The following is a 57671-nucleotide window of genomic DNA, read 5'->3' on the forward strand; positions in this document are numbered from 1 at the left end:
TACTTTAAGGTCACGACGCTTTGCCTCGCTTCGAACAGCTTGTGATACACCATGCGCACTAAAGATAACAATGCTGTCGTCAGGAACCTGATCTAGCTCTTCAACAAAGACTGCACCGCGATTTTTTAAGCCATCAACAACATATCGGTTGTGAACGACTTCATGACGCACATAGATTGGCTTTTCAAAGATATCGAGTGCGCGCTCCACAATACTGATTGCACGGTCAACGCCTGCGCAAAAACCACGTGGGTTCGCTAATAAAATATCCATTAACCTGTTACCTCTAAAATATCGACTTCAAAGGTTAAGCGTTGCCCTGCAAGTGGGTGGTTAAAGTCAATAGTAACTGACTCACCTTGCACTTCACGAACAAGACCTGGTAACTCAGTACCATCAGGCTGAGTAAAGGCAATAATATTACCTACTTCAGCAGGCGTGTCTGCACCAAACTTGCTGCGGTCAACATAGTAGATGTTATCTGGATTTGGCTGACCAAATGCATCTTCTGGCTCTAATGCAAATGACTTACTTTCACCAGCCGCTAAACCGAGTAAGCACTTTTCAAAGTTTGCTGTCAGGCTGCCATCACCCATTCGCAATTTTGCAGGTTTATTATGTACTTTAGTTGAATCGGCTGCTGAGCCATCTTCTAACTTAATTGAGAAATGAAAGATCACTTCAGAGTTTTCACCAATTACAGCTTGGCTCATGCTTGTTGCTCCTTAGGACTTTCGCCTGTGAAGGCATCAAATAAAAGTAATGCGGCACCGATACAAATCGCACAATCGGCAATATTAAAAACAGGAAAGTGCCAGTTTTCGTAATATACATGCAGGAAGTCAATAACATAGCCATACGCGATTCGGTCGTATAAATTGCCTATTGCACCGGCTAAAACTAACGCATAAGCAGAACATAATACCTTGTTAGACGCAGGTAAACGTTTCAGCCACCACACTAAAAGCACACTGATCGACACTGCAATCAAACTAAAGAACCAGCGCTGCCAGCCACCTGAATCACTCAAAAAGCTAAATGCCGCACCATAGTTGTGTACATAGGTGAAGTTAAAGAATGGCAGAATATCTATCGACTCTTGATAGGCCATGGTATTAACGACAAGTGATTTTGTCGCATAGTCTACTACCAAAAGCAGTAGACTAAGCCATAACCAAACCAAGCCACTTTTTCCGGCTAGTTTGCTCACAAACAACTCCTATGCGAACTGACGCTGTTCACCATCGCCGTAAACATTGCTTACACAACGGCCACAGATTTCAGGGTGTGCAGGATCAGCACCAACATCATCACAGTAATGCCAACAACGCTCACATTTTTCAGCGGTTGTTGCGGCAACTTTAATGTATAAGCCATCAATTTCTGTAGCTTGCGTATCCTCTGGCTGCGTAGTCACAGTTTCAACTGTCACGCCTGAAGTTAATAGTACAAAGCGCAGTTCATCACCTAATGCAGCTAATTTCGCACTTAACTCTTCACCTGCATAGATGCTTACGTTTGCTTGTAGAGTTGCACCAATAACTTCTTCTTTACGCGCCGCTTCTAGCACACGGTTTACTTCATCACGAACGTTTAGGATTGTTAACCAATCATCGTTGCTGAACTTACCTTGTGAAGAAGCTTGTAAGCCATCGTACCACACAGAAGTGAATACAAACTTGTCACGCTCACCTGGTAATGCTTCCCAGATTTCTTGCGCAGTGAAGCTTAAGATCGGTGCCATCCAACGGGTCATTGCTTCAGCAATGTGATAAAGCGCAGTTTGACATGAACGACGCGCATGGCTGTCGCTTTTCGCTGTGTATTGACGATCTTTGATTACGTCTAGGTAGAACGAACCAAGCTCACCAGTACAGAAGTTCATTAGCTTTTGCGTTACAAGTAGCATTTGGTACTTGTCGTAAGCCGCTAAGATTTCATCTTGCAGTTCAGCTGCACGGCCCACAATCCAACGGTCAAGCTCAACCATGTCTTCAATAGCAACTTGATCTGTTTTTGGATCAAAACCACTTAAGTTCGCAAGTAAATAACGGCTCGTATTACGAATACGACGATAACGGTCTGCTGAACGTTTAAAGATTTCATCAGATACAGTCATTTCAGCTGTAAAGTCAGTTGATGCAACCCATAAGCGTAAGATGTCAGCACCTAGTTTGTTCATCACGTTTTGTGGTGAAATTACGTTGCCTAATGACTTAGACATCTTACGGCCATTTTCATCAACCGTGAAACCATGTGTTAGCACTTGCTTGTATGGCGCATGACCATTGATAGCAACCGATGTCATCATTGACGACATAAACCAACCACGGTGTTGATCAGAACCCTCTAAGTAAAGATCAGCAGGACCGGTTAAATCTTCACGTGCATCAACCACACATGCGTGAGTCACACCTGAGTCAAACCATACATCTAGCGTATCTTGAACTTTCATGTATTGCTCAGCGTCATCGCCAAGTAAAGTAGCTGGATCTAAGTCATACCAAGCTTGAATACCTGATTTTTCAACTAATTTCGCCGCTTCTTCGATAAGCTCTTGTGTATTCGGGTGAAGCGCACCAGTGTCTTTATCAACGAATAATGCAATTGGCACACCCCATGTACGTTGACGTGAAATACACCAATCAGGACGGCCTTCAACCATGTTTGCAATGCGGCTCTCGCCCCACTCAGGTAACCACTCAGTCTTTTTGATTTCGTTTAATGAATCTTGACGAAGGTTAGCTTGGTCCATACTTACGAACCACTGTGGCGTAGCACGGAAGATAATAGGTGTTTTATGACGCCAGCAATGTGGGTAGCTGTGCGTAAGCGCATGATGATGCAATAACGCATTGTTTTCAGTTAATACGTCAATAACGCTCGCATTCGCTTTAAATACGTGCTGACCTGCAAACATTGGTGTGTCAGGTAAGTAAACACCGTTAGCACCAACAGGGTTAGCTACTTCTAAGCCATAAGCAAGACCTGCCGCGAAATCTTCTTGACCGTGACCTGGTGCAGTATGAACAACACCAGTACCAGAATCAGTCGTTACGTGATCAGCCACAATCACAGGCACTGTGAAGTCATAGAACGGGTGAGCAACCTGTAAGTTCTCAAGTGCAGCACCTTTTACATAACCGAGTACGTGGTAATGTTTGAAGCCATAACGGTCCATAGCATCTTTAACTAGCTCAGAACCTAAAATTAGACGTTGCTGTGCACCTTCGTCATCAATTTGAACAAGGGCATACTCAAGCTTTTCGTGAACGGCTACTGCACGGTTAGCTGGTAATGTCCACGGTGTTGTCGTCCAGATAACTGTACTAACTGCACCGGTACCTTCATGGCCTTCAGCAAGTTCAAACGCATTGATTACAGCATCTTGATCAGCAAACTGAAAACGTACATCGATTGCTGGAGACTGTTTATCTTGGTATTCAACTTCTGCTTCAGCAAGTGCTGAACCACAATCTGTACACCAGTGAACAGGCTTAGCACCTTTGTGTAAGTGACCATTTTTAATGATGCGACCAAGCACGCGAATTGCGTTCGCTTCAAAGTCAAAGTTCATTGTTAAGTAAGGCTTGTCCCAGTCACCAAATACACCAAGACGTTTAAAGTCTGTTTTTTGACCCTCGACTTGTTTTTTAGCGTATGCGCGACATTTTTCACGGAACTCAGCAGCAGACACTTTCACGCCTGGCTTGCCTACTTTCTTTTCAACCATTAATTCAATTGGTAAACCGTGACAGTCCCAACCCGGCACGTAAGGTGCGTCGAAGTCAGACAAGGTTTTTGACTTAACAATAATATCTTTAAGAATTTTGTTTACCGAGTGGCCTAAATGGATATCACCGTTTGCATACGGAGGGCCGTCATGCAAAATGAAGGTTTTTTTACCTTTTTTAGCGCTGCGAATTTGACCGTAAAGATCGTCTTCATACCATGTCTTAAGCATCTTTGGTTCACGTTGTGCCAAATTGCCGCGCATTGGAAACGCTGTTTCCGGTAAATTCAAAGTATGTTTGTAGTCGCTCATTAATCCTACTTTCCGTATCGGCTACCTAATTTAAACCAAAACACTGCTTAGCGGCGGTTACATCATCTGCAATCTGCGCCGTCAGTTGTGTTAATGTCTCGAATTTTTTCTCATCGCGAAGCTTTTTAATTAGCTCCACGTGCATAAATTGTCCGTAAATGTCTTGCGCAAAGTCGAAAAGATGAACCTCTAACAATGCGCGTGTCCCATTAAATGTGGGTTTGTTGCCAATATTTGCAACCCCATATAATTCTTTATCACCCACTTTTGCTCTTACCGCAAATACCCCATTTACTGGGCATACTTGGCGTTTTAGCGCTATGTTGGCCGTTCTGAACCCTAATTCACGACCTTTCGCCCAGCCATGAATAACACGCCCAGAAATCGCATAACCATGACCTAACATGGTTTTTGCATCTTCCAATTGCCCTGCAGCAAGCGCATGGCGAATAAGGGTACTACTTACTCTATCATTGAGTCTGCGAAAACTTGCAGTACTTTTCACATCCATGTTCAGCTCAGCGCCCATGGTTTTTAGTAACGCAAAGTCGCCACGGCGACGTTTGCCAAAACAAAAGTCATCACCAACAGTTAATGCTTTAACGCCTAGCTTTTCAACCAGTACTTGGCTGACAAATTGTTCTGCTTCCATGTTGGCAAATTGCTGATTGAAGCTAATACAAATCACTCGTTCCACGCCTAATTTAGCAAGCAAACTGAGCTTATCACGTAGTCGAGTTAAACGCGCGGGTGCATTATCTTTGGCAAAAAACTCTTGTGGCTGAGGCTCAAATAACATCACGGTACTTGGCAATTGATGCTTTTCTGCGTCTTGCAGCAAGCCTTTAATCACTTCTGCATGACCTAAGTGCACGCCATCAAAATTACCAATGGTCAACACACAGCCATAATGCTGCGCGCGAATATTGTGAATACCTCTAATTAACTCCATGCCACCTTTTTGCCTTTATCAGCGAGCCCAAAACATTGATATCGGGCTTGAAGCGCCGATTATAATCTTTTTTTTAGTTTGATTCAGTAGTTGCAACACTTTTTATCGTATTTAGTCGCACACCTAGAATGAATAAGGCCGCAAAGTAAACAAAAACCGCCAGCACTAATAACCCACTCAACAGCAGCACTTGCTCAGTAAAGTGCCATGCTTTCCAGGCAAATTGCTGGCCCACATACCATACAGATGCGGCCATTAATAAACTTGAAAACAAACACTTAAAGGTGAAACCAAGGCTCATCGCAGAAAACTGATAAACGCCTTCTTTACGTAGTTGATGATACAACAAATAGGCATTACAACTGGCCGACATCGCGGTTGCTAACGCTAACCCCAAATAGCCAATAAATGGAGCTAGCATAATGTTAAACACCATATTTAACACCAGTGTTTTAATACCAATTTTTACGGGGGTTTTAGTATCTTGACGCGAATAAAAGCCCGGTGCTAACACCTTGATTAACATAAAGCTAACCAGTCCAACTGAGTAGGCCATGACACCGTAACTTACCGCTTTTACATGATCAATTTCACCGTCCTGAAATGCACCATGATCAAATAAAACCGTAATAATGAGCGGGCTTATCACCATTAAACCAAACATAGCAGGCAAGCCTAAGAAAATAACAAATCTCACCCCCCAATCCAGGGTTAGCTGAAAATCTTTTGTGCTTTTAGTGCTATGTAGCTTAGACAATGCGGGTAAAATTACCGTCGCGATACCGATACCGAATAAGCCAAGAGGAAACTCAATTAAACGGTCTGAGTAGTAAAGCCACGCGATAGAACCGGTCATCAACATTGAGGCAATCATGGTGTCGAGCAACAGGTTTATTTGACTGATAGACACGCCAAACAAGGCTGGTAGCATGAGTTTTCGCACTTTTTTAACGTTTTCATCTTGCCAGCCCCATTTTGGGCGGCTCAGCATACGGGCACGGTACAAAAATGGCAACTGAAACAGTAACTGCACTACCCCCCCAACAAATACGCCAATGGCAAGGGCATAAGCCCCAACTGAAAATTTATCGTGCAATAAAACTGCGCAGCTAATAATCGATATATTCAACAGCACAGGTGTAAACGCTGCAACAGCAAAGCGATTATAGACGTTCATGACCGCACCGCTCAGGGCAACCAAACTCACGAAAAATAAATAAGGGAAAGTCAGTTTTAACAGTGCACTGGCCAGTACGAACTTCTCGGCATTTTCGCCTCCTTGCCACCAATCAATAAACCAGCCAGTTCCAAATAAGGCCGCTATAACTGGAGAAGCAATAACTCCGAACAGGGTAACAATTAATAAAATAGTTCCTAACGTACCGGCTGCTTGAGCCACAAACAACCGGACTTTATCATCACCTTGTTGCTCTTTTATCTCAGATAAAACCGGCACAAATGCTTGGGCAAAGGCTCCTTCAGCAAATAAGCGTCTTAGGAAATTAGGAATTCGATTGGCAAATAAAAACACATCCGCAGCAGCACTGGCACCTAGGAGATTCGCCACAACCGCATCTCTTACTAACCCTAAAATACGCGAGATCATCGTCATTGCACTAACAATCATCCCAGAACGAAATAATCCTTTTGCCACCTTAAACCCATTATCAAAAAACTTCTAAGATGGGCGATTATGCCTAAAATATCTTTAAAGCACTAGGCTCGAACCCGACCCTTTGTTACAATGGCGATATTAACTGCTAAAGCGGCAAATTGATGTTCGTTATAAGGAGCAGTTTTTCTTGAGATGTCAAAATTTCGTTGACATTCATGATAAAAACAGGCATATTCCACGGCCTTTAAATTAAGCTTATTTTAAGATTGTTAGGAGCAAACCTTGGCTAACATCAAGTCTGCAAAAAAACGCGCTATTACGAGCGAAAAAAATCGTCAACATAACGCAAGCCGTCGTTCAATGATGCGTACTTACTTCAAAAAAGTAGTTGCTGCAATTGAAGCGGGCGACAAAGAAGCTGCACAAGCGGCATTCGCTGTTGCAACACCTATCCTAGACCGTTACGCAACTAAAGGTCTAATCCACAAGAACAAAGCAGCTCGTCATAAGAGCCGTTTAGCAGCTAAAATCAAAGCGCTATAATTTGTTTTTGATGAATACGAAAAAACCGGCTTTTGCCGGTTTTTTTTTGTTTGTAATTTAACAAGGCACCTGTTCTAAATGCCTCAATAGTTAATTAGCTAGACAATTTCTAGTTCTGGGTAAAACTTTTTCAGCATTGCCGCAATCTTCTTAGGTGTAAACGGTTTTACTACAAATCCTTTAGCGCCCTTTTCAATTGCTTCTTTAACGTTTTCGACTGTTGAATGAGCCGAAACCATCACGACATTCGCTTCGGGCGAAATTTCATTTATTTGCGTGATAATCTCTTTACCATCTCCATCGGGTAATTCAATATCTAGAAAAATTATATTGAACTCTTTCTCTTTACATGCGCTTAAACACTGTGCGGCTGTAGAAGCTTCACGTACATTATCGATACCAAGGTGCATTAATGTTTGATTTAGAAAACTGCGGACCGTACCTACGTCGTCCACAATTAGAATTGAAAGCTGCGTATCCATACTATTCCTCTTAAACTATGAAGATAAACACTCATTGCACTGTAGAGTGTAACGCATTTAAGCTATGAGTGATTTGAATTTGACTATTATATCAAAAACTTCGTTATAATCTCATTATAGAGACCTATATTTAAAAGGCCAGATAAGCTTTATGTCTAATAAAATAAAAAAACAATCTTTACTTGGTAAAGCTCCTGCACGAAAGAAACCAACACAAGCGAAGCGCCAAAGACCAGTAAACCAACAACAAGCGCGCGCACTAGCTGCTCAGCACAGTGCTCCTGAAGTAGAATTCAAGAAAAGCAAAACACGGTGGTATGTACTCGCAGCAGTTGTATTAATTCTGCTAATTACGCCAAAACCCGTGTTAATCACTTACGAAAAGCTAGGTATGGTCTCACAAAGTATATTTTGGCCCGGGGTTTTTGGTTATGGTGCAAACTTATTTGATTCTACTCTTAGCCCCCGTGCAGACCTAAGCCGCAACATTATTTACCTGTGCCAAGATAAGCGTAAACCAGACACCTGTCAGAAGTACCGAGTTACAGAACAAAATGGATTTTTTGCAGCGATGAAAAAGCTGATAATGGATTAAAAAATCTAATCCGAAAATTTAAAATTACTTGGTTGAAAGCTGTGTAAAAGATCACCATAATGGCGCTCCTTTTTCAACACAGACACGATCAGATACGACCATGCTAAACGAGCTAGATTGGCTTTTAAACTTAACGTTACTTGCACTAGGACTAGGTGCATTTTTTATTAACCAGCTTACATTACTGCGTTTTGCAGCGATTAGCGCGTGTAGTTTATTATTTTTATCGTTTAGTTTAGATCTGATGTCATCAAGCGTAATATCAAACATGAGCTTGGTGTTGATCAACACATTTTATTTATTCAAGGTCTACACATTTGGCCAGTTGAATATCAATCAAGGTTAATCTTCCCCTAAGATAAATTAATAGAATAGGCTATATCATCTATCAGCATTTATGCCCAAGCAGTCCCCTGCTTGGGCTTTTTTTTACTTACAAAATGGTTGAACTGAGATACCATAAACGGCGTATATATACCCAAGCCACCTCAAGATGCAGAATTCAGCGTTTCACAGGTGCTTAATATCAAGGCGTTACTTTGCAAGAATGGTGGTCCCTTTTAAGAAGTAACAACGATGAGAGTAAGTGCCTGTGAAACGCCCAGAGGGTTGGTTTAAAAGCGATTTATACTGCGTTATTGATTTTAACAATAGAACCACTATTATTTGCAATCAATGCCTTGCCTAAATCGCTTTTAATTCCAACTGAAACTCGCACCTTGAGGTGGTTTGGGTATAATTAATTTGGAGGTACCTTATGTCATTAAACGACTTCGACTTATTTCTCTCATCTATGGAAGACGTAAAACCTCTTAAGCATGACACTGTTCAATTTGATTCCACCAAGCAAGGCCCTTCTTTAGCGCAACAAGAAAAACGTAAAGCAGCTGAGTGTGATTTAGCAATTGATGAAAACTATTTGCGCAGCGAGTTCGTCGAGCTGTTAGATCCTCATGCCATATTGGCATTTAAAAAAGATGGCGTACAAGGCCAAGTATATAAAAACTTACGTTTAGCTAAATATCAACTCGATGCCACGCTTGATTTGCATGGTCAGCCTCTTCAACGTGCACGTAGTACGTTATTTAATTTTATCGATGACTGTCATAAACGAAATATTCGTGTCGTACTTATTCGCCATGGGATTGGTATCAAAAATAAATCACAGCCAGGTATTTTAAAGAGCTATACCAATAAGTGGCTGCAAGAAATTCCAGCGGTTTTAGCCTTTCACAGTGCTCTTAAGCATCATGGTGGTAGTGGTGCAACGTATGTGATGATTAAAAAATCTGACGAGAAGAAACACGAGAACAGAGAAATCCACTCAAAAAGAAGTTAGTTGAATAAGCGATTAAAGTGCAGCATCTAAACGTGCTGCACTCGATGAGCATGCTGTGTGGTTATGATTGACTAACTTCAATGTCCTGAACTGGTTGCTCCGATGCATTAGCTTGGTTAAACCATGCTGACACACCTAAAACGATAACTGACACGACGACCAGACTAAATTTAGCTCCACTTTGATTAGATTTCATAACGCCTCTTTTATTATTGTTTTTTTATTGAGCAACTCCAGAATAGCAAAATTACAGATGTTAACAAGACGTTTATTAAACAAATTTACAATGTGTCAATAACCTTTTGTTCTATCAACCTGATTTATTAGTTCTTTACCTTCAGTTAATCTTTTAGCATTACCTGCAATTTGCAACGAGACAGACTCTAAATCTGAAATTGCAGCACAGTGAGGCGTTAAGGTCACCTTTTGATGAGACCAGTAAGGGTGCGCCTGAGGTAAAGGCTCTTCGCTGAATACATCAAGGGTGGCGCCACGTAATTGCTCACTATTAAGTGCCTCGAGTAAATCTTCATCGACAACATGTTTGCCTCTGGCAACATTAATTAGCACCGCATGGCTTTGTAGTTTACCCAGCAGTGATTTATTGATAATGCCCTGAGTGTGTTGGTTAAGTGGTAGTAAGCACACGAGATAATCAATTTGACCAAGCATGTCATCTAACCCCTGCTGTGAGTAATAGGTGCTTACTTCAACGTCGTGTTTTTCACTATTAGACCAAGCACTCACTTGAAAACCATTTGCGAGTAAACGCTTTGCACAGGCTTTGCCTAGTTCACCGTAACCTAAGATACCCACATGTTGATGTGAATACGCTCGCTTTGGCTTCCAAGTACCCGCTGATTGTTTTAAATAATATTCTTTGAGTCTCAGCTTGTGCGCCAATACATGACCCAATACATACTCTGCCATATCATTAGCAAGGTTATCATCAACAATTCTAACAACAGGAACATGCGCTGCTATCTTTGTTAAGTCGATGCTATCAACGCCTGCACCAAATGAAGAAACTGCTTTTAAATTTACCAGCTTAGGCCATAAATCAGCGGGCGCATTCCAGGCCAGTACAAACTCTACGGCTTCGTAGTCTGTGCACTCAGACCAAAGCTGTACGTCAATCTCTGGTAATAACGCTTGTAATCGGGCAATTAATTGGCTGCAATCTCGGCCTGTTACAGCTACAAGTAAAATCATTGTCTTCTCCATTTTAGCCTCGAACACGAAGCTCTCTTTAAAAAGTCACACAACTGCAACCTAACTGTCACAGCGAACTCTTACCCTAACCTCATCGCTAAATGCGTTTATGTTTGAGGTTTGTATGATCAGTGTTGATAAAGTAATAGAAGCAAATTTACCACAATTAGAAAATTCGCCAAAAGTAAAAGGTTTAGTAAAGAAAGGCCTAGGTTATTTATTACATGAGCAAGAGTTTGTTGCCTTTGGTGATGCATACCCACACTTACAGGGGCTTGAATTTGTAGAGCAAGTGCTTGATGAGCTTGACTTTGACACGCGCTACAAGCCAAAACAAATGGAACATATACCAAGTGAAGGTAATGTCGTTATTGTCGCTAACCACCCTATCGGCTCTCTTGATGCATTAGCGCTGATAAAAGTCTTATCAAGTGTACGCCCCGACTTAAAAGTCGTTGCAAACCGCATGCTGATGTCAATCACTCCGATGCACTCGTTACTCCTTCCCGTTGATAACCTCTCTGGTACGAGTAAAAAGAAAGAACTCGCTAATATCCAGCAACACTTAAAATCAGACGGTGCATTATTAATCTTTCCTGCAGGTGAGGTATCGCGCTTAAGTCCAACGGGCATTAAAGACTGTAAGTGGAACAGCGGTTTTTTACGTATGGCAAAAAAAGCCAACGCACCTATTTTGCCTATTTACATCAAAGCGAAAAACAGCCCGTTATTCTACGGCACCTCAATGATCTACAAACCCTTAGCCAGTTTGTTATTAGTCAAAGAGATGTTCAAACAACGACAAAAATCATTAGAGTTTGAAATTGGCGCGTCCATCCCACCTGAGTCATATTTAATCGAAAATTTAAAAGATAAAGAAATAGCTCAGTTGATAAGAAAACAACTGTATCGACTTATCACAAAAAAACCTCTGCCGTTAAAAACGCAAACCCCCATTGCCAGTCCTGAAGCAACGAAAGACCTTAAAAAAGCCATTGAAGAGTGTGAGCTATTAGGTGAAACCTCTGATGGTATGAAAATTTATTTATATCAATACTGTGGTAGCTCACCGATTTTCCGTGAACTAGGACGACTTCGTGAAATTGCGTTTCGGGCAGTCGGTGAAGGCAGTGGTAAACGCCGTGATATAGATAAATACGACATGGATTATCAACACCTCGTTCTGTGGGATGCTAAGCAACTTGAACTAGTCGGCGCATACCGACTTGCCTGCGCACAAGACATTATAGAAAAACATGGCCGCAAAGGTTTATACACCGATAGCCTATTTAGCTACAGCGATGATATGGCGCCGTATTTTGAAAAGGGCATTGAGCTCGGTCGCAGCTTTGTGCAACCCAAATACTGGGGTAGAAAGAGCCTAGACTATTTGTGGTTTGGCATTGGCGCATTTGTGAACCGCTACCCGCAATACCGCTATTTGTTTGGCGCAGTTAGCGTATCTAACGCACTCCCCGAGCAAGCTAAATCACTACTCGTTCATTATTACCAGCATTATTATGGTGCTAAACAAGTGTTAGCTATCCCCAATAATGAATATCGCCATACCGAATCACAAAAAGAACAATGTGCTCAGTTATTTGCTGGGGATGATATTAAAGAAGATTTTGTTGAACTTAAGCATGTGCTTGCCAATATTGGTGCGCAAGTCCCAACCTTATTCAAACAATACACAGAGCTTTGCGAGGCAGGAGGCGTACAGTTTTTAAGTTTTAGCATCGACCCTGAGTTCAATAATTGCATTGATGGGTTAGTGCTTGTCGACTTAGATAAAGTAAAAGCGAGTAAAGCCAAACGATACTTAGGGCAGCCACGCGAATAGTCGTTATAAAATAGCTTAAAAAAGTCGGCATATTCGCCGACTTTTTCTTTTTAATTAAAGATATTTCTAAGCGCAGCTAAGTATATTTGCTCAATAGTTTTTAAATCTGCGATAGGAACATGCTCATTAACTTGATGAATGGTATGGTTTCGCACGCCACATTCAATCACTTGCGTGTGCTCATTGGCAAAAAATCGCCCATCTGATGTGCCACCACTGGTACTAAGCATAGGGAAGCTGCCTGTTACTTCATGCACGGCTTGTTCAAGCTGCTGCAACAAGCAATTGCTCGCCTGATGCAAGGTATAAAATGATTCGCACGGACGCTCCCAAACAAGCGTTAGCCGCGATGCTAAATCTGCCAATGCAAACTGAATTTCTTCTTTGATGTCTTTACTTTTGTAGCCATGACTATAACGTACGTTAAACGTGAGCTCACATTGAGCAGGAACAAGATTATCGACCACATTGGCTATATTAATGCCGGTCACTTGCAGTGTTGTAGCCGAACTTGTTTCATCTTTGTGCCAGCTAATTGCCGTTAAGCGCTTCACAACCTCTGCACTTAAATGTGCAGCGTTTATGGTGTTTTCTGGATAAGCAACATGCCCAGCTTTACCTTGAATAGATAATCGAGCAGACAACGCGCCTCGCCTGCCATTTTTAATGGTATCACCCACATGCTGATGACTCGTCGGCTCGCCAACTAGGCAACCATCAAGCACAACACCTTGTTTGGCTAGACGCTCAGCAATCAATAAGGATCCGTATTCAGCTTCGCCCTCTTCATCTGAGGTTATTAACCAGTAAAATGTGCCGCGTTTATTGCTATTTTGCGCTAAAAAACGTTTTGTTGCGCAAAGCATCGCAGCAACACCGCCTTTCATATCTGCTGCGCCACGGCCATAGACACTGCCATCTACTATCTCGCCACTAAAAGGATCAACTCGCCAATCACCTTCTGCAGCAGGGACCACATCAATATGGCCAGAAAAAGCAACGATAGGGCCTTCACCAAAGGTGATTTTAGCAATTAAATTAGTAACATGATTAAAGCTAAATAACTCACAATCAAAGCCGAGCTGGCTTAAGTTACCTTCAAGCCAATCAATTGCACCAGCTTGAGCGGGCGTTACCGATTTAAATCGGAGCAAGGTTTGTAATGTTTCAACCACCTCAGATTGCACCGACTGGTGCGTTACTAACTCTGCATTTGATATCAAACTCATAATAACCCTAATCAGTTAGAAAGCTTAGGTTATTACAACGAGAGATTATGACCGCAGTGTGAAACTTAAATTAATGATTTCCTTCTTCAATGAGGGTTTCTTGGGTTACCTTGGCAATGTCTTTGTCTTCTTTGGTTAATTGTGTTCGTTGCCAACGACCAGCTGCGAACCAAAGATAAGTAATAATCGCCACAAGTACATTCGTAATAGCAAACGAATACCAAATCCCCTGCGGTCCAAGAGAGGTATGCTTAGACAAAATATACGCGGCAGGAAATTGAATAACACATTGTGAAAGCAGTGACACAACCATCGCATTTAGCATGTTGCCTGAAGCCCTAAATGCAGCGACTACACAAAGCTGCACGCCTATTCCGCCCCAAGTTAAGCACATAACCCGAATGAACTCTGCACCACCCGCTATCACAGACTCATCATCAGGAATGAAAAAAGCCACCAAGTATTCAGCAAACAGATAAGCAACAACACCCACTATTGTCAGGCCCAGCAGTCCCCAAAGTGAGGCTAATCGAGTTATTTGTGCTGCACGCTGCGGGTTTCCTGCTCCCATGTTTTGACCAACCAAAGTCGAAACAGCCATTGAAAGACCCATTGCCGGGATCATCACCATTTGTAAAATATTAGATCCAACACCATAAGAGGCAATCGTGTGCGTACCAAAGCTAGCTACCAAAAACGACATAATAATTAAACCAAAGGCTCGCGCAGAGAGTTCAACCGAGCCAGGCGCTCCTAAAAAGAAGGCTTGCTTCATATACTGCCAGTCTGGTTTAAAACTAGAGAGTTTAAGTTGAATGCCGTGACGCCCTCGCAAAAACACCCATACCCCGATTGCAGCCGCTAAGCTTTGCGTGATAAGTGTGGCTAGTGCAGCGCCCATTACGCCAAAACCCGAAAAGTCACCAAAACCAAAAATCAGTAAGGGGTCAAGCACAAAATTGAGTAACACAGTACCGCTTACAATATAGAGCGGCACCTTGGTTTGCCCTATACCACGCATTAAGGCTTGAAACATGGCATAAATAAATACAAACACAACGCCGATAAAAGATACATGCATAAATTTAAGGGCATCACCAAACACTTGATCTTCAACACCTAATAAAGTCAAAAAATATGGTGAAAGCATATAGCCTATTAAGCCAAGTATGGTTGCGGTAATTGTCACCATTAACATAGTTTGGGCAGCAACGTGATTAACCTTATCTTGCTGACCCGCTCCCATGTATTGAGCGGATAAAATAGCGCCCGCCATTGCCAACCCAGAGCCAATAGCAATCACTAAAAAAGTGACCGGCATACTGACAGAAACGGCAGCTACTTGCTCTGCCCCTAAGCGGCCTACCCAAAATGCATCGGTCAGTTGATAAGCCGACTGCAAAATATTGATTAAGATGATCGGGATACCTAATTTAAGTAGCGCTTTTGAAATCGAGCCATGAAGAAATAAGTGCTGAGGATCAGCCATGCAAAATACCTAATAAGCAAATAACACCGTTAGTTTACCAGCCGCAACTGAATATAGAGTCAATAAGAGTCAATCTTTTTTTGATCTTCCCATTTAAAAACTTAATCTAAATCAAAAAATGGCTTCACTTAGTTCAAACATTTTTGAAACTTTGATCTAGAACAGGTTTTGTCCGCTGCAACTTAGTAATAATAGCCTCAACCAAATAAGACAAGTAGTTCGCGGAGAACAACATGAAAACTAAATTAAGCATTGCATTACTTACTTCACTATTAGCACTCTCTCCTGTTGCAAACGCAAACTTAAGCGTGAATGTAGGTGCAATTAATGTAAACCCTGATAACGACAGCTCAAAAATCAATGAAGCGCCAACGTTAGGACTTCGTGGCGATGACAATACCCAATTAGGTATTACGATTGATTACTCTTTTAATGACAACTGGGTTCTTGAATTAGTTGCAGCGACACCATTTAGCCATGATGTTCAAGGAACTGGTGGCTTAGCGGGCAATAAAATTGCCGATATTAAGCAATTACCACCATCACTAATCGCCCAGTACCACTTCTTAGACTCAACTTATAAGTTCCGTCCTTTTGTGGGTGTAGGTATTAACTATACAACCTTCTTTGATGAGAAACCTTCTGCGGCTTTAAAAGCAACATTAGGTACTGACGATGTAGAAGTGAAACTAGATGATTCATTTGGCTTTGCAGCTCAAGCTGGTTTTAACTACATGATGAGTGAAAACTGGGGCCTACATGGCATGGTTTCACTAATCGACATCGATACAGACGCAACAGTTTATGCTGACGGCGCAAAGGCATTAACTTCAACGGTAGAAATTGACCCAGTTGTTGCTATGTTCGGTGTTAAATACAAATTCTAACTTTCATTTTGTGAAAGCCCATACGCACAAAAAGGCCATTTAATGGCCTTTTTTTTCATCTTCATTTAGTCGATTACAAATTTATTCTTTAACTCTGGCATCATATTTGTTAAACCCTAGTGAACAAATTATATTTTTGAAAAAAAACATTTTTTTGAGCTAAACTTCAATTTAAGACGTATTTATTTTGCTAAATTTCAACGGACTAAGAAATATCTGAATTTTCAGAGCCAGCGGTTATTGTTCCCGATAACCAACAAAGATACAATATAGCAATAATAATATTGACCTATGCAATGTAAAAAAAATGATAACGAGGCTTGCCTTTTGAAAGAGATTATCAACTATTTACTTATAATTTCATGTTTAACCTTAACAGCATGTAAAGTGAAAGACCCTGATGAAGATAAGCCGCAAGAGCAAAAGCAAGATTCCATCAGTGCTAGAGAAACTTTACTTGCTGGTAAGGCTGATTTATCCCTATCAGTGGTGGATGAGAGTAAAGACAATTTAAGCAATGTTGTCATAAAAGTCGCAGGACAAAGCTACACATCAGATGCCAATGGCAAAGTTAACATTAGCGATTTGCCTTATGGTAACCATGCCTTAATGGTGCAACAAAACGGTTACTTTGCAAAAGCAGGGGTTATCGTTAATCAACCAAATTATGCAACTTCTCAAGTACAATTAGAAACAAAAGCTCAAAATAGTAAAAGCCTGATTTTTGCTGGAGATACTATGTTTGGACGCCGTTATTTAGATCCAAGCTTATCGACTATGGGAACAAACATCCCCGATGTTAAAAATGCACTTATTCGCCCTGAAACAGCTGGGGCAGATAGTGTTGCAATTACTGCCGATGTTGCTGAGCTATTTTTAAATGCAGACTTTGCTTCCGTTAACTTTGAATCACCAGTAACAAGCAATCCTAGTACCGTTCATCCAACAAAAGAGTTTAGCTTTTTTTCTTTACCTGATTCACTCCAAGGACTTTCAGCCATAGGCGTTGACTATTTGGGGCTCGGTAATAACCATGTGTATGACTATTTACAATCAGGTCTTGAAGACACACTTATAGAAGTAGCAAATGCGGGGTTCTTACACAGTGGTGCTGGAATAAATGACACTGACGCTCTTGCACCTGTGAATGCTAGTCTTGGGGACATTAACTTAACACTCTTTGCTGCAACCTCTATCACTGGAGATGAGCATGAATTTAATTATGTTGCAGAGCAGAGTAAAGGAGGAGCGGCAGATCTTACCAATGCAAATGCAGTAAATGATACTCTACAAGCTATTGATACTAATAACTTTATAATTGCACAAATGCATGGCGGTGATGAATATAGTTACTCGCCAACAAGTTATATAGACGGTCGGTTCCAAGCTCTTTCTTCGCAAAATACTGATTTATTAATAGCTCATCACCCTCACGTTGCTCAGGGTTTTGCTGTTTATAATGATATTCCTGCAGTACTCGGCTTAGGTAACTTTGTGTTTGATCAACCTAGATTAGACACTCTATTAGGTGTTGCGGTGATGATTGACCTAAACGCAGACACACAAACAGTAAATCGTGCCTTTGCTTACCCTATTTACATTGAAGACTACAAGCCTCGTTTTACCACTGGCTTTTTAAGTAACTATTTAGTGCGCCGTCTAGCAGAGTTCTCAGATGACTCGGTAACGTTAATACCGCGTGACAACTATGCTGAAGTATATTTCTCTAAAGACCAAGCAACAAAGCGTACTTCACAAGTGACCGTTACACTCGATAGCAGCAGTGACATAATTGACTTACGTCAATATGCACCATCATCCGCTGCATACTTGTCTAATATTGAAGTGACTAGTGGTGAGCTTAGCAATAGTATTTTAGGCCGAGACATCATGGTATTCGGCGATTTCGAAGACTGGGATAACGACTCAGAAGCTTTTGAGGTAAGTCGCTGGGATCATACTAGTGATAGCGTTTTTCCTTGCACCGATAAACCCTACGCTGGGATTCAAGCTCTTTGCTCTAGCCGCGATGAGTTTGACAATACCCCTTCAATCATTCCTTTTAGACACACTATGCGAGTGATGGAATTGATTGACGAAAATGGGGCGCCATTATTGAGTAAAGATTTCTCATTATATGGCTACTTACAATCTGAGAATGGTGGCAAGCTAGAAAGCTTGTTAACTTATACAACCGAAATTGATGATCTTACTTTTTCGGAAAATGAAGTTGTTATCAGCAACGGAGGTGATAACTCGTGGCAAGTATTTAGCCATGATTTCAGCTTACCTTCTGACGACTTTACCCTTGGCCCAAAAAACTTACCGCCTCGTGGTATTAAGCTTCAATTTAGACAATATGCGCCAAGTAATGGCGAAGCAATAACGCGCTTAGACAATATCGCGATGATCACTTGGCAAAACCCAATCAGTCTTGAAAATAAGCAATGGCAAAGCAGTAAAATGCATGGATTTGACTTTTTAAAAGTCTCTGCAAGTAATGATACGAGTATAAAGCTCACTTTCACTTTACTTGACTAAGGAGGAGCAGTGGCTGTATTTCAACAATTGTTACGATTGAGGCACCAACGTGCGTTTTGGTTAACAGTTAGCTTATTTGCGATTGTAATGTTCAGCAATTTACTGAACCTATTTCAGGCAAGTAATGCTTTTTTATACCAAGCACTTGAGCCATTAGGTCAAACACAGCAAACTAATATCGTATTAGTCAACAGTGATAATTTGAGCAATAATCACCAGCAGCTGGTAAGTAAACTTCATGATTATAAACCAAAAGCGATTATTGTCTTAGCCGATGAACCTTTGCAGCCCTTACCGATAGACAATGTATTCTATCCGTACTCAAACAAAAGCTATTGTGTCCCTCATGTAATTGCTTGGGCAACCTATCAGATTCAAATTCCTTCTCAAGAGGGTTTGAATTGCATAAGTATTTGGCAAGAAATATTTGATTATGAAAATAATCAAATAGCCTTGATTGACTTTAAGCTCGCCGTGGCCGCTTTACCAAAATTTAGTGCTCAAAGAGTGCTTAACTTTGATGTTATGAGTGAACAATTAGAAAATAAAGTCATCATTGTGGGTCAAAAAGCTTCCTCATTTAACGTGCAAATACACGCGCCAAAACTTAACGGCTTACATGACCCACTATTACTCACGGCTTACATGGCTGACAGTATTGATAAGAACACTGTAGTATCACTGCTAAAACCAACCTACTCTATTGTTATTGAATTAATTTTAGTGTTGGTTCTGCTTTTTAGTTTTCAGAAACTATCACTCTTTTACTCATTTTTTATTGCCTTCATGAGTATTTTTGTCTGGTGCACAATTGGTTATTTTTTCGTTGAATCAATGCAGATTTATATCCCAATAGGCCAGTACATTATACTTACCTTTATCACCCTTCTCTGGATCCTAATTGTCCGCAAAGTAACAGAGGATGCAGAGCTTAATGTTGTGGTAAATAATATCCAACAAAAGATGATGGGACGCTTCATACCACAAAGCTTTATAGATCAAGCTTCGCCTTGGGACCCTATTATTCAATTAATTAGTCAACAATTAGACTTAGAGAAATCAATTTTCCTTGCTCGCAAAGAAGATGATCACCGAGTTGTAGAAATTCGTGCAATGAATTGTAATTTAGATGACATACAAGAAATGCGCAGAGATTATCAACGAACGCCCTACAGTAATGCGTTAAAGTCATTGGGGATAGTGCAAATAACTCGACCTTTTTTTAAGCATGTTAGTGCGAATGAAATTGAATTTATGGTACCGCTTGTTTATGCCGGTGATGTACGCGGTTTCTGGGCACTTTCAGTGATCCCAAATACGCAGTTCAATCAACAAGCCTTTGAAAAGAATGTTAATAGATTTGCTGCTCAAGTCGCTGAATTGCTATTCCATTACCATATTTTTAAAGCCACTGAGAGAAAAAATAAAACTCTAATTAACCAACTACTTAACTTGAGACTGCATGAGCCTACGAGCCAGCGAGTTAAGCGCTCTATTGATGAAATGGAGCAAAAAATGACAACTTTAGAAATGGTATTCAGCCACACTCGTTCTGCTAATATTTTGTTTAACTTATTTGGCCAAGTTATTCAGACGAATGCCGCATTAGAGCAATTTGCAAAACAACATCAAATTGCTGTCTTTGAGATGACTGCATTAGATCTATTATGCCGCTGTTGCAAACTGGATACTGAGGTTGCCAAGGGCAAACTTCGTTATGTGACGTTAAACAAAGCTGAGATAAGTTTACCTGCCAAACTTAATAACCGAAACTATACGCTAAGTATTAAAGCACTGAACACCGACAGTTCGCAAACTGCCTCAGGCGAACCATTTCAAGTCTCAGGTATCTTATTTGAATTTATTGATAACCATGCTGTCATAGACGAGCAAGAAGCCACTAAAGAGGACCAAAGTTAATGGACTTTGTACTCGCGCTTTTTCCTGCAGGCACAGGCTTAGGCCAGTCTGTTATTACTACCGTATGGGTAGGTACTGCGGTCGTCTGCTTGTTAAATTTGCGTTTTGGTTTCCCTCTGACGGGGCTTGTTGTACCAGGCTACCTAGTCCCTTTACTGATTATTAGCCCAACCTCAGCTGCGGTTATTATTATCGAGGCAATCGTTGTTTATGCATTAATGCGCTTTAGTGCTCATTATATGATGGAAAAGTTTGGCTATGGAGAAATGTTTGGGCGGGATCGCTTTTTCGCCATAATCTTGCTTAGTATTCTTGTGCGTGTCTGCATGGACACATTGTTTTGGCCTTTAATTGCCGCTCAGTTAAGCCAATGGGATATTACTTTTGATTATGCATCTCAGCTTTATTCTTTAGGCCTTATTATTATCGCACTAACAGCGAACGTGATGTGGAACGGAGGGTTTAAGTACGGGCTTAAAGTAACTTTCATTCAATTACTTATCACTTTCTTGCTAGTTCGTTTTGTCTTAATGCCTTTTACTAATTTTAGTATTGCTAATTTGGGCATTATGTACGAAGCCGTTGCCGCTTCAATCATCGCGGCACCAAAAGCATATATCATACTAGTCATCACTGCATTTATTGCTTCCAGAGCAAATATAAAGTACGGCTGGGAGTTCAATGGAATAATGCTACCGGCATTACTTGCACTGCAATTAACTCAGCCTTCAAAGCTTTTAACTTCTTTTATAGAAACGGCCGTTATTTTAATAATTGGTAGCTCATTGGTGCATTTTACTCGGCTAAGACATGCGAACATTGAGGGTGCCAGACTATTAATGTTCTTCTTCACTATAGGCTTTGTCTATAAGTTAATACTGAATTATGTCGTTGTTTGGTATTTTCCTACGCTCAAAGTGACAGACACATTTGCATTTGGCTACATGCTTGCAACTCTACTGGCACTAAAAATATATCAAAAGAATGCGCTTGGATTAGTAATCAGAGCAACATTTCAAACTTCGGTAATTGGCGGCATTTTCGCTATTACTGTAGGTTTCTTAGTGATGTTAGTGCCCTCTTTGCTGTCTAATCAGGATGTACATTCAGATATCGACAATCCACATGTCATCACCTTAAATCAACAAGTAAGCCAATATAAGAGCTACTTATACACAACTCGGACAGATAAAGTAACAGTCAGTAGTTATAAAGCTAATCAAGCAATTAATGATTTCAAGTATGCTGTTTACCAGTTAAATCAAGCACTTGAGAACAAGCAATCCATAGCAAAGTTTGGTTATTTATTTAGCGAGCTGGGTTTTTCGCTTGAAAGTGATGAGCAATATGTTTACTTAGTAGATACCTACGAAAGTCAGCAAAGAGGGCTATTTATTTTTAATAAAACGCCAAAGTCTCCTTTGTTGATAACTATTCCCTATCCAATTACAGAAAGTCTAGCGAGTGACTCTGCAAGCTTGATTTTTCAACATATGAATAATAAAGCAATGTTATTTGGCACTGCTAAAACGCCACAAAAGACGATTGCAACGGAAGATCAACAAAGCTTTTATTATCAAGCTTTCATTGACGCACTACAAAGTGACGAAATCTTACAAATTCGAGAAGCTAATCGCTTCACGGCAGCACTAGTTGAAAAGCCTTCTAATAAATTCGACAGCCAATATTGGATATATAACCAACTACCAACTTCAATTAGACAAAGAGACATTCACCAATTTATAGGCAGTGAGGCAACTTATTTTGGTGCAGCAACACAAAGCAGTTTGCCAACAGCGAATTACTCGGGCTCTATGCTTGAACTATTTTTAGATAGTGCTAACTATACTAATATTTTGGCTAACTTTTATCGCGATAACTATAAGTACAATACCCCCCAAATTAGTGTTATCAATGAAGAAATAAATACTATTGTTGAAGAGTTTGCTTATCAAATTAGTAAAAAAGGTAGTTTTGAGTATCAACCTCTATCAGAAAGCCAAATAGCGCTGTGGGAGTATGAAGTTTTAAAGCCACTCTATAAATTAATTACACAGATAGGTAATGCCCCACTGACAGAAGACAAGCTTAATCAGTTAAAGCAAATCAATGGCACAACCGAACTACTTAACTATCAATTGCAACTAATCAACAATAGCAGTGGTCGATATCTATTGTTAAGCCCACTTAAAAATAATGAAGCACGCTCACAAGGACAAGGGCTTTACGCTTTTAAATTGACTGCTCATGAAGCTATCACACTCAGTGTACCAAGGCCTTTATTTGAAAGTAATACGCTGAGTTTTGCAGCTGAATTATTCTCCGAGGCAAACACTGCCAATTTATTAATTGCGGGGGCTCACCCTTATGCGCACCCTAAAGCTAATGTACTTGGGGCTGATAATATTGACTCTTTATTTAATGTTATTCATCAAAGCTATTTGCGCTTTACAGCTAATCAGCCTAGTTTACACATTCAAATCCGCAGCCATAGCGCGCCGTCATGGGTACGCCCAAATGCAATTGCATTCTCAGCTACGCGCATCAGCGATGTGGCCTCGCCACTAATGAAACAAATCGACGGAAAACTGAATAACTTAGGGGTTGAATATCAAGTAGTATCAGGACAAAAATCAACGCGAGGTCTTGAAATAGGCAGCTCACCTCAATCAGGATACCAACAATTTAATAGCAATAGTGAGCTGGCAACATTATGGCTGGCATCAGACTTTAAAGAACAATTTTCAATCGACCAAAACAGCGTATTGCAACGATTATTGGCAATATCTACCAATACAAAGGTAAAAACTATAAATCTGGCTACCTTGTCGCCACTAAACTGGCAAGCAATCTCGACTAAAGAAAAGCAACGAATTCAAACTCTCGTTAAAAACTATATAGCTCATCAGCGTTTAACATCATTAAGCGGTTTCTGCGAGCAAATTAAAGACTGCTCTTTACACACCATTAAGCTGGAAAATGCAGACAAGTACGCGCTTATGATTAAGTACAATAACGATATTGTGGCAATCTACAATCCAACCAATAACCAGCTTATTGATCTGAGCTTATTTAATAGCATTATGGCTGGAGGCGCATATGTACTTAATTAAACGCCTACTTGCTATTTTAGCAATCACAATTGCTTTAGTGGCACTTTTTTATTTCTCACGAAACATAATGGTATGGATCGACTCCGCTGAACCCATTGATGCGCGTACTAGTCAAGAAACACGTTCAAATGTACAGTGGCTTAGTAGTCAAAAGCCACTACAGTTTACGTTTTCAAATCAACGTACTCACTCACTACGCATTTTATCAAATGCCGTGTTTGATCAGTCAGTCGTACTTGACCAACCGGTTAATTATGCAATTAAATACGTGCTATATGATCAAGAAGGAGATGTCATTTTAGACAAGGTTTACCATCATGCATCTAAATTGGTTACAAACTCGCAAGAGCAACAAGTAAAACAAATAATTGAAAACAAACAATCATTGAACGTCGCATCTGGTCAATCTTTTTATTTACCTATTAAAGATTACCCTAATGCTGCGAGTCTTGATCTAACGCTTATCCCTGAACAAACTAACCTACAGGGTGTAGTTGTAAGGGTCCACGCTAAAACTCCTGAGCAAAGTATTGATCCGCTTAACAGCTGGCTTAAGCGTCCTTTAGAAAGACGCAGACGCGCAACTGATTACCTGACAATGGGAGAAAATACTTTAACTGATGGAGAGATTAGAAATGCGATGGCATTCTGGTGGCAAAAAATTGCACCACAGGGAATTCCTGACATAGATTTTAAATCAGACATATTGTATGAAAGTTTACCCTACAATGTAGTCACATATGACTTTAGTGAACAGCAACATGATCTAGGCTCTTATTTCACGAAACCGGGTCTTTGCGCGAGTATTCGCTTAGAGGAAACCGATAGCCTGATATTCAAAACAGACAAACAAGGGCTGCTTCCTTCTTTAATTTGGTATGACAAACTACAGTTTTCCCCTCCTTTACCTGTAAACTTTAGTGCAATAGACGAAGCTAATAGTAATCAAACTGAACCTCTTAATCCGGGCTTAGTCACAATCTGCAGCGAAGATAATTTATTAACGCAATGGCGAACATTATCTGGTAATGCAATCTTAACTAGTTACTCAGGCAGTTACTTGGCTAACAGCCAATCCTCTGTCAGTTTTGATATTGAATCGCAAAGCCATTTAAATATTGAAGTTCGAGCTCTTGAGACAAGCCAACTAAATGTCACCTTGTTTGATGAAAGTAACGAGCAAATCGAGAGCTATTCTGTGACATTGAAAGGACAAGCTTCAGAGTTTGATCGTTTGATTGCCGAAAACACGCAACGTCAAGATGTTGGTATGTTAGTAACTTACTATTTGCGCTCGCCAAAGAATGCAAGGCGAGTCGAAGTCAAGGCAGATAAAGATGTCTATGTTCGTCTGAAATCCCGCTTTGCTGATTTTAACTACCAAAGAACCTTAACTCACGGCTTGGTGACAGAATCAACTACAAACTTTCATGATATCGCTGCGTGGTATGAACTGCGCGCCAATAATCATTATGAACTTACATTGATGGGGCACTTTTCGAATATTCGGACTTTCACGCCACCAGCAGAGTTAGATCCACAAGTCACATACTATCAATCTAGGGAACTATTTGATCAGCTACCAATTTCAAATGTAGCACTGACACTAAGCCCCAATAAGTACTATTTACCTAAACAACCCGCTCAGGTTTTTAACTACGGTATTTATAATAAGAATAATTATCCGCCGTATATTAACTCTGAAGATAACAGCCTAATTTATCGTTTAAAGGGTAATAGTGCTAAAGAAGCTAATATGGCGGATTTATCTGTTTCACAACTACAGCAAATCCAAGACAGTTCTCGCTCAATGTATCAAAATTGGTATGGTAATCGGCCTTGGGTTAAACAACGCCTGTACCAACTAAATAAAAAGACTCCTCTAACACTCAGATTTGATAAGTATCAGCGCCCTATTAGTCTTGTTTTCAAAGTTGCTAAATCAAATAATAAGGCTCCCGTTGAACTTAGTGTCAAACAAAGAGCAAAATACAAGTCAGGACTCACAAGCGAATACAGTATTAAAAAGCAAAAATATCAGCTTTATCCATCTGAACTAATTAATGCTTTTTTGATTCACCCAAAGAATAGCCGACTGAATAGCTATCCAAGTGTCACGCACTTAGTGTCAAGTGATATAGATACTTTACACTCAATAACAATCGAGTCATCAGAAACAATCTGGCTGTCTATTCTCGATGAATACCCTGCTCAAGAGCAAAAAGTAAGGTGGTGGAATAATGAAAATTAATGCTATGTTACTGGTTTTTTGCACTTTTATGGCGGCATGCAGTGCCGAGGAAACTAGCTTGCATGATTTAACAGAAGATTTTCATGCTTGGCTATTAAAACCGAACACTGAACTAACACACTTCAATTACAAGGATGGTGTTTTTAAAGCAAAAAAAACAATTACCTCCGGTGGCGAGATTCATTATAAGAAGACTGGTAATAACTGTATTGCTTATGCACCTCATCGCTATTTTGATAAACACACGCTAAAAATAGCCAAGGCAGTGTTTGCTGAATGTCAGGTGTTACTCACAAATTCAAAACATAGAAATACCCTTGATCAAAGTAATAATAAACTCGATTTTGGCAAATACAAAGTTAGTAGTGCGAATGCATTTATTCTTGCCTATGCTAAGACTGTAGAATCTTTTTCTATTTATCAGGTACATGGGTTTGCAAAGGAAAAGCGAAAAACTTTACAAGGGCGTAATGCAGATATCATTGTTAGCAATGGCTCTAAAACACCGTCAAAAGCAACTGTAAAAATATCTGAATGTTTAAATAATCAAGTAGGCTCTAATGTTATGCTATTTGGTCGTGATGTTTTTGAGCTCGGAGGGACAAAAAATATACTTACCGACATGGCGCCTGTTAATAGCCAGTTTTTTCATATCGAGTTAAGCCGTCAAATGCGTGAGCGTTTAATAACTAATAGCCAACTTTTAAAGCAGTTTAGCCAATGCCTTATATCATAATAGCCTTAGTCACTTTTACATTATTCAGCATCAACATGGTGTATGCTGCTAAGCCTGAGCATGCGGTTCTTGAGCCCCCTATTTGGTTACAAACCACGCCAAAACTGGCCCCTTTAACGTCTACTCAAGAGTTGCAATTTGATGCCAAGCAGCATCAGTATTTATGGCTACCAGAAGGCCATTGGCTTGAGATAAATCCCGATTTATTAAATCAATTTATTATCAGCGCCGGAAACACACAATACATTCAGCAGCGTTTACAAGTTCATCGGGATCTACTTTGTAATTCGAAACGATGCCAGCTTCCGGCAACAGGCCATAATCGTATAATTGCCATTCAGAATCACCTTGACGAAAGCGCTAGCTTTAGGGCTCTTGTCGGTCACTATCAAGCAAAAAGAGATAGTTTTCGACGTGCACTCAAACTAGCAAAACCATCTGTTTTATTGACCACACAGCAAGGCAATGAGCGTTATTATCAACTGCATAAAGATGAAGAAGTTACGCTGTTTTTTCCTGCAGCAAAAAAATTAAAGCTATCTGTTAGGCAGAATATGCAACTTCCTGATCGAAACGGTGTTGTGTACGCCTATGTTGATAACGTTTTAACAGCAAAAGTGAATACGATTAATAGTCTCGCTGTTGAATATTCAGATAAGAATGTTGGTTTAGTTAACTCAGATTATTTGGCTATCGACGCAGGCCAATACCTAACCATTAAAAGCGCAACAAATTCACTGGTTAAAATAGAGCAAAGCCACCGCGCAATTTATGATGATGGTGCAGCCGCAAAAGAGCAAGAAAAGCAACTAATGCCATATTGGCTAAATACTGCCAATGATCATTTAAAATCAATTTACCAAGAGCACTCGTTGGGGCCGTTAAGTAACACTGTTTTTTCTGAAAATGACCCGCTTAACGTAAAGCGATACTATAATTTGCTTTCGATGATGAGCATCGATTCACAACTTGTTGGCAGCTATCGAAACCAATTGCCTGTAGAAAGTAAAAGTGAAACCATCACCGAGCTTGCTGAGCTGCGTTTAGTCGATCATCATTTTTACCCTCGTATCAATCATCAGACTAGACATTTAACAGCTCTGTCTCAATCTGCACAAGTGTTTGACTTAACGGTAAAAGAACGAGCTACGCCTTGGCTTACCCTAATTGCAAAAAGTAACAATGACACACAATTAAAATTCACCGCAGGTGAGCAAAGCTGGCTAGTTAACCTGAAAGCGACAGAACACTTTCAAACATTAACACTCTCTGTGCCTTTAAAAGAAAAGTCACTTTCTATACAAGCACTTAAAAACACAGCGGAACATATTGATTTTGCACTATACGCAAGAACTCTAGCTGATATCCCCATGGATGAAGTACTCTACCAGCAGCCGAACAAGTTAAGTGCAAAGAGCCCTACCACAGAGCTGATTATTAAAAACTACTTGCACAAGCAGCATGCGGACTATTTAGCTTCAATTGAACCTTATACACCCGCACAGCAGCAATTAAACATAACAGATTGGGAACAGTTGCTAATGACTGCTAATGATTTAGCAGAATCTGCGCCATTGGATGCCCTTCGCTTTTTGAAAAAGCTAAGCCAGCATAGTAACCATCAAGTTGCGGAAAAAGCATGGCAAGCAAGAATTGATATTTTGAGGCAGCAAAAACAATTCCATTTAGCAAATAGCTATCTAGAAGGTTTATACAAAAGTGCAAAACAGGCTCAATTGCAGCATTTTGCAAGTTTAGAGTTGATTAAAATTTACCAAGAGCAGCATCAAGACTACAAGCTATTTGCCTTGTGCGCTGGTAATTTATCGTCAATTTCCAATTGTAGAAAAATCTTGATCAGGCTTGCTGTTAAACAGCAAAAAAATCGTTTAGCGACGTGGCTAGCTCATCAGTCTGATCAGCAAAACATCGCAGAACCAAGTTTCGCAGCACTAAATTTTCAAAGTTTGGTTTCAAATACTAAACAAAATGACCCTTTATACCACTTAGTAACAGCAGAGCAAGCTGGACTTATTGATGGACAAGGCAAAGTACAAAATACCGTGCTAAGTGATAAGAAACCGTGGAAATTTACTGCTACACACCCTATTCATTTAGCGATCAAAGCTCGGGTAGCTGCGAAACAAAATGGTGAATATCAAACGGCTTGGCTAAAAGCCGATAGCCAATATCAGCATAAATTGATGCCAATTTTTAGTGATATTCCAGCAAATATTCAGTTTATAGATAATCAGCAACTAGCATCTATATCGGCAACCTTAATTATAAGCTTGCAAGTCGGAGAAACTCTGACTTTGAGCGCTGATCATCTGACATATCTTGATGTAAGCCTGCTCCCTAATGATTTAGTTTCTCAATTTGACTACCAGTCTGATGCTGCCAATAACCTGACTGCAATAGACTTTATGTCATTAGTTTATTCACCTACCGCATCACAGTATGACTTATTAATTAATGGCTTATACCAATTAAGCAAAAGGCGTTTAAACGACAATCAATACACTCAGCTACTGCAACGTCTAGAGACCTTACCAGCAACAGCTAGATCGACCTTCATTCAGAATAGAATTGAAAGTTTTGGTCAGTGGCAACCTATTGAAAGCATGCTAGATTATGCTGGAACTCGACTATTTAAAATGCAAGCTCCTGCACAAAGTAGCTTTGCTGATCGTTTTACCTTGCTTAACACCCAGTCTGCGTCAGAGCAAGGGTTACAGTTACGACCATTCCATACTTTGCATATTGATCTAGCTCAAACTGCTGGACAACAAATCCGTTTTAAATTTCACTTCTCTACTGCAGAGTTAGCACGAGACAATGTCGCAAATGTTTCACTTCGCCTAGCTAATGAACTGAAAACCTGGTCAGTTTCACAACAACAAAGTGTGCCATTTACTTTTACTAAGCAAGAGCTCGATAACAACATAATCAGTATTAGATGGCTCAACCCTTACCTATCACAATACTTAACAATAGAAGCAGAACAATATCTAGCCGGAAAATGGCAGCACTTAGAGCTACCAACCAAGTTATTATTCTACACGGTAATACCGGACACACCGCTAATAGCAACTTTATCGGCCGACAGGCTAATCAAGTTGGAAGAAATCGACGAACAAAGACGAACAGAACGTCGCTTTTTTCATCCTGCAGGAAAAATCGAAGTTAAAGCTGAAAAGTTGGAATATGTCCGCCTATACAGTTGGCAGTTAAGCGAACATAACAATAAAATTTCTGCTTACTCGCAGACTAAAGCTGCCCTGCCAGAGTTGATCACCTATCAAGCGCCTGAAAAAGTAGAAATCGTTAAGGAGCAAACAGAACTACACGCAGATGAACTCAACTGGCAAGTTTTTGCTCGTTATGATCAACAGCAAATTTTTCAAAGCGCTGAAGATATTCCCACCCGCGAAGAAACTGATATTGGCGCTAGAATTCGGATAAATGATGATAATCAATGGTATCAGTTAGAGGGATATTACTCATTCAGTGATACGCAAACTGATATTATTAATTTAAATGGATATTACTCTTGGGAGGATGAAACAACGCCTTGGTATATTGATAGCCAAATTAATAGTCGCTGGCAAATGAGCCGAGAGCAATTTGATAGTCAATACGCGATTGATGCCAGCATTAGTATTGGCCAAATATGGCGACAAGACTCAGTGCATCGCCATCAATGGCAAATAACTCCTTATGTTCGCTACAGCAGCGCTGATTTAGCTGACTACCTCGCTGATGATAAGCTTAACTCAGGTATTTTTAATTTTTACAGAGAAAATCATTCATCTGGTTGGTTAGGGCTCTACCAATATAGATATCAACCCTGGGTCGATAACTACCTTAACTTTGGTGTTTCTTCCGGTTCTAATGATGATTGGAGCAGCTTGGATTATTTACGTTTTAACTCTAGTTGGAATCAATATTATGAAGGCCATATTTTCCAGGTGGGGCTAGATAGTTATTACCGCTTCGCTGATGAACATCGTGCTACTGCCACATGGCAATATATCTCTCGCTTTGCATGGCAAAAGCAGATTGACTTAGGGGGCTTCTCACAAGGCTGGCTTAAAGTAAGCTGGCAACAAGATTGGGTTTGGAATAACCACAATATTAGTGTTGAGTTTTCATCTGGCAATAACTTGCATACGGGCTTTGCTCCCTATGCACACGATGAAATTATTTTTCCAACACTTCAACTTAACCATTTGTTAGAGCTGAGTGACTATGAGCAGTAAAGTTTTAAAAGAGCGCCTTGAGTCTCTACTATTTGCCGATATAGCCAATTTTTGGTTAGACCTTTATCGCCAAAAGTATAAGCAACTCGTTAACGAATTAAGTGAGTGGGAGCTCATAAAGAACCAGCCAGATGATAATGACGAAGATGATTGGTTGTTACTTCAAGCTATTGCTTTTTTAACTCACAAAATTGATAAGCTGCAAAACCAATTAACCAAACTTGATGGCGATCATCGTCGCTTTGTTGAGCGTTTGAGTCATGCAGAATTAAAAGCCGAGAGGCAATTTCATATCCTTGATTATGCAAAAACATTAGGGGCAAGTGAGTTGCAACTGCAAAAGGATCAAGATGCTTTTCAGCGTTGGTTTGATGAAGGGGCAATGATTAATCGTTACCAAGATAAAACCTCTGAACTTGAGCAATCATTAAAGTTTTTGATAGGAAAGCTCGGTGATTTAACAAACCGTTATTTACGTAATCACCAAAATGACATGGCTCAGTCATGGTTAAGGCTCGATTTAGAAGGCTTCTTTTTAAACCTACTAGAAAAAACAGACAATGAAGCAACACGAAACTCATTATTTAGAGCGTTAGCTAATCAGGTAAATTTGCTTAATGAATATGTCGAAGATCCTGAGTTTAATGCAGATTTAGTTGAAAACTTACTACAGTCATTAGAGAAGCCAACAACACCACACGCAGCAAAAGTCGATATTTTAGAAATACTAATTAATCTTAGACCCACTTTTACTCGCTACTTTATGCGCTCTCATATTGATCTGGACGTTGATAAAAACGGCAAAGTAGATCGCCAGCAGTTATTTTTAATTACTTCATTTGCCAAAATCATCAGCAAACAGTTTTCCTTAAATGAGGCAAACCGTAAACTGATTTTTTTACTTGCTAAACATGCTTACCCTCGTGTTCGTCAAAGTGTTATAGAGCAATGTTCCGTTTTGCCTTGGTCATGTGTAACAGATTTACTCAATGAGCGGATGCAACTTGAAAACAGCCCAGCTGTAAGACTAACATTAATTAAACAGTTATCAGACCCGCGCTTTAGTGAACAGCAATTAGGCTTTAAGTTATGGCAACAACTCCTTGAGGAAACTGATAACTTTGCAGAACAACGTCTATTACTTGAACTCACTCCGAGGATCATGTTTAACCTTCAAGTTGATAATGATAATCATGACTACACTCAAGATATATTTAAAGCGTTTATAAATGTATTAAACCGACAACTTGAAGAAAAAACTAACCTTGCAGTAAAACGTATTATTAGCCGTGTTCGAGAGCAGTTAGTCAGTTTTATGCATCAGCAACAAGTTGCACAATTAGAGGTGAGCTTAAGTTCAGACACATCCATTGACTGTAAAGAAGTAGATGAAGATTTGCTTGGCCGACTACTAAGTAAACAAGCTCAGCATTATGAAGCGTTCAATGTTAACCTGAAGAAAAAGTCATGGCAGGTGCAATTGGGTTATAAGCGTGGCTTTAGAATCTGGCGCTTATGGCATGAATTTAAGAACCCTAGTACCGGAAAAAGACAAAGCTATAACCATTTACAGGCCAGAAAGCCTAGTGCATTTATGCATGTACCAAGTTGTACTGTTGCAGAGATAAGCCAGACAGAAGTACCCGGTGAGCCTCGTTTTGATGAGCATCAATTTAGCTCACGACCACACTTGCCATTACTTGATTTCTTATTAAGTACCTTGTCTCAAGATAATTTAAAAGCGCCAGCTAAATCCTATACCCCTGATGGCATTTTGATAATTTCACCACCAACAAGTTTATTTAAGCGTTTATATGCATACTGTTGGATTTCATTGAACTACGAAAAATTGAATGAGTTACGAAATGGTACTGAAGTAGAACAACAACACTACCTAGAAAACATTCGCAGTAAGGGCTTTACGCTAGACTTCCAACCATATGGAATGTTGTTTGATGTAGCGTTCCCTGTCGAATCAGGTATTGCTAACCTTTATAAAAAGCTCGCAATTACACCCTTTATTTTTAACATTGGGTCAAGCTTTAAAGAGTATGCGTATTCAATTTACCAAAACAGCATTGGTCAGCTAATATTTTTTGTCATTAGCTTTATCGCTTACTTTTGGGCGAGACATATAAAAATCAGCCGTCAGATTCAATCTGACAGAGCACTTATTCCTGTATCTATTGGCGGCTGGGGAACACGTGGGAAATCCGGAACAGAACGCCTTAAAGCGGCCCTTTTTAGCAGCTTAAGTCTAAAAGTAGTAAGTAAAACAACGGGCTGTGAAGCTACGATGATTTATGCAAGGGCAAGTGGTGAGCAGTTTGAAATCCCCTTATTTCGTCCATTCGATAAAGCCAGTATTTGGGAGCAAGGAGATGTTTTGCACTTTGCTAAGAATGTAAAAGCAGACGTATTTTTGTGGGAATGTATGGGGCTCACACCACGTTATGTGCGTATTCTTCGCAACTGGATGAAAGACAATTTCTCAACCATAACAAATGCCTACCCAGACCATGAAGATATACTTGGTCCAACAGGTATCGATGTTGCAAACGAAACCAGTCACTTTATTGGCGAGAATAGCTTAGTATTTACCAGCGAACAAAATATGGCTCCTATTTTAGACGTCAATGCCAAGCAGAAGAACTCAAGTTTGATCCAGGTGCATTGGGCCGATGGCTTGCAAATTACAGACGATATACGTTCTTTATACCCATACCAAGAACATCCAGCTAATATTGCGCTAGTTTGTAAAATGGCACAGCATATTGGCTTAAGTAAAGACTATGTTTACAAAGAAACATCGGCCAGAATCATTCCTGATATTGGTGTTTTACAACATTTTGAAAAAGCTAAAGTGGGTAAAGTAGAACAATCATTTATTAATAGCATGTCAGCAAATGAACGTTTAGCAACGTTAGAGAATTGGCAACGGTTAGGGATCTATGATTTAAATGACAACCCCAAAAAACAGGTTATTGCTTTAATCAATAACCGAAATGACCGTGTGGCTCGCTCAAAAGTGTTTGCAGATATTTTAAGTCACGATTTGCGTTTCGATAAAATAGTTGTAATTGGTACAAACGTTGATGGGTTTTATAGCTACTTTATTAACGCACTCATTGAGCGATTAGATAAAATTATTGCAAATAATGATCTAGAAGAGTTTGATAAACTTTTATCTCAGTTCAACTTTTTAACTGAAGAACAATTAATTGCTCGTTTGAGCGACGCTTACGATCTAACTCTTGCTAATAAGCTCATAAAATTAAACGGCGACTCGCTTAAGAAATCTAATATTAACGCTCTTTTGAAAGATGCTACCGGTAACTCAAATGAGGCCGAAGCATCGGCTATTTTACAAAATCTATTTGTTTATCAACAACGTCAAACATTAGAGTTGCTTAAGCAAGATATCGTTAACAATAGCGAAAAGCTAAAAGAGGTTATTGTAAATACAATAAAATCTAACGTTGTGTTACATGAAAACAGTAGTTTATCTGCTGATGAACTAACGCGGTCAATTGCCCAATTAGGTTTAGTAAATAACCATCAAGTTATTGTTGGTATGCAAAACATTAAAGGCGCTGGCTTGAACTATGTTTACGCTTGGCAGCAGTGGCAGCGAATAAACCATACTCTTGAACATCTATTTGACCAACAATGTACAGCTAAGGAGTTCAGAACAGCACTAACAAACCTCAACATGATTGTTTCCTTCAATAGGTTAGAAGTGGCCACATTAAAACAACATTTGAGCACATTGAAAAAAATGCACTTGGCGCAGAATGAGTTCTGCCAAGCAGAAATCACTAATCTACTTGAAAAACTTGAGGCATATGGTTCTGAAGATAACATTGAGAAACAGCAAGCATTGCCTATTCAATATTTAAATCAAGTGGTTGAGTCATTTCTTGATGCAGGAGCAGCTGTTAAACGTAAGAAAAGAGCAAATCAAATTTATAAAGATATAGCTGATCAGCGAATTACCTTAGAAAAGGCGATAAAAATATTAGGCAAATTAAGCCGCAATCAAAAATCAGGCTGGTTTGCTAACAAATCTAAATCCAATTAACTTTTAACCTAGTATAAAAGCGCAAGGTAATCCAAAAGGATTGTTTTGCGTTTTTTATTATTTTCCCGTCGAAAAATCAGAATTTTCCTACAAACTAAATTATTATTAAAAATCAAATAATTAATATAAAAAATTAAAAAAGTATAAATTTAGATCTATTCCCTATTTGATAAACACCAGCAAAAAGCAGTAAAATGATACTATTAAATATTAATTTTATGTTAACAACTTCGGAGACTGTCATGAAAAGCTTAGTTTCTAAATTAGCAGTGTTACCTTTAGCTATCGCATCTGGTATGGCAATGGCAAGCACAAACCTAGTTGAAAACGGGTCATTTGAAAATAACACTGTAACTGGCCATGGTGGACAATGGCAGTTATTCAGTAATATCGATAACTGGAGCCGTAGTAACAATGCTAAATTTGAGTTACAAACTAACAAATTAGGTATTGTTCCAGCTCAAGATGGTAATCAACTTCTTGAACTAGACTCAACTGCTAACTATTCAATTTCACAGAGCGTAGCTACTTCAGCAGGTAAAAAGTACGAACTTACTTTTTATTACTCTGCGCGTGTTGAAGGTAATGCGACAACAAACGCTGCCAAAGTTTTATGGAATGGTAATGAATTAGCGACCATTAATAGCAGCACAAAAGGCTGGACTAAATATAGCTTTACTGTAGAAGCAAACGATACTAGTTCAGTATTGAGCTTTGCTGGTGCTGGTAAATCAGACTCTTTAGGCGCATTTCTTGATAATGTTTCTCTAACAGAAATTCCAGAACCTTGTGCAGTTGAAACAGGTCTATATGGTATTAATAACTTCGGTTCAGAAACTGAGGGCTATGTTTATCATTTCAACCCAGTTTCAAGCTCTGTCACTATTGTTGCAGGCCTAAATAACACAGCTTCAAATATTGCAAGTAAAGACGGTGTGCTTTATTTCATGGAGCAACTAGATAAGAGCAGCAAAGCATCTAAAATTTACAGCTTAGATTTAGCAACTAACCAACAAGCGGAAGTAGTTGATGCGACTTCATTCCCTATTTACCGCTCAACAGTCACCGCTGATGGTCTTGCTCTTCGTGCAACAAGTAAGACATATATGTACGACTTTGATTTAGAAACAGGTGATAAGACTGTTCTTGGTAAACTATCTTACCCTGGTGATACTTTCTCAGATGGTGATATTGCTTACTCAAATGACTTTAACGTACTTTACGTGTTAACAGGTAAAGCACTTTATACACTAGATGAAGGTAGCTTAGAATTGACACTTGTTGGTGAGCATGGTGTAAATTGGGCATCAGGTATTGCGATTGCAGATGATGGTACAATTTATGTTTCAGGCCGCGAAAGTGGTGAAAATGCTAAAATCTACTCACTTGACCAAAACACTGCAGAAGCAACGTTTGTAATGGATGGTCCTTCGCATGTTAATGACTTAACATTTGTTAGTGAAGCAGTTTGCGCTGCAGAGTAAACTGTGTTTAAAACCATAAAAATGCCAGCTTAGCTGGCATTTTTTTATTTATCTTGGGTATCACTTATTTGTGAGTTTCTTTTGCTCTAACATTTCTTTCCAGTGCATTACTTCTGTTGGCAAGATAGGAGCTACACCTTCAAACCCAGCAACTTCAAGCATTTCTTCAACGCTCACAACACCTTTCTTACGTTTAAATACCCCTCGTACATAGGCAATCGCATGCAATCCACGCTCAGAGTGAAACTTTTGTTCGATGTAAAAGTATTTATGGTCCCAGCCAACTAAACGCGTACTAACAGTGTATTTTTGCATTGGTTTAATATCGCGAATATAGGTAATTGCAGTCGCATTAACGATCGGGAACCAACGACGTTTCATAATATGTTGAAGCAATCCTACTCTTTCTGTCATCCAAGTGCGCGCCAAATCCATCATTGCTAAATAACGGGAATTAGTCAGGTGCAAGTTAATATCGCAATCAGTCGGCAGTGCTCTGAATTCAATATCTATCGTGTCGAGTAAACCTTGATAGTCACGATTACGTTTGATTTTAAAAAACAATAATATTAGTCGAAAATATAGATTCACAATAAAAGGTCTAACCAGTTGATAATTCACAAAGTGTATCACAGCATATTGCTAAGGCGAATATTCTGCTCTAATCTGTGCATATATTATTATAAAAACAGATAAGCCTAATGAAACTATTCAGTTTGGTAACTCTATTTTCTGCAAGTTTATTTACCGGCTCAGCATATGCTGACTTCAACTTTCTAGGTAACGGTACTTTAAAATACCCAACGGGTGTGGAAAAAGATTTTAAATTTGGTTTTGCTTGGCAACAAACTGCCGAAAAATTCACTATTGGTGATAAAAGCTATGACATGTCTTTGCCTGAGTCATACTCCGTTGCGATTACACTGAGTAAAGACGAACAACAAGTTTGGGTACAAGAGTTTAATAATGGCTTTATTGAAGGCTTCAATTGGCAAATAGCAGATCACTCTTTAAAACTCGAAAAGCGCAAATTTAGCGACTCCGTCAAAGGCGATTATGTTATAAGCCTAGATAACCGAGATTACTTTTTTGCCCGCAATAACATAAGTATTGTTATCAAATTTGACAATGACGGTATCAAAAATATTGCCATTGATGGTGTCACCAAGGATATGGGTACCAAACAGTAGCAAAAAGCTTAGCTTTTCACCCAAGCTTTTTGCTTAATTAACGATTATTGTGGGGGGGTTACTTTTAAACCTTCACTGTCTTACGGTTAATGCCATAATCTCGAAGTTTGTTTGCCACTGCGGTGTGGCTCAAACCTAATCGCTTAGCAAGCTGTCGAGAGCTAGGATAAGCCGGATAGAGCTTACGAAGTAAGGTCGCTTCAAAGCGTTTTACCGCTTGATCTAAAGTTCCCTCAAAGTCAGACTCAAGATAACCTAAATCATGAGTAAAGGTTGGTAACTGCAAATGTTCAATACGCAGTTCGTTATCATCTAACAACGACACCGCACGGTAAATCGCATTTTCTAATTGGCGTACGTTACCCGGCCACGGATAATCTTGTAAAAAGCGTAAACAATCTTCAGACATTACAGGCACAGAATGACCATTTTGTTGGGCATACTTTTGAATAAAATGTTCTGCTAACGGGCCAATATCAGCTTTTCTGTCACGTAATGGCGCAATTTCTAAGGTCAAAACATTAATCCGGTAATAAAGATCTTCTCTAAATGTCCCCTCTTGCACCATGGCCGGTAAGTCTTTTTGCGTTGCAGCAACAATACGTACATTCACTTTTACTTCGTTTTCATCACCGACTTTGCGAAATGTGCCATCTTGTAAAAATCGCAGCAACTTAGTTTGCAATTGAGTCGACATTTCACCAACTTCATCTAAAAACACCGTACCACCATCGGCTTGCTCCAAAACGCCACGTTTTGGTGCCGCGTTTTCTTCATAGCCCGCATAACCAAATAACTCTGACTCAGCCACGTCATCAGGTAACGATGCACACGATAAGGCAATAAAGGGTTTTACTGAACGGTTAGATGCATAATGACAAGCCCGTGCAAGTAGTTCTTTACCTGTCCCCGTTTCACCAGTTATCAAAATTGGCGCTTCAAGCTGTGCCATTTTGCGAGCTTCACGAACAACACGACGCATTGCAGTGCTAAAATTATGGATTGTCGCAAAACTTTCTTGGCCATATCGACGAAAGGCACTCACTTGCTGACCAAGTCGACTTTGCGATTTAATGTTAATAACGGCGCCTGCTAACACATCCCCTTCAGCACCTTGTGGAACTGAAATAGGAAGAATATCAGCAATAAAATCTTCGCCAGCAACTTCTACACGCGTTGTTTGACCAAGCACCTCTTTACCCTCTAACCAGCGAGTAAAGTTAAAGCCTTTCAGCAAGTTATTAATATTAGCGCCTATAACTTCATTTTCAGATAGCTGTAAATCGCGACAAGCTGCATCATTGCATAATCGCACCCAGCCTTTAGCATCAATAGATATTACACCATCAGGCAATGCTCGCAGTAATGTATTTAATTCATTATGCTCTCGCTCAGAAGGTAGAAATGCAGTTGTGCGAACATCCATCACGCCGTCAATTAAGCGAATAGAAGGCATGATCTTTTGAAATTGCTCAAATTCAATAGGAGGAAAACTGACATACATACGACAATTAACCGAATCTACTTCAATACCTTTTAAGTCAACCTGATAACTTACTAAGATATTGAGAATCTCTTGTGCGATACCGATTCGGTCAGCACAGTGGATATCTAAACGCATTACATCCTCAAAAAACGGGAACCTATAGTATGAGAATAATACGCTAACTACTAGCGGCTGAATAGTCTATTGTAAACAATTTTGGACAATTTAAAGTACTTGCTCAGCTATCCAGATGCCAAAAGATCCGCTTTCATTGCAATGAATTACACCTACCCAAACAAAAATAACTCATCACATAAACTTAAAATGAATTGCTAAGTATTACTGACAAGTATCAAGCAATCTTAAATTGGTTGTATTTGGTAAGGTTAAGTTAACGCAACAAATGGTGTACCTACCGCAAGATCTTCCCCTGACCAAGAGGTCTATGTATACTGTAGCGCACTTGTAGCTAGGATAAGGGTGTGTCCTATACCCTTAAGTTCATAACTTGAGCAACAAACCATTATCTTAGCTGCATCAAAAAACATGGCCGCCCGTTCACTGAATAAATTACATAGAACGACCAAAGCAAAAACAATAAGGCCTCAAATAAAAACTTAGAGTTAGGAAGTAAATATGAGTTCATTACCTAAAGCAGGTGACTTTTTAGGGCATCCTAAAGGGTTATTCCTGTTGTTCGGCACAGAAATGTGGGAACGATTCGGTTACTACGGCATGCGCGCCATTTTAGTTTTATATTTAGTAGCGCTTGTACAAGAAGGTGGTTTTGGTTGGTCAAATGCAGACGCATTGAGCCTATATGGTACCTTCACAATGGCTGTATATATCACACCACTATTCGGTGGTTGGTTAGCCGATAACGTATTAGGACAACGTAAAGCAATTATCCTTGGTGGTTTATTAATGGCTGCAGGCCATTTCACTATGGGTATTCCTCACAGCTATTTAGCTGGCCAAGAAGAAAATATTTTCTACATTGGTTTAACACTTCTTTGCATTGGTAACGGTTTATTCAAGCCAAACATTTCAACTATGGTAGGTGATCTATACAAAGAAGGTGACCAACGTCGTGATGGCGCGTTCACTATCTTCTACATGGGTATCAACCTAGGTGGTGCATTAGGTCCTCTAGTTGCGGGTTATGCTGCAGCTGCAATGGGCTGGCAATGGGGTTTCATCGTAGCTGGCGTAGGTATGGTGATCTCAGTTCTTCTCCAACTTGCACTAAGTAATAAATACTTAGGCGAAATCGGTGTAGTACCTTCAGCTAAGCTTTCTCAAGCACAATCTGAATCAAATACTAAAGAGCCATTAACGAAAGTTGAAACTGACCGAATTAAAGTTATCTTTACTATGAGTGTATTTAGCATCATCTTCTGGATGGGCTTTGAACAGGCGGGTGGTTTAATGAACCTTTTCGCTAACGATTACACAGACCGTATGTTACTTGGTTTTGAAGTGCCTGCTTCATGGTTCCAATCTTTAAATTCAATTTTCATCATTGTTTTTGCACCTTTAGTTGCCATTATTTGGTTAAAGCTTGATAAACGTGAACCTAATTCACCAGTTAAATTTGCTATTGCACTAATTTTCTTAGCACTTGGTTTCATCACTATGATCTTCGCGTTAATGACACAAGGTCAAGGTGAGCACCTACAAATTAGCATGATGTGGTTAGTATTATTCTACTTATTCCACACACTAGGTGAGTTATGTTTATCTCCAATTGGTCTATCTATGGTGAGTAAACTTGCACCTCTTCGTCTAGCTTCAATGCTTATGGGTATTTGGTTCCTATGTACAGCGGTTGCAAACAAGATTGCTGGTTTCGTAGGTTCATTCCTAGGTGAAGGTGAAGAAGCGTTAGACAACGCGATGGGTATCTTCATTGGTTTAGGCGCAACAGCGATACTTTCTGCTGTGATCATGTACTTACTAAGCGACAAACTTGTAGCTTGGATGCATGGTGCTGAAGGCCAACACGAGCCACAAACTACTGAGCACATCTTAGCTGAAGAGCTAGAAGTGACAGCTGAAAAGCAATAAAACTCAATCCCCACAGCTAGAGCTGTGGGGATACTTATAGCTTAATAGGCTACTAGTTAATAGTAGCAAAGTCACATACACTCCCCTTTCTGCCATTAATCTTTCCGATATTACTTTCTAATTTGAAACATTAACTCAAGAACGCTTCCATACAATGGCATAACTCCTATTTAAAAACTCTCAATTTCTGAACTTCGTTTAGTCATAAACTTGAGATACCAGCCCTTAACAACCAGCATAAAAATGTAAACAATTCGATACATTCACTCTAACTTTATTTGGCGAAAACAAAACGAATAAAATACAAAAAAGCTTATAAATATCAGTTCATTAAATATTTATTAACGGCGCTTTATTTACTCTTTTTGATCTTTATTTTTACTATTTTCACTTCACATGATGAAATTAAAACCATTGTCTCATTAAATTTACAAAAGGGACTTTGGCTAAATAACGCTGTGATCTTCCCCAAATTGAATTTCTGGTTAATCATCCGCTCATTACATAACAATAATTCTTTTTAGCGCAGTGCTTATAATTGCGGGAGTAATGACAATGAGCGAAGTAAATAATCCGTTAGGCCTAATGGGCATTGAATTCACTGAATACGCAACACCTGATGCAGATTACATGGACAAAGTGTTTACTGATTTTGGCTTTTCAAAGCTAAAAAAATTCAAAGGTAAAGACATCGTTTACTATAACCAGCATGACATTCATTTCTTACTAAACAATGAGCGTGAAGGTTTCTCTGCTGAATTTGCTAAAAGCCACGGCCCAGCAATCTGTTCTATGGGTTGGCGTGTAGAGAATGCACAAAAAGCATTCGAGGTTGCTGTTGAGCGCGGTGCAAAACCTGCGACAGACTCAACTCACAAAAACTTACCATACCCTGCAATTTACGGTATCGGCGACAGCTTAATTTATTTCATCGAGCAATTTGGCGACAAAGGTTCTATCTATGAGTCAGATTTTGAAGATTTAAGCGAGCAAAACATTGTTGAAGACAAAGGCTTCATCCGTATCGACCATTTAACCAATAACGTTTATAAAGGCACGATGGAAACATGGGCTAACTTCTATAAAGATGTATTTGGTTTTACTGAAGTTCGTTACTTTGACATTAAAGGTCAAAAAACAGCGTTATTATCTTACGCACTAAAATCGCCGTGTGGCACTTTCTCGATTCCAATCAATGAAGGTAAAGATAACAACAACAACCAAATCGATGAGTACTTAAATGAGTACAATGGTCCGGGTGTACAGCATTTAGCATTCCTAACGAATGACCTAGTAAGTTCACTTGATAAGCTTGACCAATCAACGATTGCGACACTAGATATCATCCCAGAGTACTACGACACCATTTTTGACCGTGTGCCTTGGGTTAAAGAAGACAAAGAGAAGATCCGTAAGCATCAAATCCTTGTAGATAGCCAAAGCGAAAACTGTTATCTACTGCAAATTTTCTCGAAGAACCTATTTGGTCCTATCTTCATCGAGATGATCCAACGTGTAGATGACGGCGGTTTTGGTGAAGGTAACTTCCAAGCCCTTTTCGAGTCAATCGAACGTGATCAAGAGCGTCGTGGTGTAATCTAAACCGCCATATTGCGCTTAAAAAGCAGCGTTTAACACGCTGCTTTTTGTCGTTTTAAATTCTGTTTTAAACTAACTGTTTAAATTGCGTTGATTGCCTCCATATAGATAACTAATAAATCAGCGCGAACCAATAAGGAAAGAGTATGAGCCTAATTAACGAAACCCACGATATTAATCTAAAAAGCTGGGTTGCATCTGCTAACGAAGCGAACTGTGACTTCCCAATTCAAAACCTTCCTTTTGCAGAAGTACGTCGTAAAAATTCAGACGAAGCGTTCCGTGGCGCTGTAGCTATTGGTGATCAAGTTATCGACTTAGCAAAAGTAAATGAACTTGGTTTATTCTCAGGTGATGCACAGATTGCCGTTAAAGCTGCAAGCCAAGCTACACTCAATGAATTTATGGGTCTTGGTCAGCAGTATTGGTCTGCACTGCGTCTAGCGTTATCAAAAGCACTTCGTGAAGGTGCCAGTGAGCAAGCGCAATTAAGCGAAGCGCTTATCGCTCAAGCAGACATCGAATTTGCACTACCGTGCCGTATTGGTGATTACACTGACTTTTATACCTCTATTTACCACGCAACAGCGGTAGGTAGTCTATTCCGCCCTGATAACCCACTTCTACCTAACTACAAATGGGTACCAATTGGTTATCACGGCCGTTCATCGTCAATTGATGTATCTGGTCAAACGTTCCACCGCCCTAATGGTCAAACTAAAGCGCCAGATGCAGAAGTACCATCATTCGGCCCGTGTAAACGCCTTGACTACGAACTTGAGTTAGGTATTTACCTTGGTAAAGGGAATGAATTAGGCGATGCAATTGCCATCGAAAATGCTGAAAACCACGTATTTGGATTCTGTGTATTTAATGACTGGTCTGCACGTGATTTACAAGCGTGGGAATACCAGCCGCTTGGTCCATTCCTTGCGAAAAACTTCGCTTCGACAGTATCACCTTGGATTGTTACGACAGAAGCACTGGCACCATTTAGAACAAACTGGACACGTGACGAAAACGATCCACAACCAATGGACTATTTAGAGTCAGCTCATAACCGTGAGTTTGGTGCATTCGATATCAAAATGGATGTGCAAATTGAAACTGAAAAGATGCGTGCAGCCGGCGAAGCACCAACACAAGTATCTAAATCAAGCTTCAAGCACTCTTACTGGACAGTTGCGCAAATGGTGACTCACCACACTGTAAATGGCTGTAACTTTCAACCAGGCGATATGTTAGGTTCGGGTACGCAATCAGGCCCTGAGCACGAAGAAGCAGGTTCATTATTAGAGCTTTCTCGCGGTGGTAAAGAAAAGATCACCCTTGCTAATGGTGAGCAGCGTGCTTTCTTAGAAGACGGCGACAACGTAATTATGCGTGGTTGGTGCGAAAAAGACGGTTTTGCACGAATTGGTTTTGGTTCAGTTGAAGGAACCGTGCTACCTGCTAAATAAAAGTAACTCACTATTTTTATTTCCAGAACAAGTGTTAAGGGCATTTTTTGCCCTTTTTTTTGTGCTTTTTCAGCTGAGTTACAATTTTTTGCTGGCTTTTTTAACTGAGGTTGCTATCTTAACTCGGTTATTAGTTAAATTTTGTACGCCATGTTAGTTAAACTTAAGTCTTTTTATCGCACGTTTTTTCCAGCTCGACAGCTGTTGATCCGTCAAAATGGCGAAGTAAAACACTTGGTATTAGCGCCTTGGCTACAATTGACGACCTTAATGGTTATTTTAATAGCCATTGCTTGGCTAAGTATCTCAACACTTCAAATCATTTCACAAGCAGACAAGATAACCAGCATTGAGCAAAAACAGGTTACCAAGCAGCAAGAGTGGAAAAAGCAGCACTTTCAACAGCAAGCTGCCTATGAAAAACAATTAGAGCAACTAGCAATTCTTGAGCAAAAACAAGCGCTATTGCAAAGCATGATTGAATCACTACCAGAATCGATGAACAAACCCACCTTGCCAAACGATGCTGAACCTCTACTTTTACCGATTAAAGAAAATGCTGAAGATTTTCATGCTCCTTTAGAAGATGAGCAGCAACCAAAACAAGTAAAACACTTAGAAAGTATGACTGAGCGTTTAGCACGTCTTGATGCGGCTTATAATCGTAGTTTCGTAGTGCTAGATGAACAAATCAAATTACGCCATCAAGAAATTGTTGCCATGCTCGAAGGGGCTGGTCTTGATAGCAGTCTAGCCAATACCTCAATACTTGAAAGCTCAGACACAGCCCAGGGTGGCCCGTTAGACTTGTTTGACGAATCAAGAATTCCTGCTGAATTTTTAGCAATTGCCGACAACTTACTAGCGTTAAACAACCTAGAAAACTTGCTGAGTGAGTTACCACAAACACTCCCTGCTGCTGACTACTATATTTCTAGCAGTTTTGGCCTACGCAAAGACCCAATGAATGGCCGCCGTGCTTTTCATAAAGGGGTTGATTTAGCAGGTTGGCATAAAACCGAAATTTTTGCTCCAGCCGATGGCACCGTACTTCGTGCAGGTCGTAATGGCGGCTATGGCAACTTTATCGAACTACAACACAAAAATGGCTTCGTTACTCGCTTCGGCCACCTTAATAAAATTAAGGTTAAAAAAGGCCAAACAGTAACTAAAGATGATGTCATCGGTTTAATGGGTAGTACTGGCCGTAGTACCAGTACCCACCTACATTACGAAGTTTTAGTGAATGGCAAACATGTCAATCCAGTTAAAATAACAAAGGCGCTTTCTCGTGTTCGGTAAAAAAAAACAATCAACAGCTAGTTCGTCTGGCTCATCATTAAAAAGAACCAACCATACTCCTTCTATTATTTCTGAAGACGTACGCTTAACAGGTAGCCTTACCAGCCAAGGTGAGGTTCAACTTGATGGTCGTATCGAAGGCGACTTACATGTTAAACACTTAGTGATTGGTCACACAGGTATGATTGAAGGTGTTATCGAAGCAGACAGTGTGGTCGTAAAAGGTAAAATCATTGGTTCACTCATTGCCAACAAAGTGACAATTGAAAGTACTGCTGAAGTCCATGGTGATGTATTTCACGACACTTTAAGTATTGAAGCCGGAGCTATCATTGAAGGCAGCTTAAAACATCGTCACGAAGAAGATAATGTGGCGCCTATTAAGCCTGAAGAACAAACGAGTACTTCAATATTGGCTGATGATGACAACGACTTGTCGTTTGTAAACAAACAAGCCGCTGATAAGTCTTAACTTTTTTTGGCGGTTACATACATAGTAATATCCGCGGTGAAGACAAGTTCATCGCGGCTATTGTAAACCTTAACGGGCACAAGCAAATCCTGCTTTTCTAGCCACTCACTCGGCACGTCTATCTGTGCAACTGCACGCATGTCTGTATCAATTTTTGCTAGGTAGTTCACTGTCATGCCTTTTGGGATCCAGCGATGCGTTTTTGCCGGCACAGTTGCATCAACCATTAAGCCAGCACAAAGCTCTGCCACATTGCACTGTGCAATTGCATGGATGGTACCAATGTGATTATGGATTGCGCGGCGATTTTTAACAATTGCACTGCAATGCCCAGCAGTCAAATTTGTGATCAATGGCTTTATAGACCCAAAGTAAGGTGCTTTAAAGCACACGGCTTTACTAAACAACCAGTTACCTTTCGGCAATGACTGACACTTAGTCCAAATTTTTAATAATGATGATGGTGAGCTCACGACGTTTATCCATTATTTTTATGATGTAAGATAAAAAACTAACACATCAGACCAGATAGCGAAATGGAAATTTTTTGTAAGCAGTTTTAATGATTACGTATGTATTACACTTTTAGCCAAGTGAACGCTTTTCTTTTCCTTTAGGGGCACATAAAATACCGTTTTAAAGGAGAGCGAATGCAGTCACGCCAGCACAAAAACCTCAGCTTACTATTTATTCTTGGCCTTCTGGTTATCTTTAGCCCGTTAGCAATAGATATTTACTTACCCGCATTTCCGACCATTGCAGAACAATTCAGCGCTTCAGAAAAGCAAATTCAGCAAACCGTCGCTATTTTTATGCTTACCGTCGGGCTTGGACAGCTCATTGCAGGGCCATTAGCAGATAAATTTGGTCGTAAGCCTGTGGCAATCACCGGTGTGACAATTTATGGTTTAGCGGCGTTTGGCGCGTATCTGGCACCTGATTTTGCAAGCCTGATGATTGCAAGAGCACTGCAAGGTTTGGGGGCCTGTGCCACATTTGTAGTAGCCTTTGCCATTGTAAGAGATCGATTTGGTAGTGAACGCAGCGGCCAAATTATTACTTATCTTAACGGTATCGTTTGCTTTATCCCTGCCCTCGCGCCAATTTTAGGCGCTTGGCTCACAGTACAGTTTGGCTGGCGCATGAACTTTTTATTCATGGCTGTATTTGCACTCATTGGTTTATTCATAACCTTGTTAATGTATAAAGAAACCCGCCCTGCAGATAGTGTATATAGTGGTCATATTCTTGACCTGCGCCGTTTTATGCCAATTATCAGCACGCCATTGTTTTTATTCCATAGCTTAATTTGCTTGGTAACTATGTCGGCTATTTTAGTCTTCGTTACGCTAGCACCTGGCTGGCTTATTACTGAATTAGGTGGCAGTGTTACCGACTTTACTTTCTGGTTTACCTGTAATGCGGTATTGAGCATTGTTGCAAGCTTTATAATGCCACTGTACATCAAACGTCAACCAAAGCGCGCGTTAAAAGCAGGACTCCTGCTGCTTGTAATTGCAGGAGCCTTAATGTTGGCCTTTAGCCAACAACGTACTGCGCTTGCGTTGATGTTTCCGATGTTTATTGCTGCGTTTGGTTTTGCACTGACACTTGGCTCATCAGCAGGCCGTGCATTAAGTTTGTTCCCTAAACAAGCAGGCACAGCATCAGCACTTATTGGCTTAATGCAAATGAGTGGCGCAAGTTTATTAGTGTTTATAACGCAATTGTTAAATTTGACTACACCAGTATTAATTGGCGTACATTTTTTAATGCTCATCCCATTTGCCTACTTATTGATCAAACATAAGCATTTGTCATAAATCAGCGGGCATTAATTGCCCGCTTTTTCTTTTTCTAGAAGCTTGTTAAAATCAACTACCTAGCTTTTTATCTTTGTGCCGATGATCAATCCAGAATTTCTACTGTCGTTTTTAGGCGCCAGCTTTTTAATTGCCGTAGCCCCCGGCCCTTCTAATGCATTTTTAATGGCACAAACCTTTGCCAATGGCCGTAAAGCCGGAATGCAAAGTGCCTTTGGTTTTGCCTTAGGTGGTGTAGTGCATACTTTTTTTGCGGTGGTGGGTTTAACAGCAATCTTAAAAGCATCGACTGTTGCCTATACCACAGTCCAGTACTTAGGTGCGGCGTACCTGTGCTATTTGGGCGTAATGACGTTAAAGGACACCTTCACACAGCCTGAGCCAGACTGCGACGAAAAACCCCATGTAAGTACCAGTAAAAAGCAAAATGTGATGTTTCAAGCAATGATGACCGAGGTACTCAATCCTAAAGTCGCTCTATTCTTTATTGCGTTTATTCCGCAGTTCGTCGATCCGAGCTTATCTTCAACGACCTTTCAGCTCGCTTTTTTTGGCTTACTCTACCCGCTTTTTGCTTTTCCGATCGACTGCACGTATATTTATTTCGGCGATAAGATAGCCAGTTATTTTCGTGATCACCCACAAACCCAAATTTGGATTGATCGGATCACGGGGCTGGTGTTTATTGCACTAGCAATTAACCTATTGATATAAGAGCACTTATGGAACAAAAACAACAAGCCTTACCAGCCAAAAAGAATATTGCCCTCGTAGCCCATGATGGTAAAAAAGCTGCCCTTCAGGCGTGGTGTGAAAAACACCAAGACATTTTAAGTAAGCACACGCTATACGGTACGGGTACAACCGGTCATTTAATCGAGCGTACAACTGGGCTTGAAGTGATTAAGCTGCTAAGCGGCCCTATGGGGGGCGATCAACAACTTGGTGCTAAAATTGCTGAACATGAAGTGCACATGCTGGTGTTTTTCTGGGATCCACTTGCATCGCAGCCACACGACCCAGATGTAAAAGCATTACTGCGTTTAGCTGCGGTTTGGAATATTCCTGTTGCCTGTAATGAAGTCAGTGCCGATATGCTATTAAGCTCACCTATGATGGAAACTGAGCTGTGCCGCACGTTGCCAGATTACGAAAAATACCTCGCAACGCGCCAAGTGACTCTTTAGTTCTATAAGTCGATATCTCAAAGTGGGGCGATTAGCTATAAAGCTTATGCGCCCACTTAGTTAAACCTGCAGTCACACTACCAAAGTGATCTCCGTTCAGCATTGCAATATCACCTAAATGGGCTTTTAACGCAGCCTTGATAAGCGGTGATTGTGCACTACCGCCCGTTAGGTAAATAACATCAGGCGTTGTACCTGCTTCTTGAATCGCTTGTTTAGCTAGGCTCACGATCTGGCTTATCGAATCATCAACGGCTAAAGCGAGATCTTTTAGCGTTAAGCACTGCGTTAAGTCTGAATCTAAGAAACGCAAATCTGTAGTAAATTCATTCGCTGATGAGAGCGCAATTTTTGCCGCCTCGCCTTGCTGCACTAATTGATGACCTTGCTTATTTTGCTGCAATTGAATTAAGCGTTTAAAAAGCGCAGGCTCTCTGACTTCACGAAGTTGAGTCAGTAACTCACGATGATGGGCATCGCTATAAAACTGACTTTGCAGATTTACATCATTGATTTTACAAGCTTGCCAAAACGGTTGATTCGGCAGTGGAAGTCCCGATTTAAACTCAGTGCCTAAACCTAGTAATGGCATTAAACCATGAAAGCTCAGCGCAATATCTAAATCATTTCCACCCACACGCTTACCACTGTGAGCTAAAAAGTCATTGTCACGGCACTGTTTTTCACGAAAGCTCGGCCCCATTTGTACAAATGAGCAATCGCTAGTCCCCCCGCCAATATCGACAACCAACACTTTTTGGTCTTGCTGCAATGAGGTTTCATAATCAATCCCCGCCGCTAACGGCTCATATAAAAATGAGACCTCTTTAAAGCCTGCGCGTTTTGCTGCTCGCTCTAATATGCCGAGCGCTTGTTGATTAGACTCTTCACCACCGACTGATTGAAAGTTTACCGGTCGTCCAATGACCGTTTCTGTTAATGTGTCTTGCAAAGATTGCTCGGCGCGTTGTTTAATTTTCAAAATCATCGCCGTGGCAATGTCTTCAAAGAAGTTTTTTTGCCCTTGCTTTAAGCCAACTGCACCAAAGAATGACTTAGGTGATTTTACAAAGTAACCTTCTTCAGGAAATTGCACATACTCGCTAATTGCTTCGCGACCTATAAATAAGGTCTCATCACCAGCTTGAATATCGAGGTCAGATTTAATCCGAGGAATGGTATTTAAAAGCGCTTGTCGCTCAGTTTTAAAGTCGTGCTCAAACGGGCTACCTGTCAGATGTTTTGTGACAAAATCGACAACTAATGCACTGTGATGAGTATAAAGTGTTGAGGGTAAATACTGTTTGCCTTGCTCAAGGGGTACTAAAGAGACTTGTTGCTCATTATCCATTACACCGATTGCACAATTTGAGCTACCGTAATCAAAGCCAGCAAACATTCTAACACCTATACATCAATAAAAAGGCCGCGAAATTTACCATAGTCGCAGCCATTTTTGAATGACGCTATGGCGTTTCATGCAAAAAGCTTGCAAAACGTGGTAAGCCATTTTTAGTAAAGCCATGATATTTGTAGGTAATGGTACTACCTATCGCAGGGGGTGATGATCTTTGTTGATCGGTAAACCCCGAGCCAATTTTAAATTCGGTCCCATCACTGCTGCGCACTTTAAGTGCACCAAGCATATTTTTAAACTTACCCTTTCCTGCGATATAACCGATTACAACCGCTTCAGCGTCAAAATAAGGCTTTAACTTTAACAATGCATCACTACGCCCTGTACTGTGCTTAGCTGAGGCTAAATGCAGCATGACGCCCTCAGCACCTTGTGCGACTAGCTCATCCATAAACAAACTAAGTTGCTTGTTATCGTTAAAATGTTTTTGCTCAACAGCTTTAATATGCTCAATTTTCAGCTGGTTTACTAACCTTGAATAGTTTTCATAGCGCTGACTAAACGACTTTGCGGCATCAGGCATATCAAATATCATGTAACTGACGGTTTGCCATTCAGACTCTACAGGTGTGACTTTTCGAACAATCCCGCTCACATTGGCAAAGTCTTGGCGCTTAGTCCAAAGCTCTCCATCAAGCCAAACATCTGGCAGCGGCGCGGTAAACCACTTTGGCGCATAAATTAGGTTACCATTTCGGGTTACTAATTGACTCCCAGTCCAAATAGCTCGAACGCCATCATATTTTTCACTAACTAAATAGTCAGATACATTTACCTTTTCGGCTTGATAGACGTTTGCTAAAAGGACTGAAGGAGCTTGTTGCGCCTCGGCTGAAAAGCCTATAAATAAAGTGATTGCGCACAAAAGCGCACGAGTGAATTTAACCATCATTGCTTCCTTGCAAATTTGTGAGTTTTGAAGTGGCTATTCCTGCTTAATCGTAACCACTTAACAATAGCTGTTTTGTGATTGCCAGCTAATTATAGTTTAGTTTCTAGCCATTTGAAAAATTCGTTCAAATCAGCAAACACGCCTGCCGCTTTACTAAAATCATGCTCTAACGTGAAATGATTAGGCACAGCAAACACAGCAACACCGGCATTGCTCGCAGCGGTGACACCGGTATAAGTATCTTCAACTGCTACGGCTTCATTAGCTGTAATATTTAACGTATCAAGAGCTAGTTGATAAGGGTCACCAGCAGGTTTAGGATTGTTAACATCATCTTTGGTAACCACACAATCAAACCAATCAAAAATGCCATAGCCTTTTAAAATAGGATAGGCTTCATTTTTTGCACTGCCAGTTACTAAAGCCATTTTTAAACCACTGGCTTTTACTTGCTCTAGCACTTCTCTAGCGCAAGGCATATAGGCGGGTAAATGAGTACTAACAAAATGGCCAAATGCCGCGTACTTATCATCCGTTAACTGCTCTGGATTGATACTAAGCCCATAACTTTCAACAACCTCCTTTGCGGCTTCAAATGTTGGTCTGCCAGAAAAGCGCTTACAAAAAGTAGCTTCATCATACTGCACACCAAAAGGAGCTAATAAATCATTCCAAATATTAAAATGCACACTTTCAGAGTCCACTAAAGTGCCATCCATATCAAACAATACTGCTTTTAAAGTCATCCTCATTCCTTCAAAGTAAAAAGGTGCCATAGGCACCTTTAAATATGATTATTCTGTTAAGCCCGCAGGTGGCTCAGCAAACGCTTCCTCGCCGGTTTCTACATCAACCAGCTCGTAGCCACGTTGCTTTCTTACCACTTTTAAAACCGGCTTAGAAAACGCTGTTTTTAAACGATCTGCATCTGCTTCAAGTTCTTCGACTGTATTACCAAATGGTGCGGCACCGGTTTCTGACCAGTTAGTCACTTTACCATTTAAGTTATATTCAACTTCATGAATTTGATATTGTGCCGCTTCATCTTTTGTTGCTTCACAAAAAATGACACGGTAGTTCCAAAATCCAGCCATAGCTATTCTCTTTCTCTTTAATTAATCCTGCCACTTTAGCAGTTACCAACGCGATTATAAACGAAAAAACCCGCTATACAGCGGGTTTTAATAGGACTTATTTTTCAGCTTAGAAGAAGCTTACTTTAAACTCAGCACCGATGTAACGCTCTTCGTTCACCATTGCTGTGTTGTTATTGAAGTCGATAGCACCGATTGATTGCTGCTCATCGAACATGTTACGAACGAATGCTGATACTTCATATTCGTTGTCGCCTTGTGCCCAAGCATAGCCTGCACGTAAACCAACTTCAGTTAAAGGCTTGCCTTCAAACTCAACTGACTCGTATAAGAAGTAGTTGATTTCACTGCGGTAAGACACGTCAGCGTAAGTGAAGAATTCACCATCAGCTACTTCGCGGCTATAACGTAATGTAAGGTTAGAGATCCACTCAGGTGCGTGCGGTAAGCTGTTACCGTCAAGAACAGCTTGACCTGCGCTGTTTAATGAGTTTGTTACAGTACACTGCGCACATACGTCAACAGCTAAGTCTTTATCTTTAAGCTCAGTGTTGTTGTAGCTTAAGTTAAATGTAGCATTTAGGTTGTCAGTTAATACCCACTCAGTGTCTAACTCAAAACCGTAACCAGTTGTCTTATCAGCATTAACTAAACGGTTGAAGTTTGCACCACCGCCTACAGCTGTTAATTGTTGGTCATCCATTGTGTAGTAGAACACAGTTGCGTTAACACGACCTTGACCGTCAAGTACGTCTGATTTGATACCTGTTTCGAATGACGTCACAGTTTCAGACTCAGCAACAGTAACTTCATCACCGAATAAGATACGACCTTGAATACTTGGTGCACGGAAGCTGTTAGCAACACGTGCGTACCAGTTTACGTCATCGTTGATCTTGTAGTTAGCAGATAAATCCCAGCTAACGTGGTCGTCACTTGGGTTTTCTGTTAGGTATAACGCACTACCACCAATTGGGCTTAAAGTACGGTCTGCTGAGAACTCTTTTTCGTCATCTGAGTAACGAAGGCCCGCAGTGATTTTTAAATCATCTGTGATTGTGTAATCTAATGAACCGAATACCGCCCATGCTTTAGTATCTTGCTGCTGGATAACATAGCCGTTTAACTCACCCGGTGTTGAACCGTATGTATCGTAGCTGAAGTTTTCGATTGTTAACGCTTCGTCAAAGTAGAATACACCTACTTGGAAGTTTACGTCGCCAGCATAGTTGCTAGATAAACGAAGTTCTTGCGTGTATTGGTCTTGATCTGGAATGCCGTCAGCACTTTCTGACGTAAATGGAATGAAGCCAGGACCCATATCTGGTAGGTAAACGGCACCGTAACCACCGTCGATGTCAGCGCGAGAATAGATTTCAGCGCTTTCCCACGCAGAGATTGACGTAAGAGTTAAATCATTGATATCCCACTCAAGCTTTAAGCTTGCGCCTTGAGATTCAACTTGCTGTGTCGCACGAGAAGCCGCATCGTGATAAACCACATCGTGCTCAAAATTATCTACTAAGTCGTTTGAACCCGCTTTAATAGCGTTACCACGGAATGCGATTGGCTTACCGTCCATATCACGAACGTGGTAGTTGAAAAGACCTGTGAAATCGTCACCTTCGTATAAAAACTGAATACGTGCCGCTTTTTCAGTGTAACCACCTAAAACGTCATCTTGTTCAAAACCAGGTGCACGATTATCAATGTAATCGTCTTTTTCTTGCCAAAGTATAGAAACACGCGTTGATAAACGGTCTGTTAAGCCACCGCCAACAGCACCTTCAAAGTCAACTGCGCCACGGCTACCGTAAGATACTGAACCATAGCCTTCAAATTCTTGTGATGGTTTAACTGTATCAAATTTAACAAGGCCAGCCGGTGTATTACGACCGAATAAAGTACCTTGTGGGCCACGTAGAACTTCTACACGTGCTACGTCAAATACAGGGAAACCTTTTAAGATTGCGTTCTCTTGAACAACTTCGTCTACAACTAACGAAACTGGTTGAGAAGCATTTAGGTCAAAGTCAGTGTTACCTAGACCACGAACATAAAAGCGTGGGAAAGAACGACCAAACGAAGATTCGATTGATAAGCTTGGGATCTTCGCGTTCATAAAACGAATATCCATACCAGCTGAGCTGTAAGCGTCTAAGTTGTCACCTTGTAATGCAGATACAGCAACAGGTACTTCCTGAGCATTTTCTACACGTTTACGTGCGGTGATTTGAATAACTTCTAGTTGGTTGTTTTTTGCTGCTGGCGCTTCGTCGGCAGCAAGAGTTGAAAATGAAGTACCTGCTACGGCAGAGAACAACGTTGCATTGATAAGTGTTGCTAACGTAGATCTTTTCATTGCTTTCATGTCGGGTTTTAACCTTTTTTATGCACTCTTATTCAACGGTGATGATGTTGCGTCAATTCATTTGACGGGCTCGGCCAATTTTTCGCGCCTTGTAATAAGCTGCGCGGACCTCTAAATCGAGAGTGCAAAACGAAGTGAAGAGGCTGAACGAACGCTGACGATTATAACACTTTATGACACTTTTACTGCATTAAAAGTTAGAAATATACAAATTTTTTACAACAATTAGCGGCAACATCGGCGCATTTAGAAGATTTTATGCAATTATTTTTCAATAAAGCGGACATATGTCCTGTGCATCTAATTACAACAATGTGTAGACATTATGTACAAATGAGAGCCACTTTCATTTGCTCCTTTTTCAGTAACTAATCGGTAACTCGTGCGAATTCTGGGTTAGCTAATTCGCATTCATGCTCATTTAATAAGCCTAACACTGCTAAATTTAATTCTTCGATTACTTCCATATAAAATGCAAAGTCGACGGTCTCTACGTAGCTTAGTACATCCACTTGTAAAGCCCAAGGCGTAAAGCCTTTAAAGCGAACCCGACACGGTTCAAAGGCGATATGCTTATGTTGTTCTAATAACTCTCTTAGGGCCTGCATAAACGACATAAGATTTTGCTGCTTGGTGTTGGCACTGAGCATCAGTTTAGGTCGATAAGAAATTCGCTCTCGTTCAGAGACGTTCTCAAGCTGCATATCAACAAACTTAGCATTTGCTACATAAATGACAGAGCGGTCAAGGGTTCGGATACGCGTGGCTCTTAAGCCTATTTCTTCCACTGTCCCCAACTGACTGCCAAATTTACATAGATTACCTATTTTTACCGGCGCAGAAATATAAAGGGTGATTGCAGCAATGATATTCTCAACAGTTTTTTGCGCTGCAAGGGCAATAGCAAGCCCACCAATGCCTAAGCCAGCCAACAAGGTAGTAGCATTAAAGCCTAAATTTTCAAACCACATAAATAGCAATGAAATGACAATCAGAGTTTTTGCTACATTGCTTATAGGTCGTAATAAGAAAATCGCTTGTGGCTTATCTTGTTTAATAAAACGCTGGCTTAATCTGTGTTTGGCAAGATCCACAGCACGTAAACAAATCCAACCCCACGCAATCAATAACACAGTTGCGCCATGGAATAGCGCCATTACAGCAATAGTGACATTTGATTGGTCGTTAAGTGAACGCGCCATAAACACAGCAAGTAACAGGCTAATTGGCCCATTAATAAAACCAATAACGTCATTTTCTACAGGGACTTTTAAGTGTGCGAGGATAAATGTGATTAAGCGAGTAATGATAATCGCGACTAGCAAAAACAACACAAATGAGAAGGCAAAATAAATCCATTGCCAAAGCATCACCCCCAAAAACTCGATGTCTGGCAAGTTATCATATAGCCATTCACCTACTTTGTTATAACCATACTCTTTGGTGAGTAACGGTATTTGACTTACCGTTGCATTTGATATTTTCCAGATCCGATTATCTGTTTTATCATCAGGTACTAGTTGTAATAAAATTTGTACCTTACCTTGTGATGTACTGATTTCCCCCACCAAATCACGATAGCTAGGCACACTTTCTTTTTGTTTACCTTCAGGCTTATTACTCAAGTTATCAACATCAACCCATAAGGTACGATCCAGTACCACTGATAAATTTTCAGCAAGTTGAATTTTTCCTAATGCTTCAACGTCTTTAGGTAGATTACGATAATCAAGATAATGGCTGGCCAGTTCAAAATCGCGAGCGCGAGCCGCTTTTAAGTAACCCTGCATTGAACTACGTGGCGTTATCCGGCCAAAGGCATCATAGGGCAAGTCATCTTCGAGAGATTCCTGCGCTTTTTCAGCTGTTGAAGGTGTATTGGTTTCTGATTCTTGTTTGACGGGCTTTTGTTCGACTTGTTCTTCCTTGCTGTCTTTATCAATTAAGGATTTAACGGTCACTTCTGGTGTGGTTGTTGCCCATAATGGCGCGTTAAACAACAGTAAAAAACACACTAATAATTTACTAAATTGTAATGAAAACTGGGTATTACAACAGCTCACGCTTTATTCCTTGTTAGATAAACATTAAATCGCTGAAATATTCAGCTAATTAAATTAGAGCATGGTTTGTGTAACTGTACAAAAAATAATTAAAAATCTTTGCAAGTAAGCGCTGAGATGTTAGTTATATAGAGACTAAAGCAAAGGAAAACGATAATGCAGATTTCAAGTTCACTCATTCCTCATTGGTCGTCATTGATGATCCATGGCGCCATTACCATCGTTTTTGGCTTGTGTGGTTGGTTTGCCCCAGAAGCTTCACTAGCGATTCTGATGTTTATTTTCGCCGCTTACTTTTTTGTCGATGGTGCCATTAGGACTTGGTTAGCTATTGCTTCAAAAAATGAAAACCCACTTTGGTGGATGCTATTAGTGGGTGGTTTGATTTCAATTGCTGCTGCACTTGTAACCCTGTTTGCTCCCAACGTAACGGCTATCTTAATGCTCTACTTTATTGCCGCATGGGCCATTGCTATCGGTGTAATTGAAATATTGATTGCGAGTAAACTACGTAAAGAGATCAGTAATGAGTGGCTGCTAATTGGTAGCGGTATTATTTCAATAATCTTTGGTGGCTACCTGATATTTAACCCAGGCGCAGGCATAATCACCCTCCTGTGGCTAGTAGC

At 40.3% G+C, this 57671-nt stretch carries 44 protein-coding genes (2 of these 44 only partly in view); 24 read left to right on the forward strand and 20 right to left on the reverse strand.

Going from position 1 to position 57671, the window contains the following annotated elements; genetic code table 11:
- The 6 genes from ispH to murJ all read right to left on the reverse strand — a co-directional run.
- On the reverse strand, nt 1-273 hold the beginning of the coding sequence (gene ispH, locus IMPJCBKJ_RS04900) for a 4-hydroxy-3-methylbut-2-enyl diphosphate reductase (protein ID WP_054551757.1). It extends 657 nt beyond the left edge of the window; 273 of the gene's 930 nt are visible here — the first part of the coding sequence; its start codon is at nt 271-273; its stop codon lies beyond the left edge, outside the window.
- Nucleotides 273-713 (reverse strand): FKBP-type peptidyl-prolyl cis-trans isomerase, encoded by a 441-nt coding sequence (gene fkpB / locus IMPJCBKJ_RS04905; protein ID WP_054551758.1) that lies wholly within the window; start codon nt 711-713, stop codon nt 273-275. Before fkpB ends, ispH begins: the two co-directional genes overlap by 1 nt.
- Nucleotides 710-1210, reverse strand: coding sequence for a signal peptidase II (gene lspA, locus IMPJCBKJ_RS04910; protein ID WP_054551759.1), 501 nt, complete (start codon nt 1208-1210; stop codon nt 710-712). The genes fkpB and lspA overlap by 4 nt, the downstream gene beginning before the upstream one ends.
- A 9-nt stretch (nt 1211-1219) precedes the next feature.
- Nucleotides 1220-4045: an isoleucine--tRNA ligase gene (gene ileS, locus IMPJCBKJ_RS04915; protein ID WP_166339031.1), complete on the reverse strand. Its 2826-nt coding sequence runs from the start codon at nt 4043-4045 to the stop codon at nt 1220-1222.
- Between the two features lie 25 nt (nt 4046-4070).
- Complete coding sequence (ribF, locus tag IMPJCBKJ_RS04920; RefSeq protein ID WP_062564282.1) at nt 4071-4997, reverse strand: bifunctional riboflavin kinase/FAD synthetase; 927 nt, start codon at nt 4995-4997, stop codon at nt 4071-4073.
- 73 nt (nt 4998-5070) lie between these two features.
- Entirely contained in the window at nt 5071-6651 is a 1581-nt protein-coding gene (gene murJ, locus IMPJCBKJ_RS04925; protein WP_268795023.1) for a murein biosynthesis integral membrane protein MurJ, read from the reverse strand.
- A 243-nt stretch (nt 6652-6894) separates the two neighbouring features.
- Between murJ and rpsT the strand changes: the two genes are divergently transcribed.
- Nucleotides 6895-7155, forward strand: coding sequence for a 30S ribosomal protein S20 (rpsT, locus tag IMPJCBKJ_RS04930; protein ID WP_036967030.1), 261 nt, complete (start codon nt 6895-6897; stop codon nt 7153-7155).
- Nucleotides 7156-7253: 98 nt separating this feature from the next.
- Here the strand turns inward: rpsT and IMPJCBKJ_RS04935 are convergent, their stop codons facing one another.
- Complete coding sequence (locus tag IMPJCBKJ_RS04935; RefSeq protein WP_054551762.1) at nt 7254-7637, reverse strand: response regulator; 384 nt, start codon at nt 7635-7637, stop codon at nt 7254-7256.
- 151 nt (nt 7638-7788) lie between these two features.
- Between IMPJCBKJ_RS04935 and IMPJCBKJ_RS04940 the strand changes: the two genes are divergently transcribed.
- The 3 genes from IMPJCBKJ_RS04940 (at nt 7789) to smrA (ending at nt 9571) form a co-directional block, all read left to right on the forward strand.
- Entirely contained in the window at nt 7789-8232 is a 444-nt protein-coding gene (locus IMPJCBKJ_RS04940; protein ID WP_166339033.1) for a hypothetical protein, read from the forward strand.
- A 100-nt stretch (nt 8233-8332) separates the two neighbouring features.
- Nucleotides 8333-8578, forward strand: coding sequence for a hypothetical protein (locus IMPJCBKJ_RS04945; RefSeq protein WP_054551958.1), 246 nt, complete (start codon nt 8333-8335; stop codon nt 8576-8578).
- 411 nt (nt 8579-8989) lie between these two features.
- Entirely contained in the window at nt 8990-9571 is a 582-nt protein-coding gene (smrA, locus tag IMPJCBKJ_RS04950; RefSeq protein WP_054551764.1) for a DNA endonuclease SmrA, read from the forward strand.
- A 61-nt stretch (nt 9572-9632) separates the two neighbouring features.
- On the opposite strand, the gene IMPJCBKJ_RS20820 is transcribed toward smrA, so the two are convergent.
- Together IMPJCBKJ_RS20820 and IMPJCBKJ_RS04955 are read right to left on the reverse strand one after the other, a co-directional pair.
- Nucleotides 9633-9767, reverse strand: coding sequence for a hypothetical protein (locus IMPJCBKJ_RS20820; protein ID WP_262387613.1), 135 nt, complete (start codon nt 9765-9767; stop codon nt 9633-9635).
- Between the two features lie 95 nt (nt 9768-9862).
- The gene (locus IMPJCBKJ_RS04955) at nt 9863-10783 is read right to left on the reverse strand and encodes a glyoxylate/hydroxypyruvate reductase A (RefSeq protein WP_054551765.1); all 921 of its coding nucleotides are present in this window, start codon (nt 10781-10783) and stop codon (nt 9863-9865) included.
- 124 nt (nt 10784-10907) lie between these two features.
- Here IMPJCBKJ_RS04955 and IMPJCBKJ_RS04960 point away from each other — a divergent pair, with 124 nt between their 5' ends.
- Nucleotides 10908-12626: a GNAT family N-acyltransferase gene (locus tag IMPJCBKJ_RS04960; protein ID WP_166339035.1), complete on the forward strand. Its 1719-nt coding sequence runs from the start codon at nt 10908-10910 to the stop codon at nt 12624-12626.
- 50 nt (nt 12627-12676) lie between these two features.
- On the opposite strand, the gene dapE is transcribed toward IMPJCBKJ_RS04960, so the two are convergent.
- Both dapE and IMPJCBKJ_RS04970 read right to left on the reverse strand, forming a co-directional pair.
- Complete coding sequence (gene dapE, locus IMPJCBKJ_RS04965; protein ID WP_166339037.1) at nt 12677-13855, reverse strand: succinyl-diaminopimelate desuccinylase; 1179 nt, start codon at nt 13853-13855, stop codon at nt 12677-12679.
- Nucleotides 13856-13925: 70 nt separating this feature from the next.
- Entirely contained in the window at nt 13926-15344 is a 1419-nt protein-coding gene (locus IMPJCBKJ_RS04970) for an MATE family efflux transporter (RefSeq protein ID WP_054551768.1), read from the reverse strand.
- 233 nt (nt 15345-15577) lie between these two features.
- Between IMPJCBKJ_RS04970 and IMPJCBKJ_RS04975 the strand changes: the two genes are divergently transcribed.
- The 9 genes from IMPJCBKJ_RS04975 (at nt 15578) to IMPJCBKJ_RS05015 (ending at nt 36619) form a co-directional block, all read left to right on the forward strand.
- Nucleotides 15578-16231: an OmpW family outer membrane protein gene (locus tag IMPJCBKJ_RS04975; RefSeq protein WP_054551769.1), complete on the forward strand. Its 654-nt coding sequence runs from the start codon at nt 15578-15580 to the stop codon at nt 16229-16231.
- Between the two features lie 327 nt (nt 16232-16558).
- Entirely contained in the window at nt 16559-18772 is a 2214-nt protein-coding gene (locus IMPJCBKJ_RS04980) for a CapA family protein (RefSeq protein WP_166339039.1), read from the forward strand.
- Nucleotides 18773-18781: 9 nt separating this feature from the next.
- Entirely contained in the window at nt 18782-20692 is a 1911-nt protein-coding gene (locus IMPJCBKJ_RS04985; RefSeq protein ID WP_166339041.1) for a hypothetical protein, read from the forward strand.
- Complete coding sequence (locus tag IMPJCBKJ_RS04990) at nt 20692-23805, forward strand: poly-gamma-glutamate biosynthesis protein PgsC/CapC (RefSeq protein ID WP_166339043.1); 3114 nt, start codon at nt 20692-20694, stop codon at nt 23803-23805. Before IMPJCBKJ_RS04985 ends, IMPJCBKJ_RS04990 begins: the two co-directional genes overlap by 1 nt.
- On the forward strand, nt 23792-26056 hold the full coding sequence (locus tag IMPJCBKJ_RS04995; protein ID WP_166339045.1) for a hypothetical protein: 2265 nt from the start codon (nt 23792-23794) through the stop codon (nt 26054-26056). Before IMPJCBKJ_RS04990 ends, IMPJCBKJ_RS04995 begins: the two co-directional genes overlap by 14 nt.
- Nucleotides 26046-26792 (forward strand): hypothetical protein, encoded by a 747-nt coding sequence (locus IMPJCBKJ_RS05000; protein WP_054551773.1) that lies wholly within the window; start codon nt 26046-26048, stop codon nt 26790-26792. Before IMPJCBKJ_RS04995 ends, IMPJCBKJ_RS05000 begins: the two co-directional genes overlap by 11 nt.
- Nucleotides 26777-31054, forward strand: coding sequence for a hypothetical protein (locus IMPJCBKJ_RS05005; RefSeq protein WP_166339047.1), 4278 nt, complete (start codon nt 26777-26779; stop codon nt 31052-31054). The genes IMPJCBKJ_RS05000 and IMPJCBKJ_RS05005 overlap by 16 nt, the downstream gene beginning before the upstream one ends.
- Complete coding sequence (locus IMPJCBKJ_RS05010) at nt 31044-35135, forward strand: poly-gamma-glutamate synthase PgsB (RefSeq protein WP_166339049.1); 4092 nt, start codon at nt 31044-31046, stop codon at nt 35133-35135. Before IMPJCBKJ_RS05005 ends, IMPJCBKJ_RS05010 begins: the two co-directional genes overlap by 11 nt.
- Nucleotides 35136-35377: 242 nt before the next feature.
- Complete coding sequence (locus IMPJCBKJ_RS05015) at nt 35378-36619, forward strand: DUF642 domain-containing protein (protein ID WP_054551960.1); 1242 nt, start codon at nt 35378-35380, stop codon at nt 36617-36619.
- A 60-nt stretch (nt 36620-36679) separates the two neighbouring features.
- Here IMPJCBKJ_RS05015 and IMPJCBKJ_RS05020 read toward each other — a convergent pair whose 3' ends face one another.
- Entirely contained in the window at nt 36680-37210 is a 531-nt protein-coding gene (locus tag IMPJCBKJ_RS05020; RefSeq protein ID WP_138601468.1) for a thioesterase family protein, read from the reverse strand.
- A gap of 110 nt (nt 37211-37320) precedes the next feature.
- On the opposite strand from IMPJCBKJ_RS05020, the gene IMPJCBKJ_RS05025 reads away from it, so the two are divergent.
- Nucleotides 37321-37809 carry a hypothetical protein gene (locus IMPJCBKJ_RS05025; protein ID WP_166339050.1) on the forward strand — a complete coding sequence of 163 codons (489 nt, stop codon included), beginning with the start codon at nt 37321-37323 and terminating at the stop codon, nt 37807-37809.
- Between the two features lie 64 nt (nt 37810-37873).
- Here IMPJCBKJ_RS05025 and tyrR read toward each other — a convergent pair whose 3' ends face one another.
- The gene (tyrR, locus tag IMPJCBKJ_RS05030) at nt 37874-39430 is read right to left on the reverse strand and encodes a transcriptional regulator TyrR (protein WP_138601465.1); all 1557 of its coding nucleotides are present in this window, start codon (nt 39428-39430) and stop codon (nt 37874-37876) included.
- A gap of 501 nt (nt 39431-39931) precedes the next feature.
- Here tyrR and IMPJCBKJ_RS05035 point away from each other — a divergent pair.
- From IMPJCBKJ_RS05035 to IMPJCBKJ_RS05055, 5 genes are all read left to right on the forward strand, one after another.
- Nucleotides 39932-41362, forward strand: a complete 1431-nt coding sequence (locus tag IMPJCBKJ_RS05035; protein ID WP_166339052.1) for a peptide MFS transporter — start codon at nt 39932-39934, stop codon at nt 41360-41362.
- A gap of 555 nt (nt 41363-41917) precedes the next feature.
- Nucleotides 41918-42964 carry a 4-hydroxyphenylpyruvate dioxygenase gene (hppD, locus tag IMPJCBKJ_RS05040; protein ID WP_055021474.1) on the forward strand — a complete coding sequence of 349 codons (1047 nt, stop codon included), beginning with the start codon at nt 41918-41920 and terminating at the stop codon, nt 42962-42964.
- 143 nt (nt 42965-43107) lie between these two features.
- Nucleotides 43108-44421, forward strand: a complete 1314-nt coding sequence (gene fahA / locus IMPJCBKJ_RS05045) for a fumarylacetoacetase (protein WP_054551781.1) — start codon at nt 43108-43110, stop codon at nt 44419-44421.
- A gap of 150 nt (nt 44422-44571) precedes the next feature.
- Nucleotides 44572-45723, forward strand: coding sequence for a M23 family metallopeptidase (locus IMPJCBKJ_RS05050; RefSeq protein WP_054551782.1), 1152 nt, complete (start codon nt 44572-44574; stop codon nt 45721-45723).
- Nucleotides 45713-46195 (forward strand): polymer-forming cytoskeletal protein, encoded by a 483-nt coding sequence (locus IMPJCBKJ_RS05055; protein WP_054551783.1) that lies wholly within the window; start codon nt 45713-45715, stop codon nt 46193-46195. The genes IMPJCBKJ_RS05050 and IMPJCBKJ_RS05055 overlap by 11 nt, the downstream gene beginning before the upstream one ends.
- Here IMPJCBKJ_RS05055 and IMPJCBKJ_RS05060 read toward each other — a convergent pair.
- The gene (locus IMPJCBKJ_RS05060; protein WP_166339053.1) at nt 46192-46668 is read right to left on the reverse strand and encodes a hotdog fold domain-containing protein; all 477 of its coding nucleotides are present in this window, start codon (nt 46666-46668) and stop codon (nt 46192-46194) included. The genes IMPJCBKJ_RS05055 and IMPJCBKJ_RS05060 overlap by 4 nt on opposite strands.
- Before the next feature lie 177 nt (nt 46669-46845).
- Between IMPJCBKJ_RS05060 and IMPJCBKJ_RS05065 the strand changes: the two genes are divergently transcribed.
- From IMPJCBKJ_RS05065 to IMPJCBKJ_RS05075, 3 genes are all read left to right on the forward strand, one after another.
- A complete protein-coding gene (locus IMPJCBKJ_RS05065) occupies nt 46846-48018 on the forward strand; it encodes a multidrug effflux MFS transporter (protein WP_166339055.1) in 1173 nt (390 codons plus the stop codon).
- An 81-nt stretch (nt 48019-48099) separates the two neighbouring features.
- A complete protein-coding gene (locus IMPJCBKJ_RS05070) occupies nt 48100-48732 on the forward strand; it encodes a LysE family translocator (protein WP_166339057.1) in 633 nt (210 codons plus the stop codon).
- An 8-nt stretch (nt 48733-48740) separates the two neighbouring features.
- Nucleotides 48741-49205, forward strand: a complete 465-nt coding sequence (locus IMPJCBKJ_RS05075; RefSeq protein WP_054551787.1) for a methylglyoxal synthase — start codon at nt 48741-48743, stop codon at nt 49203-49205.
- Nucleotides 49206-49236: 31 nt separating this feature from the next.
- Here IMPJCBKJ_RS05075 and yegD read toward each other — a convergent pair whose 3' ends face one another.
- From yegD to IMPJCBKJ_RS05105, 6 genes are all read right to left on the reverse strand, one after another.
- Nucleotides 49237-50604, reverse strand: a complete 1368-nt coding sequence (yegD, locus tag IMPJCBKJ_RS05080) for a molecular chaperone (protein WP_166339059.1) — start codon at nt 50602-50604, stop codon at nt 49237-49239.
- A gap of 67 nt (nt 50605-50671) precedes the next feature.
- Entirely contained in the window at nt 50672-51511 is an 840-nt protein-coding gene (locus IMPJCBKJ_RS05085) for a DNA ligase (RefSeq protein WP_166339237.1), read from the reverse strand.
- Between the two features lie 92 nt (nt 51512-51603).
- On the reverse strand, nt 51604-52260 hold the full coding sequence (locus IMPJCBKJ_RS05090) for an HAD family phosphatase (RefSeq protein WP_166339061.1): 657 nt from the start codon (nt 52258-52260) through the stop codon (nt 51604-51606).
- A 48-nt stretch (nt 52261-52308) separates the two neighbouring features.
- Nucleotides 52309-52608 (reverse strand): hypothetical protein, encoded by a 300-nt coding sequence (locus tag IMPJCBKJ_RS05095; protein ID WP_054561952.1) that lies wholly within the window; start codon nt 52606-52608, stop codon nt 52309-52311.
- Nucleotides 52609-52717: 109 nt separating this feature from the next.
- Nucleotides 52718-54979, reverse strand: coding sequence for a TonB-dependent receptor (locus IMPJCBKJ_RS05100; protein WP_166339063.1), 2262 nt, complete (start codon nt 54977-54979; stop codon nt 52718-52720).
- A gap of 368 nt (nt 54980-55347) precedes the next feature.
- Nucleotides 55348-57042, reverse strand: coding sequence for a mechanosensitive ion channel domain-containing protein (locus tag IMPJCBKJ_RS05105; RefSeq protein ID WP_346774151.1), 1695 nt, complete (start codon nt 57040-57042; stop codon nt 55348-55350).
- Between the two features lie 156 nt (nt 57043-57198).
- Here IMPJCBKJ_RS05105 and IMPJCBKJ_RS05110 point away from each other — a divergent pair, with 156 nt between their 5' ends.
- Nucleotides 57199-57671, forward strand: partial view of a DUF308 domain-containing protein gene (locus IMPJCBKJ_RS05110; protein ID WP_166339065.1) — the 5' portion only. Its footprint extends 76 nt past the window's final position; 473 of the gene's 549 nt are visible here — the first part of the coding sequence; it begins with the start codon at nt 57199-57201; its stop codon lies beyond the right edge, outside the window.

Origin of the sequence: Pseudoalteromonas sp. MB47 (assembly GCF_011319765.1) — a bacterium.
GTDB lineage: Bacteria > Pseudomonadota > Gammaproteobacteria > Enterobacterales > Alteromonadaceae > Pseudoalteromonas > Pseudoalteromonas simplex.

What these genes read in the sequence shown, in the direction of transcription:
- IMPJCBKJ_RS05000 (WP_054551773.1), top strand. Translation starts at nt 26,046, where the DNA reads ATGAAAATTAATGCTATGTTACTGGTTTTTTGCACTTTTATGGCGGCA.
- hppD (WP_055021474.1), top strand. Translation starts at nt 41,918, where the DNA reads ATGAGCGAAGTAAATAATCCGTTAGGCCTAATGGGCATTGAATTCACT.
- ileS (WP_166339031.1), bottom strand. Translation starts at nt 4,045, where the DNA reads ATGAGCGACTACAAACATACTTTGAATTTACCGGAAACAGCGTTTCCA.
- IMPJCBKJ_RS05015 (WP_054551960.1), top strand. Translation starts at nt 35,378, where the DNA reads ATGAAAAGCTTAGTTTCTAAATTAGCAGTGTTACCTTTAGCTATCGCA.
- IMPJCBKJ_RS05005 (WP_166339047.1), top strand. Translation starts at nt 26,777, where the DNA reads ATGCCTTATATCATAATAGCCTTAGTCACTTTTACATTATTCAGCATC.
- IMPJCBKJ_RS05090 (WP_166339061.1), bottom strand. Translation starts at nt 52,260, where the DNA reads ATGACTTTAAAAGCAGTATTGTTTGATATGGATGGCACTTTAGTGGAC.
- yegD (WP_166339059.1), bottom strand. Translation starts at nt 50,604, where the DNA reads ATGTTTGCTGGCTTTGATTACGGTAGCTCAAATTGTGCAATCGGTGTA.
- IMPJCBKJ_RS05085 (WP_166339237.1), bottom strand. Translation starts at nt 51,511, where the DNA reads ATGGTTAAATTCACTCGTGCGCTTTTGTGCGCAATCACTTTATTTATA.
- ribF (WP_062564282.1), bottom strand. Translation starts at nt 4,997, where the DNA reads ATGGAGTTAATTAGAGGTATTCACAATATTCGCGCGCAGCATTATGGC.
- IMPJCBKJ_RS05025 (WP_166339050.1), top strand. Translation starts at nt 37,321, where the DNA reads ATGAAACTATTCAGTTTGGTAACTCTATTTTCTGCAAGTTTATTTACC.
- IMPJCBKJ_RS04975 (WP_054551769.1), top strand. Translation starts at nt 15,578, where the DNA reads ATGAAAACTAAATTAAGCATTGCATTACTTACTTCACTATTAGCACTC.
- IMPJCBKJ_RS04960 (WP_166339035.1), top strand. Translation starts at nt 10,908, where the DNA reads ATGATCAGTGTTGATAAAGTAATAGAAGCAAATTTACCACAATTAGAA.
- smrA (WP_054551764.1), top strand. Translation starts at nt 8,990, where the DNA reads ATGTCATTAAACGACTTCGACTTATTTCTCTCATCTATGGAAGACGTA.
- IMPJCBKJ_RS05095 (WP_054561952.1), bottom strand. Translation starts at nt 52,608, where the DNA reads ATGGCTGGATTTTGGAACTACCGTGTCATTTTTTGTGAAGCAACAAAA.
- IMPJCBKJ_RS05070 (WP_166339057.1), top strand. Translation starts at nt 48,100, where the DNA reads ATGATCAATCCAGAATTTCTACTGTCGTTTTTAGGCGCCAGCTTTTTA.
- IMPJCBKJ_RS04935 (WP_054551762.1), bottom strand. Translation starts at nt 7,637, where the DNA reads ATGGATACGCAGCTTTCAATTCTAATTGTGGACGACGTAGGTACGGTC.
- IMPJCBKJ_RS05050 (WP_054551782.1), top strand. Translation starts at nt 44,572, where the DNA reads ATGTTAGTTAAACTTAAGTCTTTTTATCGCACGTTTTTTCCAGCTCGA.
- IMPJCBKJ_RS05100 (WP_166339063.1), bottom strand. Translation starts at nt 54,979, where the DNA reads ATGAAAGCAATGAAAAGATCTACGTTAGCAACACTTATCAATGCAACG.
- IMPJCBKJ_RS05010 (WP_166339049.1), top strand. Translation starts at nt 31,044, where the DNA reads ATGAGCAGTAAAGTTTTAAAAGAGCGCCTTGAGTCTCTACTATTTGCC.
- IMPJCBKJ_RS05035 (WP_166339052.1), top strand. Translation starts at nt 39,932, where the DNA reads ATGAGTTCATTACCTAAAGCAGGTGACTTTTTAGGGCATCCTAAAGGG.
- IMPJCBKJ_RS04970 (WP_054551768.1), bottom strand. Translation starts at nt 15,344, where the DNA reads ATGGCTGATCCTCAGCACTTATTTCTTCATGGCTCGATTTCAAAAGCG.
- IMPJCBKJ_RS05075 (WP_054551787.1), top strand. Translation starts at nt 48,741, where the DNA reads ATGGAACAAAAACAACAAGCCTTACCAGCCAAAAAGAATATTGCCCTC.
- IMPJCBKJ_RS04940 (WP_166339033.1), top strand. Translation starts at nt 7,789, where the DNA reads ATGTCTAATAAAATAAAAAAACAATCTTTACTTGGTAAAGCTCCTGCA.
- IMPJCBKJ_RS04945 (WP_054551958.1), top strand. Translation starts at nt 8,333, where the DNA reads ATGCTAAACGAGCTAGATTGGCTTTTAAACTTAACGTTACTTGCACTA.
- fkpB (WP_054551758.1), bottom strand. Translation starts at nt 713, where the DNA reads ATGAGCCAAGCTGTAATTGGTGAAAACTCTGAAGTGATCTTTCATTTC.
- fahA (WP_054551781.1), top strand. Translation starts at nt 43,108, where the DNA reads ATGAGCCTAATTAACGAAACCCACGATATTAATCTAAAAAGCTGGGTT.
- tyrR (WP_138601465.1), bottom strand. Translation starts at nt 39,430, where the DNA reads ATGCGTTTAGATATCCACTGTGCTGACCGAATCGGTATCGCACAAGAG.
- IMPJCBKJ_RS20820 (WP_262387613.1), bottom strand. Translation starts at nt 9,767, where the DNA reads ATGAAATCTAATCAAAGTGGAGCTAAATTTAGTCTGGTCGTCGTGTCA.
- IMPJCBKJ_RS04990 (WP_166339043.1), top strand. Translation starts at nt 20,692, where the DNA reads ATGGACTTTGTACTCGCGCTTTTTCCTGCAGGCACAGGCTTAGGCCAG.
- dapE (WP_166339037.1), bottom strand. Translation starts at nt 13,855, where the DNA reads ATGAGTTTGATATCAAATGCAGAGTTAGTAACGCACCAGTCGGTGCAA.
- IMPJCBKJ_RS04955 (WP_054551765.1), bottom strand. Translation starts at nt 10,783, where the DNA reads ATGATTTTACTTGTAGCTGTAACAGGCCGAGATTGCAGCCAATTAATT.
- IMPJCBKJ_RS04995 (WP_166339045.1), top strand. Translation starts at nt 23,792, where the DNA reads ATGTACTTAATTAAACGCCTACTTGCTATTTTAGCAATCACAATTGCT.
- IMPJCBKJ_RS05065 (WP_166339055.1), top strand. Translation starts at nt 46,846, where the DNA reads ATGCAGTCACGCCAGCACAAAAACCTCAGCTTACTATTTATTCTTGGC.